This is a genomic window from Vallitalea okinawensis, assembly GCF_002964605.1.
GTDB classification, from domain to species: domain Bacteria; phylum Bacillota; class Clostridia; order Lachnospirales; family PQDH01; genus Vallitalea_A; species Vallitalea_A okinawensis.
Genome location: NZ_PQDH01000025.1, coordinates 1 through 47,914 on the forward strand (window position 1 = coordinate 1; position 47,914 = coordinate 47,914).

35 protein-coding genes and 4 tRNA genes are annotated in these 47,914 nt (G+C 33.7%); 9 read left to right on the top strand and 30 right to left on the bottom strand.

The genetic code is table 11. The annotated features are described in order from the left end of the window. Positions 1-315: 315 nt before the first annotated feature. From C1Y58_RS24725 to C1Y58_RS24770, 10 genes are all read right to left on the bottom strand, one after another. Positions 316-645, bottom strand: a complete 330-nt coding sequence (locus C1Y58_RS24725; RefSeq protein WP_105619845.1) for a nucleotide pyrophosphohydrolase — start codon at positions 643-645, stop codon at positions 316-318. Between the two features lie 9 nt (positions 646-654). After that, complete coding sequence (gene msrA, locus C1Y58_RS24730; RefSeq protein ID WP_105619846.1) at positions 655-1,131, bottom strand: peptide-methionine (S)-S-oxide reductase MsrA; 477 nt, start codon at positions 1,129-1,131, stop codon at positions 655-657. Positions 1,132-1,274: 143 nt separating this feature from the next. Then, positions 1,275-3,812 carry an ABC transporter permease gene (locus tag C1Y58_RS24735; RefSeq protein WP_105619847.1) on the bottom strand — a complete coding sequence of 846 codons (2,538 nt, stop codon included), beginning with the start codon at positions 3,810-3,812 and terminating at the stop codon, positions 1,275-1,277. Between the two features lie 14 nt (positions 3,813-3,826). After that, on the bottom strand, positions 3,827-4,492 hold the full coding sequence (locus tag C1Y58_RS24740; protein ID WP_105619848.1) for an ABC transporter ATP-binding protein: 666 nt from the start codon (positions 4,490-4,492) through the stop codon (positions 3,827-3,829). Between the two features lie 111 nt (positions 4,493-4,603). Next, complete coding sequence (locus C1Y58_RS24745) at positions 4,604-5,512, bottom strand: sensor histidine kinase (protein WP_105619849.1); 909 nt, start codon at positions 5,510-5,512, stop codon at positions 4,604-4,606. 1 nt (position 5,513) lies between these two features. Continuing rightward, positions 5,514-6,194: a response regulator transcription factor gene (locus tag C1Y58_RS24750; RefSeq protein ID WP_105619850.1), complete on the bottom strand. Its 681-nt coding sequence runs from the start codon at positions 6,192-6,194 to the stop codon at positions 5,514-5,516. 197 nt (positions 6,195-6,391) lie between these two features. Then, complete coding sequence (locus C1Y58_RS24755) at positions 6,392-8,446, bottom strand: beta-galactosidase (protein WP_105619851.1); 2,055 nt, start codon at positions 8,444-8,446, stop codon at positions 6,392-6,394. A 177-nt stretch (positions 8,447-8,623) separates the two neighbouring features. After that, positions 8,624-8,983 carry a phage holin family protein gene (locus tag C1Y58_RS24760; RefSeq protein WP_105619852.1) on the bottom strand — a complete coding sequence of 120 codons (360 nt, stop codon included), beginning with the start codon at positions 8,981-8,983 and terminating at the stop codon, positions 8,624-8,626. A 72-nt stretch (positions 8,984-9,055) separates the two neighbouring features. Next, positions 9,056-11,158 (bottom strand): amidohydrolase family protein, encoded by a 2,103-nt coding sequence (locus C1Y58_RS24765; protein WP_105619853.1) that lies wholly within the window; start codon positions 11,156-11,158, stop codon positions 9,056-9,058. Positions 11,159-11,248: 90 nt separating this feature from the next. Beyond that, entirely contained in the window at positions 11,249-12,118 is an 870-nt protein-coding gene (locus C1Y58_RS24770; protein WP_105619854.1) for an AraC family transcriptional regulator, read from the bottom strand. 291 nt (positions 12,119-12,409) lie between these two features. On the opposite strand from C1Y58_RS24770, the gene C1Y58_RS24775 reads away from it, so the two are divergent. Further along, on the top strand, positions 12,410-12,895 hold the full coding sequence (locus C1Y58_RS24775; protein ID WP_105619855.1) for a L,D-transpeptidase family protein: 486 nt from the start codon (positions 12,410-12,412) through the stop codon (positions 12,893-12,895). A gap of 63 nt (positions 12,896-12,958) precedes the next feature. After that, a complete protein-coding gene (locus tag C1Y58_RS24780; RefSeq protein ID WP_170311689.1) occupies positions 12,959-13,810 on the top strand; it encodes an AraC family transcriptional regulator in 852 nt (283 codons plus the stop codon). A gap of 50 nt (positions 13,811-13,860) precedes the next feature. Here C1Y58_RS24780 and C1Y58_RS24785 read toward each other — a convergent pair whose 3' ends face one another. Then, positions 13,861-16,191 carry a glycoside hydrolase family 2 TIM barrel-domain containing protein gene (locus C1Y58_RS24785; RefSeq protein ID WP_105619857.1) on the bottom strand — a complete coding sequence of 777 codons (2,331 nt, stop codon included), beginning with the start codon at positions 16,189-16,191 and terminating at the stop codon, positions 13,861-13,863. A gap of 300 nt (positions 16,192-16,491) precedes the next feature. Between C1Y58_RS24785 and C1Y58_RS24790 the strand changes: the two genes are divergently transcribed. Next, positions 16,492-17,355, top strand: coding sequence for an AraC family transcriptional regulator (locus tag C1Y58_RS24790; protein ID WP_105619858.1), 864 nt, complete (start codon positions 16,492-16,494; stop codon positions 17,353-17,355). A gap of 58 nt (positions 17,356-17,413) precedes the next feature. Here C1Y58_RS24790 and uxaC read toward each other — a convergent pair whose 3' ends face one another. Genes uxaC through C1Y58_RS24805 form a run of 3 tightly spaced genes read right to left on the bottom strand, consistent with a single transcriptional unit; the run spans position 17,414 to position 21,756 of the window. Beyond that, positions 17,414-18,817 carry a glucuronate isomerase gene (gene uxaC, locus C1Y58_RS24795; protein WP_105619859.1) on the bottom strand — a complete coding sequence of 468 codons (1,404 nt, stop codon included), beginning with the start codon at positions 18,815-18,817 and terminating at the stop codon, positions 17,414-17,416. Between the two features lie 15 nt (positions 18,818-18,832). Continuing rightward, the gene (locus tag C1Y58_RS24800) at positions 18,833-20,320 is read right to left on the bottom strand and encodes a UxaA family hydrolase (protein WP_105619860.1); all 1,488 of its coding nucleotides are present in this window, start codon (positions 20,318-20,320) and stop codon (positions 18,833-18,835) included. Next, the gene (locus C1Y58_RS24805; protein WP_105619861.1) at positions 20,317-21,756 is read right to left on the bottom strand and encodes a tagaturonate reductase; all 1,440 of its coding nucleotides are present in this window, start codon (positions 21,754-21,756) and stop codon (positions 20,317-20,319) included. Before C1Y58_RS24805 ends, C1Y58_RS24800 begins: the two co-directional genes overlap by 4 nt. A 223-nt stretch (positions 21,757-21,979) precedes the next feature. On the opposite strand from C1Y58_RS24805, the gene C1Y58_RS24810 reads away from it, so the two are divergent. Beyond that, entirely contained in the window at positions 21,980-22,411 is a 432-nt protein-coding gene (locus C1Y58_RS24810) for a DUF6144 family protein (protein WP_105619862.1), read from the top strand. A gap of 116 nt (positions 22,412-22,527) precedes the next feature. On the opposite strand, the gene C1Y58_RS24815 is transcribed toward C1Y58_RS24810, so the two are convergent. Then, positions 22,528-23,367, bottom strand: a complete 840-nt coding sequence (locus C1Y58_RS24815) for a helix-turn-helix domain-containing protein (protein ID WP_105619863.1) — start codon at positions 23,365-23,367, stop codon at positions 22,528-22,530. A 208-nt stretch (positions 23,368-23,575) separates the two neighbouring features. Here C1Y58_RS24815 and C1Y58_RS24820 point away from each other — a divergent pair, with 208 nt between their 5' ends. Then, on the top strand, positions 23,576-25,693 hold the full coding sequence (locus C1Y58_RS24820) for an alpha-N-acetylglucosaminidase (RefSeq protein WP_105619864.1): 2,118 nt from the start codon (positions 23,576-23,578) through the stop codon (positions 25,691-25,693). A gap of 19 nt (positions 25,694-25,712) precedes the next feature. Next, on the top strand, positions 25,713-28,190 hold the full coding sequence (locus C1Y58_RS24825) for a glycoside hydrolase domain-containing protein (RefSeq protein WP_105619865.1): 2,478 nt from the start codon (positions 25,713-25,715) through the stop codon (positions 28,188-28,190). A 76-nt stretch (positions 28,191-28,266) separates the two neighbouring features. On the opposite strand, the gene C1Y58_RS24830 is transcribed toward C1Y58_RS24825, so the two are convergent. The 4 genes from C1Y58_RS24830 to C1Y58_RS24845 form a co-directional block, all read right to left on the bottom strand. Further along, positions 28,267-29,883, bottom strand: a complete 1,617-nt coding sequence (locus C1Y58_RS24830; protein WP_105619866.1) for a type 2 periplasmic-binding domain-containing protein — start codon at positions 29,881-29,883, stop codon at positions 28,267-28,269. 88 nt (positions 29,884-29,971) lie between these two features. Next, positions 29,972-30,847 carry a carbohydrate ABC transporter permease gene (locus C1Y58_RS24835; RefSeq protein WP_242985470.1) on the bottom strand — a complete coding sequence of 292 codons (876 nt, stop codon included), beginning with the start codon at positions 30,845-30,847 and terminating at the stop codon, positions 29,972-29,974. 18 nt (positions 30,848-30,865) lie between these two features. Next, the gene (locus tag C1Y58_RS24840) at positions 30,866-31,819 is read right to left on the bottom strand and encodes an ABC transporter permease (RefSeq protein ID WP_242985471.1); all 954 of its coding nucleotides are present in this window, start codon (positions 31,817-31,819) and stop codon (positions 30,866-30,868) included. Between the two features lie 250 nt (positions 31,820-32,069). Beyond that, entirely contained in the window at positions 32,070-34,328 is a 2,259-nt protein-coding gene (locus tag C1Y58_RS24845; protein WP_105619868.1) for a helix-turn-helix transcriptional regulator, read from the bottom strand. 347 nt (positions 34,329-34,675) lie between these two features. On the opposite strand from C1Y58_RS24845, the gene C1Y58_RS24850 reads away from it, so the two are divergent. Then, positions 34,676-35,560, top strand: a complete 885-nt coding sequence (locus C1Y58_RS24850; protein ID WP_170311691.1) for a helix-turn-helix transcriptional regulator — start codon at positions 34,676-34,678, stop codon at positions 35,558-35,560. Between the two features lie 69 nt (positions 35,561-35,629). Here C1Y58_RS24850 and C1Y58_RS24855 read toward each other — a convergent pair whose 3' ends face one another. Beyond that, positions 35,630-37,468, bottom strand: a complete 1,839-nt coding sequence (locus C1Y58_RS24855) for a beta-L-arabinofuranosidase domain-containing protein (RefSeq protein WP_157950278.1) — start codon at positions 37,466-37,468, stop codon at positions 35,630-35,632. A gap of 117 nt (positions 37,469-37,585) precedes the next feature. Between C1Y58_RS24855 and C1Y58_RS24860 the strand changes: the two genes are divergently transcribed. Then, entirely contained in the window at positions 37,586-38,359 is a 774-nt protein-coding gene (locus tag C1Y58_RS24860) for a helix-turn-helix transcriptional regulator (RefSeq protein ID WP_105619871.1), read from the top strand. On the opposite strand, the gene C1Y58_RS24865 is transcribed toward C1Y58_RS24860, so the two are convergent. The 4 genes from C1Y58_RS24865 to C1Y58_RS24880 all read right to left on the bottom strand — a co-directional run bounded on the left by C1Y58_RS24865 (position 38,356) and on the right by C1Y58_RS24880 (position 42,074). After that, on the bottom strand, positions 38,356-39,693 hold the full coding sequence (locus C1Y58_RS24865) for a sensor histidine kinase (RefSeq protein WP_105619872.1): 1,338 nt from the start codon (positions 39,691-39,693) through the stop codon (positions 38,356-38,358). The genes C1Y58_RS24860 and C1Y58_RS24865 overlap by 4 nt on opposite strands. Beyond that, a complete protein-coding gene (locus tag C1Y58_RS24870; RefSeq protein ID WP_105619873.1) occupies positions 39,693-40,361 on the bottom strand; it encodes a response regulator transcription factor in 669 nt (222 codons plus the stop codon). Before C1Y58_RS24870 ends, C1Y58_RS24865 begins: the two co-directional genes overlap by 1 nt. 215 nt (positions 40,362-40,576) lie before the next feature. Beyond that, positions 40,577-41,143 (bottom strand): hypothetical protein, encoded by a 567-nt coding sequence (locus C1Y58_RS24875; protein ID WP_105619874.1) that lies wholly within the window; start codon positions 41,141-41,143, stop codon positions 40,577-40,579. A 94-nt stretch (positions 41,144-41,237) separates the two neighbouring features. Beyond that, positions 41,238-42,074 carry an AraC family transcriptional regulator gene (locus C1Y58_RS24880; RefSeq protein ID WP_170311692.1) on the bottom strand — a complete coding sequence of 279 codons (837 nt, stop codon included), beginning with the start codon at positions 42,072-42,074 and terminating at the stop codon, positions 41,238-41,240. A gap of 137 nt (positions 42,075-42,211) precedes the next feature. Between C1Y58_RS24880 and C1Y58_RS24885 the strand changes: the two genes are divergently transcribed. Then, a complete protein-coding gene (locus C1Y58_RS24885; protein ID WP_105619876.1) occupies positions 42,212-43,597 on the top strand; it encodes a family 4 glycosyl hydrolase in 1,386 nt (461 codons plus the stop codon). An 88-nt stretch (positions 43,598-43,685) separates the two neighbouring features. Here the strand turns inward: C1Y58_RS24885 and C1Y58_RS24890 are convergent. The 6 genes from C1Y58_RS24890 to C1Y58_RS24915 form a co-directional block, all read right to left on the bottom strand. After that, positions 43,686-43,757: transfer RNA gene (locus tag C1Y58_RS24890), tRNA-Gly, on the bottom strand. A 4-nt stretch (positions 43,758-43,761) separates the two neighbouring features. Beyond that, positions 43,762-43,846, bottom strand: a tRNA-Tyr gene (locus tag C1Y58_RS24895). A gap of 123 nt (positions 43,847-43,969) precedes the next feature. Next, positions 43,970-44,042 (bottom strand) — tRNA-Val (locus C1Y58_RS24900). Between the two features lie 42 nt (positions 44,043-44,084). After that, positions 44,085-44,161, bottom strand: a tRNA-Arg gene (locus C1Y58_RS24905). Positions 44,162-44,415: 254 nt separating this feature from the next. Beyond that, on the bottom strand, positions 44,416-46,482 hold the full coding sequence (locus C1Y58_RS24910; RefSeq protein WP_105619877.1) for a YARHG domain-containing protein: 2,067 nt from the start codon (positions 46,480-46,482) through the stop codon (positions 44,416-44,418). 42 nt (positions 46,483-46,524) lie between these two features. Then, positions 46,525-47,508 carry a hypothetical protein gene (locus C1Y58_RS24915; RefSeq protein WP_105619878.1) on the bottom strand — a complete coding sequence of 328 codons (984 nt, stop codon included), beginning with the start codon at positions 47,506-47,508 and terminating at the stop codon, positions 46,525-46,527. Positions 47,509-47,914: the final 406 nt, after the last annotated feature.

Below are 47,914 nucleotides of genomic sequence, written 5' to 3' on the forward strand. Positions count from 1 at the left end.
CATCCTGAGCCAGGATCAAACTCTCATATTTAAATATAAGGTTTAAACCTGCCAGAAGTTCTGGCTTGTTTATATCCATTTGAATCAAAGGTCTTAAAGAAGTTCTTTAAGCTATTGATAGTTTTACATAATAGTACGTTATTGACTTTCCAAAGTTCATGTCGTTATCAGCGACGAAATATATCTTACCATTTTAAAAGATTAAAGTCAAGCACTTTTTCATATTTGTTTCCTAAGTAATTTCACCCATATATTTATAGTCCATAATTTCACCAAGATTAGGTTTACCAAAAACATATAAGGTATTAATTGTGTTTATAACTCTGTATATTTCTTATTTGAACCGTAGGCTTTTTCTACGGGATACTTCTTTGCATTTTGTTTCATCTTTAACCGAATAGCTTCTTTTAAGTCAATATTCAACTCTTCGCATAAGAGAATTAGATAAGTAGCAACATCTGCTATCTCATCCTTGATAGCCTCCGAATTGGCTTCAATAGATTCTTCTGAATTCTTCCATTGAAAGTTCTCTAAGAGTTCACTTGCTTCTATTGAAAGAGATATGGCTAGATCTTTTGGATTGTGATATTGTTTCCAATTTCGTTCATCACGAAATGCTTTCACTTCTTTAATAATATCTTCCATGTTGGCTCCTTACTTACTCAAGTCAATATGGCAGTAGCCACCAGGATTTTTATCCAGATACTTTTGATGATATTCTTCTGCATCATAAAACATCTCTACAGGTTGAATTTCTGTAACGATTGGTTTGTCATATTTTTTTTGCTCGTTCTCTTTGGATGCTTGAATAACATCTAGATCATTTATATCTATATAGTAGATACCCGTACGATATTGATGCCCCACATCAGGTCCCTGTTGATTTAACAGTGTTGGGTCAACGACAAACCAGAACTTCTCTAATAAATAATCTAACGTTACTTTACCTTCATCATATTTAATATATACAGCTTCTGCATGTCCTGTGTTACCTTTTTTAACCTCATCATAAGTTGGATCTTTAAGCTCGCCATTGGCATAACCCGCTTTTGTTTCAATAACGCCATCAATTTGGTTAAAATAAGCTTCTACACCCCAGAAACATCCACCAGCAAAAACGATTTCTTTCATTATTACTCACTCCTTTAACATCATCATTAGTTTCTATAACCTAATCTTATGATAACTTATATTAGAAGTCAATATACTATTAAAAGAAGAAAAACCTCCATGGACTCGTCGTAACTTACCATGAAGGTTTATGAACACGTGTATTATTCAATTTCTCTTAGCTGTTCAATAATACTTTGACCACCAGCACCATTATAGGACACAACCGGTATGAGTACTGATATTATCAATAAACAAGGTGCTGCAATCAACATAGGTAATAATGAAAAGTGATAATCAAAAAACCAAATTTGCCCAGCTAATACTTGAACAACTAAATAGGAGAATGCGTTCCCAACCGTTAATGTAATGCCTAGTGTTAAGAGCGCAACATATAACCCTTCAAAGATGAGCATTTTATAGAGTTGTTTTTTAGTCATCCCTATACTTTTGAGCATGGCAAATTCTCTTTTTCTTGTGATGATACTTGTGAGCATGGAATTAGTAAAGTTTAAGATACCAATAAATCCTACAATGAAACAGAGTACACCACCAACTATTAGATATGTTCTTTGCAATTGTTTAAAACTATCAATATACGTTTGTTTGGATTCATACTTCATCAAAGGTTCCACATTACTTGTATAGTCTTTTAGGAAATTCTCTATTACATCAATTTGATCATCCTTAACATTAAAAACATAATTAATGTACATAGGCTCTTTTATCTGATCTTTAAATTCAACTTCAGGTAGAAAACAGTCTAGTCCACCAATAGTAGAATATTGCACAGAGATATTATGGGGTATATTGACTAGCGCCATCACTTCATATGCTTTTTCAGATTCATCGTCAAATTTTATAATAATCTTATCACCAACATTATAGTAACTTTTTAAATCATTCTCTTGTCTTTGATTGGGTATACTGATTAGAATGTAATTTCCTGTAGCAAATTTTTCACTATCCAGTTCACCTTCTATAATATTTATTTTGTCTAGAAGAAATTCATTGAGTCCGTATACTTGTAAACTAATTCTCCCTGAATCTTTACACTCCATTAATGCAGTTTTTACTATGTTGCTCTCTTGTTCAAGTACTTCATATGGATAGATATCATCGAAGTTATTCATGCCCTTTTCACTTAATTCATGACTTATATATTGATAGTAAACACTTCCATTTTCCTCTATCCCATCAAAGTTATTAATCTGATCAATTAATTGTTGCGAAGGCATATCTTCCCTACTGCGAAAATCTGACGTAAAAAAATTAACATGACCGATAGTAAAATCACTTACTATGGTATCACTTAAATATTGGTCCATATCAAAACCCATTGTTATAGTATAAACTGCTGTAAGCAGCATAAGACTTAATGCTATCGAGGTAATAACCACAAGATTCTTCTTTCTATTCCTGAATAAATTTGACCAAGCCATTCTGTGTAGTCTTGCTCCGTTTAAAGATTTTTTTGATTTCTTTTTGTTTAATGATACTACACCTGTATAGCGTACTGCTTCAACTGGTGAGACTTTAGAGGCGATTTTGCTTGGTTTTCTTGAACTGATATATACGGTTATGAGAGAAAACAAAGTAGCACCTATGAAGATGGTAGGATTTGCTGAACTACCACTATAACTAATATTCGTTATTTTCATGATAACAGGCAAAAGTCCTATACCTAGTAAATAGCCTATTACAAGCCCCAATGGTATACCTATAATAGAAAGTAAATAAGCTTGCTTTCTAACCAATTTCTTAATTTGCTTTGAAGTCGTTCCGATAGTCTTTAACAGTCCGTAAAAACGAATATCTTTTGTTACTGAAATCTGAAAAATATTATAGATGATTAAGTACCCTGTAAAAACGATAAATAGGATTGCTCCTAGTATTACGATCACCATAAGTAGATCTAATTGAAAGTTAGAAGATAGGTATGCCCAGTTAACCCCATAGTCGATATCATGCAGCTGATAGTCACTACCTGTAATAACTCTTTGAATATCTTCCTCGATATTTGAACTACTTGAAAACATAATGTCTGCAAAGATTAGACCTGAATATAACCATTGCTCTTTCTGATACTTTTGATCCAGATGCGCCATATTCTTGTTTATAAATTCCTTTGAGACATATGCCATACTTGCCTTTGCAACGATATCACCTTCCCAGTACCCAGAAAGGACAAAATCACTGGTGAATTCCTCACCATTAATGGTATATTCTAAAGTTATTGGAACACCAATTTCATGAGGTACTCCCAGCATATCCAAAACGATAGTATCTGTCACTACTTCATTGATACCCTTTGGCATATTTCCTTTAGTTGGATAGCAAAACCCCCATTTTGCTGTATTTTCTGTAGCAAAACGAATTTCAGTAGCTCTCTTAGCTAACTGATCATTATCTGCTTGCCCTACCATAATGGAATAACCAATCTCCTTGATAAGTGGATTACCTTTTATATGATCAAACTCTTCATTTGTTAAATACTTTAATCCTGCATGAGCAGATGTTCCCACTTGCCTCATGGTTTCTTCTTCTATAGAATTCGCCATTCCACTTCCTAACGTAAAAAGAGAGGTGAAAAGTACAGTTGTAAGGGCTATTGCAATGATTGCAAAGGTATTTCTAAGTCGATTATTTTTTAAGCTCTTACGAGACAAATTATTGATGACTTTTATATTATTATTTCGCATCTTTACAACCTCCCCTATGCTACTATATTTCCATCTTCAATTCGAATAACCCTATCACAGAGTTGGGCCATTTCTGCATTGTGGGTAATCATAACAATTGTTTGATTAAATTTCTTACTGGAGACTTTTAAAAGCCCAACCACCTCCTGGCTGGTTTTACTGTCTAAGTTACCAGTTGGTTCATCGGCAAGAATAATAGCCGGTTTAGTAGCTAAAGCCCTTGCGATTGCAACTCGCTGTTGTTGACCACCTGATAAATTATTGGGAAGATTGCTGATTTTATCTTGCAACCCAAGAGTATGAATGATTTTATTAACGTAATCTTGATCAACTACATTACCATCTAATTCTACCGGTATAATAATGTTTTCGTAGACATTTAAAATAGGTACTAGATTATAGTTTTGAAAAACAAATCCGATATTTCTTCTTCGAAATACAGTGAGTTCATCATCATTCATTTTAAATATTTCTTTATCCCTAACAATAACTTCTCCACTTGTGGCTCTATCAAGCCCTCCTAACATATGAAGTAATGTAGATTTGCCTGAGCCTGATGTTCCTACGATTGCAACAAATTCACCTTTATTAATCTCTATATTAACCCCATCGAGAGCTTTTACAATATTAGGACCTTCGCCATAGTATTTTTTTAAATGTTGACTTTTTAATATCTTCATTCTATTTCCTCCATCAATAAAATTGGATTATACTTTAGATAACGTTGTTAATCATCTATGTATAATCCAATTATAAAAGTCTAGTCTTACAACGATCTTACAAATTTATAATCAGTTATGACAGTTTTGTAAGAAAATCGAGAAAGTACTTCCCTTCCCTAACTCCGATTTAACAGTTATATAGCCACCTTCTTTGGATAAAATGAACTGTGATAGATAAAGTCCTATCCCCATTCCATTCTGCTCTGCTACATTTTCACCTCTATAAAACCGCTTGAAAATATTGTTATAATCCATCTTAGCTATTCCAACACCTTGGTCAGTGATCTGTATTTTAGTATATATTTCAAGTGATGTCATCTTAATCTTTATTTCTGAATACTCTGGCGAATACTTAATAGCATTTTCTAATACATTGGTTAACGCTTCACAAGTCCATTTTCTATTGTGATAAAGCTTTATATCCTTAAACTCTTGAACAATAATAGCTATCTTTTTAGTATTAGCTTGAGAGTAGACGGATGATACTGCTCGTGCAATAGTTTCTTTTATGTATATATCATCAGAAGTAAAATCAATAGCCCCTGTCTCTAGCCTTGACATTTTTAGCAGTGATTTCATCAACCAATCCATCTTTTCTGACTGTTCTTTTGTTCTCATTAAAAATTCTTGATGTTCTTCTTTACTTAGATTTCCTTCTAATAATATGTCGGTATACATGGCTATATTGGCTAGTGGTGTTTTTACTTGATGTGCGATATCTCCAATTAACTCCTTGATGACCTCTTTTTCAATATTCGTTTGATTGACATCATCATCAATCATCTCTATGATACTTTTTGCCTGATGAGCTAATTTAGATTGTCTCGTATCTTTAGTACTTGGGATTTCAATGTCATCTTTTTTTGATACTATTTGTTCTAAAATACCACTAATCATATCAAACATTTTCGCAATATACCTTCTTGTTAAATAGACCATTACCAAACATATGATTAAGGCTATCATAATGCTATACATATTATTCCTCACTCCACATATAACCCATTCCGTGTACTGTCTTTATACATTGTGGCTCAGATGGATCATCTTCAATCTTTTTACGAAGTCTTCTTATATTAACTGGTAATGTATTTTCATCAACAAAATTTCCCTTATCATCCCATAAACTACTGAGGATCTGTTCTTTAAGCAATACTTGTCCCTTGTTCTCAATAAAGTATTTCAATAACTTAAATTCAGTAGAACTGATCGTTATTTCTTCATTATTTTTATAGACTTTTAAGTTATCAAGATTAACGACAATATTTCTAGATCTTATCTGATTAGAATTTAAATGATTGTTATTGCGCCTAAAAATAGAATTAACTCTAGCCATTAAAATTGAGATTGAAAAAGGCTTAGTTATATAGTCATCTGCTCCAGCATCCAATCCTTGTATTTCATCAATCTCAAGATCCCGTGCCGTTAACATAATAATGGGTACTACAGATTCTTTCCTAATTTCTCTACAAAAATCAATCCCACTTCCATCAGGCAGATTTAAATCCAAGACTATCATATCTATATCCAGTTGCTTTAATAAAACACTTGCTGCTTTTAGATTAAAAGCTGTATGTACTTCATAGCCTGACTTCTCGAAACTATAGGACACGCCTCTGTTAAGCCCTTCGTCATCTTCAACTATTAATATTTTCTTCATCTTAGTGATCCTTTCACTCTCTTTAAACACATTTTAAATGTTATTAAAATTATGTATATTTCACTGTATTTTCAAGATATCACAATAATGTTATAAATACAAGCAGTAATGGAGTATGAAAAGTAGATAGACTACGCCTTTACTATAAGAAAAAAACTGCTGTTAGATTGATTTAACAGCAGTTTCTTTTTAATTATCTACTTTTTTAGTATTTTTAATCCATAAGCTTCTAATGCAATTGGACCTGTAATACTTTTTTCATTCAACATATCAATATAAGTTATATCACCTAAATCAATTTTCTTTTCTTCGAATGTAAAATTCATTATAAAGATATAATCTTTGGTGCCGTCTGTTCTCTTTTGAACCGTTACGCCCTCGGGTAATTGAGTATCCAAAATTGGTTTTATTCCTAGTTGATTAATCAAGCTCTTATAGAAATCTTCCTGGAATTCATTATTGTTTCTAAAAGCAATATAATAAGCATTTCCTTTACCATATCTATTGACTGTAAAAGCTGGTTGCCCCTTATAAAAATCTGATTCATACGCTCCAAGAACTTCTGCTGATTCAACATGAATCAGATCACATAATTGATCAATCTTATATCTCCCCTTCACCCCTATTTTATTTTCTTTATCTATTACTGCATAGTTACTTTCAAAATCATAGAGTGAATCAATTTCTTCTGCCCATATGCCTAATACTTGACGCAATGGACCAGGGAACCCGCCTAAGAAACAAAGATCATTTTCATTAACTATTCCTGACCAATAAGTCGTAACAAAAGTACCACCCTGTTCAACAAATTTTTCTATCTTCTCTGCTACACCTTCTCTTACCATATATAACATTGGTGCAATAACCAGTTTGTACCTAGATAAATCACAATCCATGTTAATAACATCAACAGGTATACCTTTATTCCAGAAAGGTCTGTAATGGCGTTTACATGTTTTTTCATAATCCCTTCCTTCCTTGCGTACCCCTTCCATGTCATTAATAGCCCAGTTGTTTTCCCAATCATAAATGATAGCAACTTCAGGTTCCACGGTTGTACCTATAACTTGTTCCAATTTGCTCAATGCATTTCCAACCTCAGTAACATCCCTAAATACCCTCGTATTTTCATGCCCACAATGATCCACTACGGCACCATGTAATTTTTCGGAAGCCCCTCTACTTTTACGCCATTGGAAATATTGGACTGTATCAGAACCATGGGCTACAGCTTGTATAGATGATAGCAAGTGCATACCTGGTCTTTTTAACTTACTAACCTGTTGCCAGTTTGTCATACTTGGCGTACTTTCCATTAGCATGAAGGGTTTGCCACCTTTTAAGCTTCTATTGATATCGTGAACAAAAGAGATATTAGAAGCTAACTCCCAATCCTTTTCAGGACCATGCCACTGTGGATAGCTATCCCAAGAAATCATATCTAATTCTTTAGCAAACTTCCAATAATCCAAGCCTTGATATGTTCCCATGAAATTGGTTGTTATAGGTATGTCAGGTGTAATTTCTTTTAAAGGTTTTATTTCATTTTTATAAAATTCAATAGTTTGATGGGTAACGAAACGTTTCCAATCCAAATTATGACCATGAACTTTATGCTCACCATGAGGTGCAGGTGATTCAACTTGAGACCAATCGGTGTACGTATGACTCCAAAATGTTGTCCACCATTGAAGGTTTAAGTGATCTAAGGTTTCATATTTATTTTGTACCCAATCTCTAAAAGCTTTCTGACAGTGATCACAATGACATTCTCCACAATACTCATTAGAAATATGCCATGCTAAAAGACCTGGGTGATCTTTATACCTTTCAGCTAATTTTCTATTAATCTGCTCAGTTTTCTCTCTATATACTGGCGAGGTATAGCAATGGTTATGTCTTATACCATGCAAATTTCTTACTCTATTAGCACCTACTCTTAATACTTCGTTATATTTTTGCGACATCCATGTTGGTCTTGCTCCTGATGGTGTAGCCAAAATAACATAAATACCATTATCGTATAAACGATCCATCACTTCATCTAACCACTTAAAATCATAATGTCCTTCTTCTGGTTCAAGGGCTGTCCATGCAAAAATCCCAATACTCATGACATTACATTTAGCTAATTTCATTAACCTAATGTCTTCATCCAATATTTTAGGGTCATGCCTCCACTGATCAGGATTATAATCCCCTCCATGATAAAAATGGGGAAATTTATTACTTATTGGTCCAAATTTTTTCATATCTTAATCCTCCACCTTTCTTACGACTACGTATAATCTTATTTTAAAAAGTTGGGGATCATATGTAAATCTAAATATATTCTGGACTATAACAATATTAAGATTAGAGAAAAGTAACTACCTTTCCAGCACTAAAAAAACTGCCTCTAGACATTGAAGTCTAAAGGCAGTTCTTTATTACATGACATCACCAGGCAATACCATGTCGATAATCCCGATGACTATTGCTCCAATTATAGCTCCCCAGATGGTGATTTCAAAGCCTGTAACAACGAATTGAGTTGCATAAAGTATAAACCCTGAAACAATGAACCCAACTACGCCTCTTCCAAATGGTGAAGCATCAATTCCTGTAAATCTTTGAATTAAGTAATCTAATGCTACAATAACGATGGCTGCTAGAATTAGAGCCCAAATACCTGATATACTGAACCCAGGTGTAAGAAAGGCTGCAATACAAACAACTATAGCTGTTAGAACTAAACGAGCCACTATATTCTTAACACTGACTTCTTTTCTTCCTTCAGTATTTGCCATAATAATTCCTCCTTTGCATCATATGCATTTATCCACCTATATAGTTGCCTACAATTCATTATTCTATACATTTTATTCTTTATAAATTATTATCCCGTCTTTAATAACCATCTTCACTTTTTCTAAATTCTCTATCTGATCAAGAGGATTTTCCTTCAAAATTAATATATCCGCAATCTTTCCTTCATCAATAGTACCCAACGTATCTTCTCTTCCACATACTATAGCAGAATTCTTTGTAGAAGCAACAATTATATCCATAGGTGTCATTCCTGAGTCTTGCATGGATAATAATTCATACATGGGCATACCAAGATCCATCTCTTTACCAAAGGGGTCCCCACCATAATCATTGCCAAGTGCTATTAGACCTCCAAGATTAAAATAGTTGTTTAAGTTAATTTTGGTCATCAGACTATTATACTGCAATACCTCTTGTGTAGGTATGAGATACATTTTATTGTCAATCATTTTATTAAAAATACTATCATCAACATTCGTCATCCAATTATGAGCTATATCATCTACCCCTGCATTGATAGCTGTTTCGATATTACTGCTGTTTGATACAGAGACATGAGCGGTTACTTTAATCCCCTTTGAGTGAGCTGTTTCTACTATTGCTTTCAACTCTTCTTGTGATAAGATAGGATACCATTCTCCAAAAGGTTCTCCTGTCTCAATCGCTACCTTTATCACATCTGCACCTCTATTGATGATATCCAGTGTTTTTTCTTTTGCATCTTCTACAGAAGTAATATGTAAAGCCCATGGTCCTTGGGGATAACCTCCTGGCACTGTAAACATTGGTCCAGCCATTATAACTCTCGCATAATCAGGACGAGAATTGATGTTATCTCTCATATCAAAGAGTGGTCTACTGATATCAGCTCCTATATCTCTTACAGTTGTGACACCACTATTTGCCCATTCCTTTAAGTTATAGGCATTAAATCCATAGTGGACATGAGTATTTATGAACCCTGGCAGTATATAGTTGCCTTTTAAATCGTAACTTTTATAATCATCAGGTATATATCTCTCTTTTTTTAATCCAACATATTCAATGAAGCCATTATTAACAAGAATTAATGTATCCTCTATAGGAGTACCTCCATTACCATCAATAAGCGTACCGTTTAGAAGTGCAATTTTTTCTTCAATCATTTCTATATGTTTATCATCTTCAGTTTTTGGCATAATGCTATTAATGCTATTTTCCCCTTTCTGACTTTTGAAGGTATATGTATAAAAGGGGATAATTGGATCAAAATTGATCTCATCCTCAGTACCACTCTCTATGTTTAACCAATAGAAGTTATGTTCAGGTTTATAAGCATAGTCATACACAATTTTATCAATAAGGATATCCTCTCCATCTTCAGACCAGTACTGAGGATAAATAGTTTCCCCCTTTAAATCTACACGATCCATCTTACTACTTTCAATATCTGTTAAATAAACGGACGTACTATAATGAGGTTCTTCTAATGCTATCGCTAAATCAAAACTATTTGGTGACCAAACGATTGATCTTACAGGTTTATCATCTGTAACAACCTTCGTAACGTCTCCTGATTTGATATCTAATATATATAATTGGTAAAGGGAATGCCATCCCTCATGATCTCGATTTGAAACAAAAGCTATTTTTTCTCCATCCGGTGACCACATGGGCATATAGTCATCTGCAGGATGAGATGATAGATTAATTATTTTACCTGTTTTTAATTCCAAACAATATATCTCTCTATCTACATCCCTAAAAGAGGATAAAAGAAGATATCTACCATCAGGCGACCAACCACAAACCTTATCAAGAGAGGTTGTACCCTTTACAGGGTGAAGCTCTTTACCATTATCATTCATTATGTATGATTGCCATTGACTATTAATACTCTTAGTATAAGCTATTCTTTTTCCATCTGGTGACCATGCCATACTTATATAATTTAGCTTTCCATTTGTCAAATTAATAATTTCATGAGTTTCTGAATCAAACCTATAGATATCACCTAATGAATTTTCATCTTCAATGAATATCATATCTATTGGACCTTCTTCAGTTTTATCATTTCCTCTTATAAAAGTAGATATACTTATCGACAAAACAACAACTATAAGAACTATCCCAACTGCAAAATATAGCTGTTTAATCTTTTTTATTTTAGTCATTTAATTTCCTCCCTAATAATAAATAGGTATATTATATATAATTATAGAAGATCCATTATCTCTTTGCTTTACATTTATTGCTTTTTTACTTTAGTCATCTTGTAAAGGAATCCAAATTTCAAAACTATTATCCTCTTTTAGATATTGAGTAAAATCAACTGCTTCTATCAAATCCATTTGATTGGATAACTTATACTTACTTTGTGGAAGCCAAACTCCATATACATAATCAAGTGCTTCATAGAACCTTCCTAGATCTGAGTTGAATTTAAATAGAAATGAAGCATATAAAGATGAGGGGACAGTGTAATATTCCATTCCCTCTGGAATAGACTTTATGTCTCTGACTTCAAATGATGCTATGTAATTAAAAAATTTTCCTAAACAACTATCAAATGAAACACCAAAACCTATTTCTCCGACTAATCCAGCTATCTCCTTACGTCGTTCTAAAAAGTTATACCAAAGATTTGGTACTGCTCTGGTATCTTTATTTTCATCAAATGAACAGGTTATTTTCATTCCTACAACTGAAAAACTACTTTTTCTAAATATTCTTGGTCCAAAAATACAACCTACTTTATTATTAATAAGCTTTCTATGGCTAACATCAACATGTTCAAAATGATCAATAGATACTTCTTTATTTCTATATTCTATTGGAGATAAATCATATAAACCTTTAAAGGCTCGAGTAAATGCTGTGTGGGAATTGTACCCTACATCCATAGCAATGTTAATGATACTCTCACAAGTATAATGAAGCTTTTGCGCTGCTATGGTCAAGCGTCTCTTACGAACATATTCCATTACCCCTATCCCTACCATAGCCTTAAACAAACGATGGAAATGAAATTTTGAACACAAGGATATTTCAGCAAGATTTTCTACTGTTATCTCTTGATCTAAATTCTCTTCTATGTAATCTAATGATTTTTGAATACACTCAATATAATTCATTTAATTCCCCCAAAAGATTATTAAATTAACTTCACATAAAAATGTTATCAACTCTGTGTTATTCTATATGTGCTTGTATTTAGATGAACGATTTGATTCAAGTAACTCTAGGATGATTATATTCATATAATTTAAAGAGGCTATTTCACTTTACAGAAAATCAGATTAATATTTGTTGAATCTCAAGTGCTTAGATAATAAGAGAACTTCATTCACTAAATTATATCAAAACTAGAGATTTATTGCCAATTCAATTTCTTATTTATATACTTTCTTTCAAGGGGGAATCATATGAACTATCATGTAAAAGATGGTGACACCTTATACAGTATCCACCTACAATCTGGTGTACCTATTCGTAGTATTGTTATTGCTAATAATATTGCAGATCCAAATAAGATCTATGTAGGACAAAAATTATTACTACCTGATGAGCATAATAATCCTTTTTCTGTAGAAGTCGATAGAAAAAACAGAATATTAAAATTACTCTTGAATGGTAATGTTATCGATACTTACAAGGTGGCAGTAGGAAAACCTAGTACTCCAACACCTCCAGGTCAATGGAAAATAATAAAAAAAGCGCTCTGGGGTGAACAGTTTGGCGGAACCTTCTTAAGGCTAAGTATTCCTTGGGGAATCTACGGTATACATGGGACTAATAAACCTTGGAGTATAGGTAAGAACGTAAGCAATGGTTGTATACGGATGTATTCTAATGAAGCAAGTGAGTTGCGTGAAATTCTACCTATTAATACACCTGTTCTCATCTATTGACACTTTACTAATACTATTCATTCCATTATACTAAAAGAAAAATGATAGATGGAGGCATCATTGATGCAAAAAACACTATTTAAATATAAGGAGAATGGCGTTTTCTTTGAATTTTCTCAAAGCCAGCGATTTAAAGAGGGGCGCATGAATAATCATCATTTTCATCCATTTTATGAAATTTATTATTTGCATAAGGGATCTTGTGATTATCTAATTGAAGGCAATCTTTATAGCTTGAATCCTGGGGATCTCGTTGTTATCAATAAATATGCTATTCATAAAACTCTCTACCCACGTTCTTCGGAAACAATAAGGTACTTGATTAATTTTGATGCTGGTATAATAGCGACACCATCGGAAGATGAAAAAGACTTGTTGATAGGACTTTTTCAAAATTCTACACCTGTTATACGTTTGAATGATCATCAAAAAAAATTATTTGAGAGCTACCTCTTTCAAATGATCGAGTACGCTCATCAGAAGGAATCTAGCTATGCTTTTAAAATAAATACTTTCTTTCGTTTAATGATTATTCTCTTGAAAGAAGCCTCTGATTCTGGAAATCTAAAACTACCTAAAGAGCCTACTGAAATTGAAGAAAAGGTATTAGATGTGGCTAATTTTATCTTGAAACACTATGATGAACCTATTACGCTTCCCTATTTAAGTGAATACTTTTACATAAGCCAGCATTACCTATCTCATAAATTTAAAGAGATCACTGGCTTTACCATATCCGATTATATACAAATGACGAGAACCAAAAAAGCTCAAGAGCTCATCTTAACAACAGATTTAAAAATAATTGACATCAGTGAGAAATGTGGTTTTGGTAGTGTATCTCAATTCAGAAGGGTTTTTTCTAAACATTCTGGTATGAGTCCAAGGGATTATCGTAAAATTGGTAACGTATAAAAGACCTGAATGGATATAATCATTCAGGTCTTCACTTTAACCTTCGTTGCTTATTGAGTTTTTATATCTAGCAAAGCAGATTTCACTGCAATCCTACTATATTTCTGTGGATACAAGAGCTCAGCTTTAATGCTTATTGTTCCAGGTTCTGTAGTTGATTGAACGATGACACCTGTCTGTCCTAATTCAGGTCGTTTAATAAAATCACCTATGATTTTTCCTGGACCATCTATTGTAAAAATGATATCATGAGCATCCAAGGTCAGGGGCGTGATTTGCCCATGGTCATCGTGAACATCACATCTAACAAAAAGTATGTCTGAACCATCAGCCTGCATATCGATTGTCATGTCATCTGGTTCTAGATGCAGTTGTCTTGGTACACCTGGTGTAAATCGTTTATCTACAGCAACGACTTCCCCATCAATAATCCCCTCTACTCTTATTTCTGATCGATCTCTACCATAATAGAACTGGTTCATAAATGTAGTCGGTGGATGCTTAATAGGTATATCATCCGGTTCTCTTTCTTCAATGAATACATCATTATGATAGAGACGAAGCTTCTCACAATTGCTAAACACAGTAATATCATCAGGACTTACATCGGACCAGTAATTAGCAATAAAGACTATAGGACCTGATTCAACATGAGGAATTATGTGATCTGGATCGCGTTGACTCTTAAAAAAGTAGAAGCTATACTTAGGGATTCGATGCAAATCTAAAAATCCTCCCCAACATGGATTGATGTGGTACCCTCTATTATGCTCCATACCTGGCCACATACCAAAACCGCAGAGAGTTTCATCGTTATACTTACTGGTATAATTACTCAGCCACTTTTGCTTATCCCAGATCATTCGCCGTACCTGCTTCAGCATAATATCTTCTCCCCAGCTTCTAGGGACACGCCATGCACAATTTTGATCTGTAAAATTATCAGGTGAATCACCGTATTCCCTTACCCAACGTGGTTTATCAAAACGCTTTTTCATGGCCATATAGGCTTCTGGATCGTAATCCTCAGATTTTGGACCTAACATGCCAGGATCAAACTCCCTGTATACTACGTCGCTAAAACCTTGATCAGATCCTGTATAACAAGGCCCTAGTGGTAATTCCTCATGGACAATCTCATGTACTCTTTGTTGGAAACTCTCTGGCATAACACTTTCGTTTAGAATTGGCTCCCAAAGAATGATAGAAGGATGATTACGCAACCAGCGAACAATATCTCTCAAATTTTTGTATACCCTCTCTACAAAGATACCTTCTTCATAATACTGCCATCCTGGTGAACTAATGATCAGCATGATACCTAAACGGTCACATTCATCAATAAAAGCTTTAGCGAAGGGGTAATGTGAACGTATATGCAACATACCTGCTTCTCGGTATTTCCTAGCATCTCTCTTTAGTAGACTATCGGGCATAGCATTACCTACGTGTATGTATGTTTGATGGTAGTTTGCACCAGATACCTTTAATTGCTTACCATTGATAAGGAATCCTTTGTCTCTAGTAAAAGCAAAATCTCTTATACCTAGTGGCGTTACTACCTGATCAATTACATTATCTTCTTGAATGATCTCTGTTCGTACTTGGTACATATACGGAGAATGAGGATGCCAAAGATGTGGATTGTTTACCTGACAGCTTTGGATTATATGCCTTTCATCTTGGGAGTCCAATTCATAACCCGTAATCACTTTAGCTACAGCACTTCCAGATTGGTCAATGACAGTCTGTTTGAGTTGATAAGATACAGACTGATCATATTCATTACGGATATGGCTTTGTATATGAACTGTAGCATTTGCTTCACTAATGTCTTCTGTTCGTACCCAAATACCTCCACCTGCTACCTGATCCTCCAAAAGGGGATGAGTGATGTAAATTCCGGGGGTTTGATAGAGTGTTACACCACGGTATAGACCACCTTCATAGGCAAAATCTAATCTTTCTTGAGGTTTCCCTGGAGGTACATCATTTCTATCAGAATTATCTAGTCTAACAGCTAATACATTGGAATCGGTATAGGAAATGTAGGATGTAATATCATATACTGCTGGTGTATAACCGCAATAATGACTTGGTAACTGATGGTCATTAATCCATACTTCAAGGACCTGCATAGCTCCTTCGAATTCTAGAATGACTTTTTCATTCTCCATGGAAGGTTCTAGGGTGAAATGTTTACGATAACGGCAAACCCCTTGGTAGTTACGACCTCCACTACTTATGATAGGAGCAATTTGTACACAATGAGGAAGATGTACTTCTTCCCAAAGGCTATCATCGTATTGAGGAAGGTGTGATGAAGTTTCATCACCTAATTTGAAACGCCATCCTTGATTAAAATGGGTTGTCTTTCTCATTTTTCTTACCACCTTTTGAATATTATGATGGGTTCATTATATAGAATAATCATGATTTTAAAAATGCATATAATCACTTTTTTGTGTACAAAATCACTTGGGAATGTGTTCGTTCATGAATATGTTCGTGGGGTCAAGCATAGAAGGAAGATGGAGTAATAATAGCACTTATGGCTAATAAGATAAGTACGAATGCTTCGGAATACTCGTTTGTGATGGTAAATTGACTATGATATAATGAAAATAATAAATAAGTAAGTATGATCTAAAAAAGAGGATATAAGGAAGGCTTTAGTAAAGATGGAAAAGAAGATATGTATTGATAATAATGAACTTAATCCTTTTATTAGAAAAGTGGGTATACAGGACTCAACGGGTTGGTCAGGATTGCGTAAATTGTATGATTATGAGATGCTTTATTTTATTCGTGGAAAAGGTAGGGTTGAAGTGGCTGAACAACAGTTTCAGCTGTCAACTGGGTCACTCATCTTATTGCCACCCAATACCCCTAATAAATTGTATGTACTGGATAAGGATAGCTATATCATTTGGGTTCATTTTGATTTTATATATTTTTCAGAAGGAAAAGAAATTGATTATGATGATCGCCAATTGATGCAAAAACATCTTATTCGTCCCAAGATTTTTTTAAGTAATGGTACTTCACTCTCCAATCACTTTAAAGTTCATGACCAAGATGCAATGACGTCTAATTTTGAGGAGATCCTGAGAAGCTATCACCAGAAAGATCTCTATTGGCAGATCAAGTGTAAGAGCATCATGCTAGATATTTTTTATCGTTTATTGAAGCAAGTAAATACGAAGGAAACATATTCTAACACTATTTCTAAAGAACGTATTATTCAGGATATGCTGCAGTACATTCATTATCATTATAACTATAAACTTCAATTAGAAGAAATTGCTGATTACGCAGGAGTCAGTGTTAATTATGCCAATACACTTTTTAAAGAAAGGACTAATGAAACTATTATCCAATACCTCAATCATTATCGTCTGAAAAAAGCTATCAAGATTATTGAATCCAGTAATCAACCCATTGGACAAGTAGCAGAGCAAGTGGGGTTTTCTAATCCCCATTATTTCAGTCGAATAATGAAAAAATACACCGGAAAATCTCCTAAAGAATATCGAAACGAATAAATAACCCTATCACTCATTAAAATGATGGGGTTATTTTTACTTGGACAATAAATCTGCATTATAAATTAAAATATCTTTCAGCATTATTATAGCTTATATCTTGTATCATCTTTCCTAACCATGGTAGATCATTTGGATATTCCCCTTCTTCTACCCATGTACCAATCATATTACATAGAATCCTTCTAAAATATTCATGGCGTGTATAGGATAAGAAGCTTCTTGAATCTGTTAGCATACCAACAAATCGGCTTAGTAGTCCTAAGTTAGCTAGTGCAGTCATTTGACGAATCATACCATCTTTTTGGTCATTGAACCACCAACCTGACCCAAACTGTATCTTACCTGCAACGCCTCCACCTTGGAAACAACCAAGAGCTGTTCCAAGAACTTCATTATCCTTAGGGTTAAGACAGTAAAGAATTGTCTTAGGTAATTTATTAGTTCTCTCAAGACTATTTAAGAACTGAAGTAAGGGTCTTGCAATATTACTATCATCAATAGCGTCAAACCCTGTATCTGGACCAAGCAAATCCATCATACGGCTATTATTATTACGAACCGTCCCCATATGTAATTGCATAACCCAATCATATTTGGCATACAGACATCCTAAATAATTCAATACAAAAGTTTTGTATTTTTTAATTTCTGAATTAGAAAGTTCTTCGCCATTCAATGCCTTCATTAATGCAAGATTAACTTCTTCTGTTGACCCTTCTTCATAAACAATAGGATCAAGAGCATGATCAGATAAACGACATCCAACTTCATGGAAATATTGGACCCTTTGTTCTAAAGCTTCTAATAAATCATCTAAACTCATTATTTCTTTATCTGTTATATCACCAAGCTTTTTAATCCAAGATGCAAATTCCACCTTGTCAATATTAATCCCCTTATCAGGTCTAAAAGCTGGTAGAACTTTCACATCATTAAAACTCTTGTCTCCTTGAATGACTTTATGTGAGGCTAAATCATCAATAGGATCGTCAGTGGTGCAAATAACTTTAACATTGGAATTCTTGATTAGTCCTCTTGCTGTAAATCGCTCTTCTTTTAACATGTCATTACATGTGTGATAGATTTCTTTAGCTGTTGCAGGTGTCAGATGACTATCAACACTAAAATAACGCTTAAGCTCTAGATGCGTCCAATGATACAGTGGGTTACCGATGCAATAAGGTATGGTTTCAGCCCATTTCATGAATTTTTCTTCATCACCAGCATCTCCTGTTATAAATCTTTCATCGACACCATTACTTCGCATCGCTCGCCATTTATAGTGATCTCCACCAAGCCACACTTCTGTCATGTTCTTATAACTTTTGTTATTTGCAATTTCCTTGGGATTAAGATGACAGTGATAATCATAAATAGGCATTTCTTTAGCAAAATCGTGAAAGAGTCTTTCAGCTGTTTTATTCTTTAATAGAAAATTCTCATCCATAAATTGTCTCATCAATTCTTCCTCCATCTATAGGGTTACGCCTGTTCTGAATATTGATATTTCTTTAAAATTATTCTTTTCGTGATTGACTAATCGGCCTGAAGCTACATCAATAATGTATTGAACTAACTCTTTTACGGCTTCTTCCATGGTTTGATCATGTATGAGTTCTCCAGCATTAAAATCAATCCAATGAGGCTTTTTATTATAAATTTCCGTATTGGTTGATATTTTGATTGTAGGAATAAATCCTCCAAAAGGTGTTCCTCTTCCTGTTGTAAAGAGAACCATCTGGCACCCCGTAGCTCCTAACGCTGTGGTAGCAACTAAATCATTACCCGGCGCGGATAAAAGATTTAACCCCTTCTTAACAATACGCCCACTGTATTTAAGAACATCTACCACTGTTGCAGATCCACCCTTTTGAACACAACCTAATGATTTATCTTCAAGTGATGAAATGCCACCTTTTTTATTACCTGGTGATGGGTTCTCATAGACCGGTTGATCGTATTTTAAATAGTAGGATTTAAAATCATTAATCAGGCTAACAGTTGCATTAAATATTTCCCCTGATGCAGCACGGTTCATAAGCACAGTTTCTGCTCCAAACATTTCTGGAACCTCTGTCAAAACTGTAGTTCCACCCTGTGCAATGAGAAAGTCTGAAAAAGCACCTACGAGTGGATTAGCTGTTATCCCGGATAAACCATCAGATCCACCACATTTAAGACCTACTTTTAAAACCGATAATGGTACTTCTACTCTTTCATCTTCTTTCATGGCATCATAAAGTTCTTTTAAAAGCTTACTTCCATCTTCAATCTCATCATCTACTTCTTGACTTATAAGAAACTTGACTCTTTCACCATCATAGTCTCCTAATCCTTCTTTAAAACGGTCAATTGTGTTATTCTCACATCCTAATCCAAGGACTAAGACACCTCCAGCATTAGGATGCATGACAAGATCTCTTAAGATATTGGCTGTATCCTCATGGTCTTGGCCTAATTGAGAACATCCAAAAGGATGTTTCCAGACAGAAATATCGTCAATTTCTAGATTCTCTACGCTTTCCTTCAAACGGTTAACCATCAAATCTGCCGTTGCATTAACACATCCTACAGTAGGAATAATCCATAATTCATTACGAATCCCTACATCCCCATTGGAGCGTTTATACCCTTTAAATGTAAGCTCTTCACTGGCTTTAGCCAATTCTTTTAGTGCAGGCTCATAGCTGTACTCAAGGGTACCACTCAAATTAGTTTTGAGGTTGGATGTATGTACATGCGCTCCAGGTAAAACTCTTTGTGTAGCTCTTCCAATTGCATAACCATACTTGATTATGTTCTCACCTTCTGGAATGATTTCAATGGCCACTTTATGACCTTTAGCAACATCCATTTTCAACGTGATATCTAAGTCTTCATCTTTTAGCTGTGTGCCCTCTTTTAAATCCTTAAGAGCTACAATAACGTTATCTTTTTCATGGATACGAATGAATTCTTTCATCCTAAAACCTCTTTAAGTCCAGCATCCATTCCTTTTTGATCGATTAATTCTAGATAGCCTACTACTTGATCAGTCATACCTTCTACTTGGTTTAAATCATGCCCCCATAAATCTTCTAGTTCAAGTACTCTAGATACAATATCTTTGTAATCAACTTGCTCTTGATTCCATAATTCTTGATAAAGATCAAGTAATGTAGGGTCATCTTTAAGATTTATGGTTTCACCATTATACTCACCTTTATATAATCGTATTAATGCAGCTAAAGCGAAGGTTAATTTATGAGGCAGTTCTCCATTCAGCTCTTTGTATTTTAGAACTGATGGTAGTACGCGGGTACGGTATTTTGAATTGGAGTTAAGTGCAATACTAATGAGATAATGCTTAATATAAGGGTTTCTAAAACGATCCATAACATCAGCAGCAAAACTCTCTAACTCTTCTTTCGATAATGATAATGTTGGGATAATCTCGTTGAATACAGCTTCTTTAACAAATTGCCCCATCACATCATCTTCAACAGATTCACGCACTGTTCTTAGGCCGTATAAATATGATACTGGTACCATGGAGGTATGGGCTCCGTTTAAAATACGTACTTTTCTTGTACGATAAGGTGTCATATCCTCAACAAATAGTACATTGAGACCTAATTCTCTTGCTGGGAATTCTTTTTCTACCCAAGCTGGAGCTTCAATAACCCAAAGGTGGAATTGCTCACCTTCAACTACTAATTGGTCATCATAACCAAGCTCTTTAGTGATAGCTTCCATTCGATCCCTAGGGTATCCTGGCACAATACGATCTACAAGTGTATTACAGAACACATTAGCTTTGTTGATCCAATTTTTAAAGCCTTCATCAAGTCCCCATTGATCTGCTAACTTATTAACGATGTCTTTTAATTTATCACCATTACGATCTATCAATTCACAAGGTATAATGATCATGCCTTTGTCTTTATCGCCTTCAAAAGTTTCATATCTTTCATAAAGCCATCTTGTTAATTTAGCTGGATAGGACTTTTGAGGTTTTGCATCAAACTTATCATTCTCTTCAAAATAAATTCCTGCTTCTGTGGTATTGGATATGATAAATCGCATGTCAGGATTCTTGGCTGTCTCTAAATAATCATTAAAGCTACTATAAGGATTAATCCCTCTGCTAATGGATTGAATAACTTCGTATTCACTAATCGCTTCACCATTCTTGATACCTTGTAGATAAAGGGTATATAGTCCATCTTGTTCATTGAGCTTATCTACCAAACCGTTCTCAATAGGTTGCACTACAACCACTGAACTATCAAAGTTTACTTCTTTGTTCATCTTGTGGATCATCCAGTCAGCGAATGCTCGTAAAAAGTTACCTTCCCCAAATTGGAGAACTCGTTCTGTATATTGATTTCTTTCAAAGGTCTTTGCTGATAATTGCATCATTATGCCTCCTCTTATAATCACTAATATAGTTTTATTCTATTATCTCCTGAAAACAATTTCAGCGCATATTTTGTTTTATAAATGAATATATTATGCATCTTTTGCTTTTTGCATAAGGTATAAGGATTTAAGTGATATCTTTTTCCAAATTCATATATTATGACATACTATTGTCATATTTATTTTTGTATAATGAGTTAAAACTCAAGGAGTGAGATAAATGGAACATTTACAGCATTGGATTAATAATTTAATGAATTCACTTGAATCTGAAACTGAAAAAGAACTAAGTAATAAGATCATTGAAAATTGTGGCAGAGTATGTGCCAAAGAATGTGGTGCTACCAATGAAGTCAAAAAAATCATTACGAGTCTAAATGATCATAATGATATTGATATCATTCTTGAAAGAATGAATCTGGCTGGAATAGGTGGAGGCAAGTTACATAGAATAGATAATCATATATATGGTATATACGAAACATGTTATTGTCCTTCTAGAAATCTTATTAATAATACAAGCTTCTGCAATTGTACAAAAGGGTGGCTAAAAGAAGTTTTTGAAGACATATTAGGAAAAACTATAGATGTGAAGCTTGAACAAACTATTGCTCAAGGAGATTCTATGTGTAAATTCCAAATCAGCTATTAAATTTTTTCTCTATTTGCAATAAAAGCACCTTAGATTTAAAGCAAAATCTAAGGTGCTTAACTTAAGTTTTGATAGTAGGGCTACTCAATTAAATAATTATGTTGATACAGTCCCTATTAATACTTATACAGACGTCTAAATAAAGACGGCGACAAACCAGTATCTTTTTTAAATTTCTTTGAAAAATAATAAATATCTTTAAAACCAAGCTGGTAAGTAATATCTGATATATTTAATTCTGTTGACAGAAGTAAATCTTTTGCTTTTCTTAATCGAATATCGTTGATATATTTTTTAGGAGATACTCCAAGGCTTTTTTTAAAAATAGTCACAAAATAATTGGGATGTAGATGTATTAAGTCAGCTAATTCATTATTGGTCACATGACGATTCAAATTATTCTCTATATAGTCAAGAACAATAGATAGCTTATTAGCTGAATGGGAAGGTGTTTTGAAAGTTATTGATGTACACTTATCAAGATAATACTGCATGATTTCGTATAATAATGCTTTTGATTTAACTATATTGCTTATATTTTTATAATTATTACACGCTATCATTTTAATAAATAATTGCTGAATAGTATTCTTTTCTTCATCTAACTCTAAACAGTAAGGTATTTCTATCACATCTATTAACCGAAGATTTTCATGTCCACTAATCAATGAAGAAAAATGGCAGTAATAATGATCCAGATTTTCTTGACTTATTATGTTGAAAGTTTGTTTAGTATGGGCTGGTATAAATAGTAAACTGTTCTTCTTTGGATATAATTCCTCTCCATCAATGTTGAGATAAATTTCACCTTCGTTGATGAGATAGATTTTATCAAGAATAGGTGTAAAATCTTCTGCTCCCCAACCTTTTCCGACAGTACTCCGATTAGCATACTCAACATTAATTGATAAATTACTTATATAATTATCCAATATATATTGTTCCATTCGATCCATAACATAACCTCATTACTAATGACATGCTTTATCGCAATTTGAATATAATTCATTTTATCATAATTTATACCTCAGTTATAGGACCATTACGTAATAATATCTTAGAAAAGTACAAATAAACCTTCAATACAACCATTTTTATTACAAGCTAATTATGATTAAATGAAGACAGCATGATCAGGAAAAAAGTTAGGAGGCTAAAACTCTGATGAAAAAAAATCTACTGGAGCATGAAAAATCAGGATATGAATTAATTAAACGCATATTACCAGATGATTATCAGAATTTCAAAATAGAAATAATAGGTAATACAGAACATGATGTATTTGAAATTGTGACTGTTAATGAAAAAATTCTACTACGAGGTAATAATGCTGTTAGTATTGGTTCAGCACTACATTGGTATTTGAAGTTTTACTGCAATTGTCATATATCATGGTGTGGTAATAGGTTAGAACTACCAAAACCACTTCCCCTACCTAGTACTAAAATTAGAAAGCAAACACCTAATAAATATCGATATTATCTAAATTACTGTACGTTTAACTATTCAATGGCATGGTGGGATTGGGATCGATGGGAAAAAGAAATTGATTGGATGGCGCTAAACGGTATTAATATGCCATTATCTATAATTGGTCATGAATATTTGTGGATTAAAGTAGGGCAGAAATTGGGCATTTCAAAAGAAAAGATGAAGGAATTCTTAACAGGTCCAGCTTTTTTTGCTTGGAACTTCATGGGTAATGTTGATGGCATTGGAGGACCATTGCCAGATTCTTGGATAGAAGAACATTATGAACTTCAAAAGAAAATATTAAAAAGACAACGTGAACTTGGAATGATGCCTGTATTACCAGGTTTTTACGGTCACATACCTCAGGCTCTAGGTGATAAACATCCATCAGCAATGATTACTCAATTAGAAAGCTGGTATGGAGTAGCAGGTGTCTATTTTCTTGATCCACAAGATAAGTTATTTGATGAAATAGCAGATATTTTTTATTCGGAACAGAAGAAACTCTATGGATCAGATCACCTCTACTCCATGGATTTATTCCATGAAGGAAGTTCACCGAATGCTTCTGAAGAATATATGCAAGAGGCAGCATTAAATGTCTATAAAAAAATGATTGATCATGATAAAGAAGGGGTTTGGGTCATGCAAAGTTGGTCCATGCAAGAATGTATGGTTAAAGTTTTACCCTCACAACATTTAATGCTATTGGACCTTTATGGAGAACATGATCCAAAGTGGGAAAAAACAGAAGCTTTTTATGGTAAGCCATGGTTATGGTGTTTGCTGCATAACTTTGGAGGTATTAATGGACTAACTGGTAATCTGAAAAATGTTTACAATGAACTTCATAAAGCCTATACAAGCGACCACAACGGGGATATGGTTGGTGTTGGGTTTGCTCCTGAAGCCATCGAAGAAAATCCAGTGTTTTATGATTTAGTTTCTCAGATGATATGGGATTATGATGAAGAGATTAATATGGATGAATGGATAAAAAACTATTTATTACGTCGTTATGGTAAAGAGAATGATAAAGCTATGAAAGCCTGGGAGTACTTATTAGATTCTGTATATTCAGGTGTTAATAGTTTTGGATGTACAGATTCCATTATTTGTGCTAGACCTGCTTTTGAGATTGAAAAGGTAGTTAATAGTAAAGTGAAACCCTATTTTGATTTACGTACACTCTTTAATGCTTGGGAACAACTTATCAACGCAGCAGATCATCTCAATGGAGTTGAACCATTTGAATATGATTTGACCGATGTTGGTAGAGAAGTATTAGCTATGTACGCCAGACCTATATACCTCCAAATGATAACTGCATACAAAAATCGTAATAAGAATATCTTCATAGAACACTGGAAAGTTCTTAAGGAGTTAATCTTGGATTTAGATCAACTTGTTGGTACTCAGAAACTATTTACAACTAAGAAATGGCTAGAAGATGCCAAGTCATGGGCACACAATGATGATGAGGCCAAACTTTATGAATACAACGCCAGAATGCAAATAACGCAATGGTGGCCAGACGTTTCTTTTCATGATTATGCTCATAAACACTGGTCAGGACTATTAAAAGAATTTTATTTAAAAAGATGGAAAATCTTTGTTAACTACTTGCATGAATCCCTGACTAGCAATCAAGAAATGGATTATCCTCAATATGAACAAGACGTTTTGCAATTTGAAAATACTTGGATAGAAAGTTGTGAGCCTATCAAAGAATCAACACACTCCGATACCATTTCTCTATCTAGAAAGCTGTACTCAAAATATAAATCTATACTTAAAAATTATAATTAAATGAGGTGGAGGTTTCACTATGTCAAATAAGCCATATTATATATTTGTTGAAGATCGCTTTAATCCTATTAAAGCTAAAACTACTGAAGTAGAAAAACGAAAGAACCATACATCTTTAATCGGTGAAGCTAGACCTGGTGAGTATTATACTTTTCAAATAAGTATTTACTCTCCGGACAACGATCTTGAGAACATTGATGCTCGACTATTAGATCTTTCTTCCCAACAGTATCATATACCTTCACAGTTAATGTCCTGCTTTAATTTAGAAGGCTTTGATACTAATGGTGATTACTTCAAGAAGGAGATCTCCATAGAAAAAGGTAGACAACAAGTCCTTTGGTTTGGTATCCAAATTCCTCTTGAGGCTTCTAATGGTGCATATAAAGGTACCTTACAATTACTCTCTAATGCCCAACTTATCGATACAATCCACCTTAACATCAACATAGACGGTGAACCTGTAGAAGACTTTGGAGATAGTGAACTGTGGAAACACTCTAGGCTCAGATGGCTTAATTCTACTACAGCCATCGATAGCAGTATTACAAAACCATTTACTCCAATAGGTGTTAATGATGATCAATTGAATATACTTGGTAGAAGAATCATATTGAATACAGAAGGCTTCCCTCAATCAATAAAGAGTTTTTTCTCTGAGACCATGAATGAAATGACTGATGATAGTACTGATATCCTAAATGGTCCCATTAAGTTTAACGTGAAATTGGAAGATGAAACTTTGACTTTTAATGAGCACGGCTATAATTTTATAACAGAACAAGATTCAAAAGTCGAGTGGGTATCAACTAAGATCCATGAGCTTTTAGAATTAAGATGTAATAGTTCTCTAGAATATGATGGTTTTATGAGATATGAAATTAAGGTAACGGCTAAAGAAGATGCCTCTATACAGGATATTGTCATGGAAATTCCATTCACTAAGTACAGCTCTCGATATGCTATGGGATTAGGTTTAAAGGGAGGTCATGCACCTGATGAATTAGAATGGAAATGGAATAAAAATCATCAAGATGCCTTATGGTTAGGAAATGTTAATGCAGGTTTGCAATGTAAGTTTAAAGATGAAAATTATGATCGCCCCTTTGTTAATGTTTATTATAATCAGAGACCATTAGCCAAACCAGTCAGTTGGGCGAATGATGGTAGAGGTGGTATCCATCTAAAGAAAGATGAAACTGGATCAATACTTCGAGCTTACAGTGGTTGTCGTGATATGAAAATAGGAGAAACATTAACCTTTGTTATGGAGTTTTTGATAACTCCATTTAAACTCATTGATTATAAAAAGCATTGGGCAACCCGCTATGATCACCCACATGAAAATGCAACTACTGATAAGGATTGGATTAATCAAGCTGTTAAAAATGGTGCCAATTATACTAATATACATCATGGACATGAAATGCACCCTTTTATCAATTATCCCTTTATAGAGGTGGAATCACTCAAGGCTTTTATTCATGATGCCCATTCGAAGGACCTTAATGTAAAACTCTATTATACTCTAAGAGAACTGACCAACCATATCAGAGAGTTATGGGCTTTTTATAGCCTCAACGGTGAAATTTTCCCTAAACCAAATGATAATGCCATTGAATCTTGGCAGAATAGAAAAAATCCTTGGATAGAAGATAACTTCGGTAATGAAGTCATACCAGCATGGCAGCATGTTTTTAATCATGGCAAATATAAAGGAGAGATTTGCGCCTCCATTCTAGTAAATCCTTCTTCAAGACTCAATAATTATTATATTGAGGGATTAAAATGGTTAGTTGATAACTTAGATATCAATGGTCTATATATTGATGATGTTGCTTATGATCGCCATACTATGCGAAGAGTCAGAAAAATATTAGATACAAAACCTGATAGTCTAATAGACATGCATTCATGGAACCATATGAATAGCAGAGCTGGGTTCATCAACTGTGCATTGCTCTATATGGAGCTATTCCCATACATTGATAGTTTATGGTTTGGAGAAAGATTTGATTATGATGAATCACCTGATTATTGGTTGACTGAAATATGCGGTATCCCCTATGGATTAATGGGGCAGATGCTTCAAGATGATGGAAACCCCTATAGAGGCATGGTATACGGCATGACAAATAGATGTGGATGGGGTAAAAGAAACCCAATACCTATTTATAATTTATGGGATGGATTTGGTATTGATGGTTCAAAAATGTACGGTTATTGGGTATCCGATTGTCCAGTCAAAACCAATCACAAAGATATATTAGCAACAGCTTATGTTAAAGAAGATCAAGTACTGGTTGCGTTAGCAAGTTGGGCTGATAAGAAGACAATATGTCAACTCGAACCTGATTGGCATTCCCTTGGACTAGTTCAAGATAAAGTTACAATTACAGCTCCTGCTATTGATGGAATGCAAGAAAAAAAAGTGTTTAAGAATGGTGATCCTCTTTCTATAGCTCCTGGTAAAGGAATGTTACTCCTGATAAAATAACAAGAATAAGGTAGTTGACTAAATCAACTACCTTATTCTTGTTTATACATATAATTTATTATGGGTAATTGGGATACTAATTTTGATTTGCCATCCACTCTCTTTGAATGGCATCTTGAACTTCCTGTCCACCGTTTTCTAAGAAGATTGGTATAAATTCATCATAATATTCAATAGGTTGTTCACCTGTGATAATGGCAATAACCGCTTCTTCACCCATTCTTCTCAAGTCAGACTTATACTGGCTGTATTCTTCAGTTGGTGATACTAAAACTTTATTATACGGATTCTTAGGAGATACTAAATCACCAAAGGCATACTTATCAGCATAAAGATCTAATTCATATTTAGGATCTGTTAATTCAAAAACGATCCCCTCTTCCGTAGGCGCAAAACCATCAAGTAAGGTTTGCGCTTTACCATTTTCATCGTATTCAAATGTTAAACCTTCAATACCATGATGTATCAATTCAAACATTTCGGGGTCCTCATCGTTACCAACAAAGCTTTGCTCCCACATTTGTAGTATTTTCTCTACTTTTCTTGGATCTTCAGTACATTTTGTAGTGAATAATAATGCATTATTAAGGTACCCTGAAGTACTTGTTCCTGAAAGACCCTCTGGTCCTACTGGAGGAGTACCAAAGACATATTCACCATCTGGATTATTAACACCAAAAGTTACGACATTCTCTGCATCTTCATCATCATTCTCTGGATCATCCCACCAATGATAAAAGAAAGATCTTGACGTTAAACCTATTCTTGAATTTTGGAATGCTTCTGAAACAGCCCAATAACCTGATGTATCTTCACTAGTAACAAATTCTGGATCAATAATTTCTTTCTCATACCAATCTGCCATGGTCGCTAATGCTTCTCTCATACCAGGTTGAGTAATTGAAAATACAGGTAACTCTTCTTCATTAAGCATGATTCCAGTACCAGCATATTTGGGTTTACTCATATTTCCGATACCAAAAGCACCGTAAATCATACATTGAGCATAATCTGACATACCATAAGTATCCTTCTCACCATTTTGGTCTGGATCATTATGTCTGAATTTATAAAGAGCATCTTCAAATTCTTCTAATGTCTCTGGAACCTTATCGTAACCTATATTATCAAGCCAATCTTTTCTCCATACAACGACTTGACCATATGTACCATTGAGACTCATCATAGGCATACCGTAGTTAACACCCTTATACTTTGCAGCTTGCCATACAGCACCATCAGGTGAGTATTCATTATACGTTGCCGTTAATGTTGGACATGTATCAAAAATGGTTTCAAGAGGTAATTCACCTAATATACCTTGCTTTTGATAATTTGGAATGTCCTTTATATTCACCTTAAAAACATCTGGCATATCACCTGCTGCTAAACGGATGCTAAATGCTTCATCAAAGTTCTCTTGAGGCATTTGCCAAATATCAAAATCAACATTTAGTTTTTCTTCTAGCCTTAGTATTGTAGGAGCATCTTGCTTGGGTTGTGCATTAGCATTATACCCCATCCATTCAATAACAATTGGCTCTTCTTCCTTTTCAGCTACAGCTGAATCACCATCTTTTTTTTCTGATTGCTGATTGTCTTTTGTATTAACTTGTTCATCATTATCACTACACCCAGCTAATGATGTAAACAATAACACTACCAACATCATAGATATAACTCGTTTTAACATAATAAACCTCCTTAATTATTGACTCGTTTATCCTCTTGTCTAATTATATATTAAGATAGTAGTGATTTACTATCCCAATAACTATTTCTTATCCCTTAAGGGAACCAACCATTACCCCTTTAACAAAATATTTTTGTATAAAGGGATACACGCAAATTATTGGAAGCGTGGCTACAACTAAGGCAGCCATTTTCATAGTCTCTGAATTAACTGCCGCTGCCTCAGCCAATGTTTCTCCTACTTCATCTACTTGCCCTTCACTTAAGATTAATCGTAAAACATATTGCAATACTTGTTTATCTCTATCTTGAATATAGATCATGCTATGGAACCAACTATTCCAATGATGTACACCATACCATAAGGATACTGTAGCTATAATGGGTTTTGACAAAGGTAGTATGATCTTAAATAGTATCGTGTAGTCATGAGCTCCATCGATCCTAGCAGATTCTTCTAAGCTTTCTGGTAAGCTCATAAAATAATTCCTCATTATAATCATGTTATAGGCACTGATTAAACCAGGCAAAATTAATGCAGTCAAGCTGTTAAGCATACCTAAATTTTTAACCAGCATATAAGAAGGAATAAGACCTCCTGAAAAGTACATCGTAAAAACAATCAAACCCGTCCACATGTTTCTGTAGGGTAAGTATCTTTTAGATAATGGATAAGCTCCTAATACTGAGAATAAGACATTCAATATTGTGCCTACAACTGTAACAAAAATCGTATTCATGTAACCTGACCATATTAACTCATCTGAAAATACCTTTTTGTATCCCTCCAAAGTTATTTCTGTTGGAAACAGTTTTAAGCCATAACTATTGATAACATGAGTAGGACTGAAAGAAATCGTAATTACCTGCATAAAAGGTATAATAATTGTTATGGACAAAATAATTAAAAATAAATAGCAAAATAAGTCTACTAGTAAATCATCTTTTGATCTTTTATATAGCAAATCATCATCTCCCTTCTTCTACCATAATGCGTATTCTGTAGTTCGTTTAGCAATATAGTTCGTTATAAGTACCATTGAGAAGGAGATAACATTTTTGAATAACCCTACTGCTGTTGCATAACTATATTGCATATTTTTCAAACCCTGTTCATATGTATAAGTCTCAATTACATCTCCAACCCTTAATACTCTTGGATTAAGGAAGTTATAGATTTGTTGAAAATTATCATCAATTATTTTACCGCTAGAAAAGATCAACATAATGACGATAACTGGAACAATGGCCGGAATGGTGATGTTCCATATTTTTCTCAAACGACTGGCACCATCAATTTCTGCCACTTCATATAACTGAGGATCGATTCCACTAATGGCTGCTAAATAGATAATAGACCCCCATCCAATCCCTTTCCATACACTTGTTCCAACTAAGATGGTTCTAAACCAAGCTGGCTCAGTAACGAAGTAAATTGGCTCAAAGCCTAAAGAGGTTATGATGAAATTAACAAAGCCTCTTGATGGTGATAAAAATTCAATAAATACTCCTGCTACTATAACCCAGGATAGAAAGTGAGGTAAATAGGATATGGTTTGAGTTATCTTTTTAAATTTCTTATTACGAATTTCGTTTAGAATGATAGCAAGAATAATGGGTGCTGGAAACCCCCAAAACATACCATATAAACTAATGAGAATAGTATTTTTTAAAACTGGCATAAAGTATAATCCATTGAAAAGAGTATCGAAATGTTTTAATCCTACCCATTCGCTTGCTGCTAATCCTTTCACAGGGTAATAATCTTTAAAAGCCATTATAATGCCGTACATTGGACCATATTTGAATATGAAAAAATATAAAATGACTGGTATTAACATGGATAGAAGCATCCGGTGCTTATACATTAATTTAAGCGTAGGATGTTCTTTCTTTATTAAGCTCTTTTTATTTCTGGCTTGTTTTATATTAGCCATTTGATTCATCACCTTAACCTTTCTAGAAAATCACTGTACAGTTTCAAGATAAGCACAGTTTTAAAGTACCACAAAAGTATCAATCGGGGTAGATAGTAGTTTTTGATAACTATCAATTATTTGATTAGCCCAGTGTTTTCAAGGCATTAAGGTATTATAATTTTTGTATTTATCAATGATTTGCTGTCTACTTATTGCAATCAAAAAAGCAGTGTTTCAGTCATCATGAATGAAACGCTGCTTTGAATACTTAATCTTTTTTACTCATCTTTATTTGATATTGTTTTGGTGTCATCCCATATGCTTGTTTAAAGAGCCTGATAAAATAGTGGGTGGAGCTATAACCTAATTTCTTGGAGATATCCCCCATAGTATATTCACCACCTGTAACTAAATCAATGGCCCTTTCTAACTTAACTTCTTTGACGTAAGTTGAAAAGGTTTTTCCCGTCATCTGTTTAAATGTTCTACTCAAAGTATCGTATCGCATATGAAGCTGGTCTGCCACCAAATCTAAGGAAATATCATTATAAATATTGTTATCAACAATATTCTTAATATCCCTAAGTAATACTTCTGCCTCATCAGCTTTTTGTTCTTTAATCTTCTGAAATAGAAACTCAATGACTTCATTTAGCCATGTACTATAAGTCATAATTGACTCCATGTGCTTGTAATACTCTCTTAAATCATAACCAAATAGCTGATCTGTGTTCAATCCTATTTCATTAAAGCTTCGTCGAATGGATGAAGCTACATCTTGTAAAGTATTCATACAATATTCAATGCTATAATTACCTACTATCAGAGATTCTATAAGCCCATTAATCGTTAGGAGGATAGAAGCATGATTAGATGAACGGATATAATCCTCCATTTTCTTAATAACTTGATGACTACTCCCGCTGGTTTTATATTGGTCAAATTCCTCATTTGTATAAACAATCATATGTTGACTTGGTTTAATAAAAGAATACTTCAAAGCTTCGTTAGCCGAATGATAAGATTCTTTTATCTTACCATCAAGAAGAGGATAGAATTTTCCGATTGCTATAACAAAATTTTCTTGTTTGATACAGGAACTCATAACTCGTTGTATGTATGAATAAATATCTTTTATTTCATAACTTTCATCATAATTAACTATTGCTGATATTCTATTATCTTCAACTATCGAATAAATATTGAACTTGTTCTGTGTTTGAAATCTTTCTAATAATGTATACTCCAAAGCTAATAATTTATTATACTCTTCATTCCAGGTTATTTTGATAATAAAGGTAAGTACATGAGTTTTATTTAATTCAATTCCTGCTTCTTTGTATGAATGTTTTGATTTTACATCAATTCCTCCCCGTAGCATTCGATGTATGGTGCTGTGGAAAATGGCTGGTTGATTAACCTCAATTTTATGATGTAGATCTTCCATTTCATCGACTAAATAAGTAAGCTTATTCGTAAGCAAACTATATTCATCCTTCTCCTCTTGCTCTTCTTTTTTATAAGGTATGTTTCTAATGACACTAAAAACCTTTTCCATAGGGCTGTAAAGTTTGTTGTTAGCAACGATAACAAAACCCATACCAAAAATAACAAAAAAAGCTGGTACAAGTAAAGATAAATACATGTAAGCCGAAAGGGCGTAAAATCCTTCTACTGGTATCAGTGATACATAGTACCAACTCGTATATTGGGACTTTACTTTTGCTACAATGTATTTGTTATTATCTTTTTCATAAATGAATTGGGATTCATCTAACTCATGACTATCTGCATCATTAAGTACATTAATAATAAGTTGGTTGTATTCTAAATCCTCGCTAGTACTTGTTATCAATTGTCCTTCTTGATCAACGACACCTAATATTTTTGTTTTATCTTCTGATTTCAAACTTGTCAGCAATTTCTTCAACGCCAGCGAATCCACATGTATGGCAATCATTGTTTCATAATATTCATATGCTAATGGTAGTTTATAGATATAAGTAATTACTTCAGTATTCAAAAAAGTATTATGGTTGGTTGGTATAAATAATGCCCTTCTATTTGTATCTTTATACCTTTGGAACCAATACGGAATGTCTTCCTTTCGCGTAGCTGGATCTACTAAATTCTTAATTGTTCCATTAATAAATAATAATTGATTAAGCTCATAATAAATATCTAAACCAATGATATAATCGTTCAACTGGATGATTCCATTAACTTTTTTATTGACATTCAACACATCTAACCCATGACTCTCCATCTCTTTTACCATAGGTTTCCTTAATGCTTCATTATGCTCATTATCAGAAAAATATAAATTAGGTAAACTGAGGATTGGCTCTAGAACTCGATTGTCAACGACAGATCCAATTTGTTTCGTGATTTGTAAATTATTCTTTTCAATATGCCTTTTATATTCCTTAACTGAAAAATAATAAACTAATCCATAAACAATTGAAATAAAACAAAATATGATAATTGTATTAGTTACAATAAGTTTATGTTTATACTTTCCCTTCACTTATATCACTCCCCCCCCTAAAAAAGTTCCAACTTTATCGTACATGATTAGACAAAAATTTTCAAATTTAGTGGTAGCTTCGTACTTATATTATCATTATATAAGATGACGTTAAAGTAATGGAATGATATTAACGTATAATGACATGATACAAACCCCTAATAAATTTTAGTGGGGGTATATGCAACCCATAATTAAAAGTATAAAGATTGGATTTAGAGGATAGAGTTTGTTTCTAATAAATACTTGACACTTTATTTCATTTTCGCTATATTAACCATAATGAACCTGTAACGGTCTGTCTAATATCTATATATAAAACGACTACTAAAAAACTGGAGGTCATGATGAAAGCACCTATAATCTTTAAGGAAAACATATTTTATGAACATCTACAAGAAGATGCTTTTTTGTCTCTTTCCTATAATAATATATTAGGCGGACATCGTATGGACCGCCAGCATTTTCATCCTTTTTATGAAATTTATTATCTCCAAGATGGTTCAGCAGACTATTTAATCGAAGGTAATCTCTTCTCTATAAAAAGTGGTGATATGGTTCTCATCAATAAATATACCTTACACAAAACCCTATATCCTCATAATGCTAAAAATACACGTTATCTCATTAACTTTAGTGATGGTTATTTTAGAAATGCAGAGCACTCAGACCTGGAATGGCTTTTATACATGTTCCATAGTCCATCCCCAATTATTCGTCTTGATGATGGTGTTAAAAGAATATTTGATAGTTATTTTATCGACATGCAAAGTTACGCTAAACAGCATCAACCTGGTCACCATATCAGTATTCAATCTACTGTTAACTATCTCTTAGTTAAACTTCGTGAGTACACATTAGGGCAAGAATATACTCCACATAGAGAATTAACACCTACAGAAGAAAAAATTATCGAGGTCTCTAAGTACATTCATACACACTATGAGTTACCTCTAAAGCTAGGTGCATTAGCTGAAAGATTTTATATGAGTCCACACTATCTTTCTCATAAATTCAAAGAAGTGACAGGCTTCACATTAATGGCTTATATCCAAGCTACGCGAATTAAGAAAGCTCAAGAATTACTCAGTGAATCGCAGTTGAAGATTATACAGATTAGTGAAATGTGCGGTTTTGGTAGTATCTCACAATTCAATCGTGTATTTAATAAACTGAGTGGGATTACGCCAAGTCAATATCGTCAAATGAAATACAAGAATAGTATCACTTGAGGACATTATGTTAAAAGACTTGTAAATCTACTGCTATAAGTAGTGATTTACAAGCCTTTATCATCTTCATTAATCTACTAAAAGAAATGGCATCTCCGTGAGTCTCAAGTTTGTAGCTCCATATGGATTAAGGTCTACCTCTTCTATAGGACCTTTAACAATAAGGGACCCAGGTACAGCTACTGGAGCTCCATCTTTAAACGCCCATTCAATTTCTTGTAGCTTAGCTGTGATGGTAATTGGCGGTTGAAGATTTGAAAAGGGAGTATCCGTGACTTCATTAAAATTCACCTTGAAATCATCACTTACTAAACAATAGCTCCATTTTGATCTAGGGGTTAGTTCATAATCACAGTAAGGAAATTGTCGTTCAACATCATCTTTTACATACTCAATTTTCTTCCACTCCTCAGCAACTGGGATAGCATAAGTAAGAGCACCACGTTTTACTGCCACCATTCCTGAAGGGCGTTTTAATATTTCTACTTTATGAGTTAAGTCTAATATCATAGTTGTCTCACCAGAGAAGATTTGGTTAATTTTATAGAACTCTCCTATGGACACCTTTTCTCCATTGACTTTAGCTTCCTTTGCGTATGCTGGAATCTTAAGAGATAATTCAAAAGTAACCTCTTTAGCAGTTGTAATTTTGTATGTAACTTGGTCCTTAAATGGGTAGTCTGTTATACTTTCAACGATCACCTTGGTACCATCAATTACTGTTTCTACTTTAGCTGGTAACAGAGCAGTTGCTGCAATCCCTTTTTCACTTTTCATAAACGCACCAAGAGCTAATTTAGGGAATCCTTGATTAAAGTTAGCTGTACAACATCCAAAGTTGGGCTCAAGACCAAAAAGATGAGAATCCACAGGATTAGTAGTGAAAACTTGCTTACCTTCTTCAAAACGTGTACATTGCACTTGATTTGTCATCTGATCATATTGGTGTGTCCACATATCTGGGCTAACTGTTGCAGGTAATGCATTAAAGGCTATTTGCTCTAAACGATCGGACCATTTCACATCGCCAGTTAAAGCAATAAGATTCTCTAACGAGAACATGAACTCTGTCACACTACAACATTCTGCTCCTCTAAGTGGACTTGTTCCTCCTAGATGCTCATCTCCAACGAATTGTCCAGTAGGCATGCCATGGTATTCATCAAGGATATCCATCATTTCATAAGAAAGATCTGTCATATCTGTACCTGTAATACGACTATATAAAGCTGGTCCTTTAAGTGACATAGCTACATTGACAACATGTATATAAGGACTCCCCTTAATAAATGTCCGAATTTTCCATTTATTCATCCAAGACTTAAATTCATAACCTTGACCTGCTAATTTATGAGCTAACTCTAATTGCCAATCTTCTTCTTTTCGTTCTCTTAACCAATAGATAGCGATAAGCGTCTCGTACCATCTTGTCTTTCCCCACCAGTCTTTTATTTTATAGTGTGTGATATGAGAATTAAGGTTCTTTAAGGCTTTTTCTACAACTGTAGGTATACGCTCGTCACCAGAACATTGATAGTAGTTCACTAAAACTTTTGTAATAAGGAAAACTGCCCAAACATCATAATCTTGTCGCTCTTCTTTAGTACATGGGCAAATCCAACCATCTTCCTCTTGTCTATCTATAATTGCATCTATGTATCTCTTAGCAGCCTCTTTCAAATCTTGTCGATCAAGAAGGTAAGCCAATGGTATAAATCCATCGAGCCAATAAGGTACACGCTCCCACCCATCTCGATCACCACCAATCCACTTGCTATCTCTAATATCAGGCCAAACTTTATGTAAGTTACCTGATAAGCCATCGGCTTGGATTTCTAGCTGCCTCTTAAGCCAGCCAGTAGGTTTAATTTCATTGGTAGTAAAGGGTTTAAAAATTAAATCTTTCAAAAATATCACCTCATGACGAATTAGTTTCTTTACAGTTCTTATTTTATCGGATATAATACATAGATAAAATAGCAAAACAAGTTCTAAAGATGGCAAAAACGTGCCAGCGAGGTGTCTATGATTAAATTATCATCATTACCTATCATCTTAACATGTGATTATCGTTTATTTAAACCTGGAGAAAAACATATAACTAGACGTATTAAAGACTATGTTCTTATTTTTATGCTTGGAGGAAAACTTCATTTTACTGAGAAAGGAAAAGGTATCGAATTACAAGAAGGGCAATGGTATCTACAAGATTCTGGATTACTTCAATCTGCAAATTATCCTTCTGATAAAGCACATTATTTCTATATCCATTTTTCTTGTATGATAAATGAAGAGGATGTCATAGAAGTAGATAAACAAGGCAAATTCCTCCCAAACGACTATATGGATATTTTTAACCAACTTAGAGCCCTAAATCTTCGATCAGGTATTTATAGACTAGATTATGAGGCTAAGTTTCTGGAGCTCTTTAAACAACTTATTCTCTCTTGCCAAAAAACAGCTGACCGAAAACAAATTATTGCAAACAGAGTTTTTCGTATTGTTGAAGAGAACTATACCAATGATCATCTCTCTAATCATTTAGAAGATCAGATTCATCTATCATACCATTATTTATATAAATTAACCCGTCAATATAAAGGACTTAGCCCAATTCAATATATGCATCAGTTGAGAATCAACAAGGCTAAAGAACTGCTAAGTAATACGAACGAAACTGTGGAAAATATAGCTTTTCATGTAGGATTTAATGATATTTCTGTATTTTATAAAGCTTTCAAAAAACATATTAATATGTCACCAAATCATTGGAGGGTGGAAAGTAGAAGAGGAATCTAAGAGGTCCGTGGAATACTTATATAGAAAACCACCCCTCCATTCTCATTTTCAAACCAAACTTTTCCATTATATAGATCTACGATACGCTTTACTATGTTAAGTCCTAACCCACTTTCACCCTTATTACCTTTTTCAAAGACCTTAAATAAACTATCTTTTTTATCATCATCTATCGTGGGACCATCATTGTGAATCTTACAGATAATTGTATCCTTTTCTTCTCTTAATAAAATAGAGACATGCTTCTTACTGTACCTAAGCCCATTTTGTAAGATATTTTCAAATACCACTTTCCACTGTTCTTGATCTCCTTTAATAATAATTTCCTCTAACTCCATGTCCCAATGAATATCTGTACGCTTATAATGTAATCTTTCATATACATCAAGAATAATATCTTTTAGATTTACTTCTTCTTTCTTTAAATCTTTGTGATGAGTAGCTAAATAGTCTAAATTTGTTATATAAATCAAATCTAATACTCTCTTTTGTAATCGATTAGCCTCTTGGTCTATAGCCTCTAATGTCGTATCCAGACTCCCTTTAGGATAAAATCCATCTCTCGTTGCTTGGATATAACTTCTTATTACCATTATCGGTGTTTTTAACTCATGAGAAATACTCTGTAACATATTCTGCTGCTTACAATCATAAGCCACTAACTGTTGTCGCATACTTTCACATGACTCTGCAAGGCTTGTAAACTCATTTGAACCATTTATTATAATGGGATTATTCCATTGACGTTTTGCAATACGCTCCATTTCTCTTTTTAATGTCATAAGAGGTTTAATTAATCTCTTACTAATCAAGTGAGCTGGTATAAATAACAGTAATAGAACAATAAAGATAGCTAAGAAAACATACCAAAAATCGCTTAAAACTTTCTCTTTCATGTTTTGGATAGCATAAGAATAGATATATACATTTTGTCCACCTATTTCTTGTTCAGAAATAACAGCATAGGTATTCTGAGCTTCATATCTCCTTATGGGGATTGCTAAGTTATCTCCATTTAGAACCGCTGGACTCAACTCTGCAGGTTGTAATATCTCAGCCTCATCTGTTGTGACAATATGCTTAATTTCTTGGCTGAGTTTAGCTTCAGTGGTAAGTGCCGCCAATTCAACGTTCTGTACAAGTTCCCCCATTTCTAATGCAGTACTTTTTATTGCTAACATCTGTTGTTCTTCTTCAATATTAATGTATAACTGTTCCTCCAGATACACTTGTAATGACCCATAAATGATACAAGCAATGATAATTCCTATTATTCCGACTGCTCCAATAAACCATAACCAAATTTGAATAGATAATGATTTTGATTGAATCATTATACCCTCCTATAGCCATAACCATAAATTGTTTCTATTTTAAGATCAGGCATCTTTTTTCTTAATCTTTTTATCAGGTTATCTACTACTCTTTCTGTGTAAAAGTAGTCATTACCCCAGACCTTTTCTAATATTTGCTCTCTAGATAGGGCCTGACCTTGGGTAGATATGAATAGTAACAGCAGATCAAATTCTTTAGATGTCAGTGCAATCTCCTTTCCATCCTGAATCACTGATCGTTTATGTGTATCAACTAAATAGGTATCGACATGCATGATATGTTCATTTGAATTATTTGAGTGATGATATACCCTCTGCATGATCTTTTGAATTCGTATGATTAATTCTCTTGGTAAAAAGGGTTTAGGTAAGTAATCATCACTTCCTAACTCTAATCCCATAATTCTATCCATATCACTATTTCTTGCCGACATGAAGATAACTGGAACATCGGGAGTCTTTTCTTTAATTTCCATCAATAATTGAATACCATCTATATCAGGAAGCATTATATCCAGTACCCACAAATCAGGTGCATGATCAATAACTTTTTGAGCTTCTAAACCATTTGTAAAAGATGTCACTTCCCATCCTTCTTGTTTCATGTAATAAGCCAAAATTTCATTTAGGCTTTCTTCATCTTCTACTATATTAATTCGATAATTCATGGATACCACCTCATTATTTTAATCTATTATAATGCAAAGAGAACCTCTTTCCAAGGTCCTCTTTTATTTATCTTACTTCATTCTAGCTTCAAAACTTTCAATTAAAACCAACTTAGTTTATTATAACATAGAATTGTAACCCTATTATAATGGAAATGTGTCAAATTGTGAAATTGAAAAAGAGAACCTTTCGGTTCTCTCAGTTAGTATTTCACTTATTTAGCCGCTTTAAGTGCTGTTGCAGGTATTGCTATACTTTGCGTTGAATCAAAGCTAGCAATCCTTTCTGCCTCTTCAGTATCAAGGAATTGCATTTCAGTAGCTAAGTCACCAAAACGCTCAATGAGTTTATCTTGTACTTCTTGTGGCAAATCTGAGAACTCTATTGTTTCTATAGGATTCTCTGTGTTAGCTCTTACCTGTGCTGGGAGTGCAAGTGTTGCTGCTTCCATGTCCTTTGCTAAGTGCTCATACTCATTGATTAGTTTATCTTGATGCTCTTCAGGTAATTCTGATAACCTTATTGCAGCCACTGCAACACCATCGTTTTCACCAGTAAGTTTACTTGTACTAACTGCTATCATTTCTAACCCTTGATTGACATTAACATCTGATAAATTGCTATTACTAGCCATAGCGGCACTTGTAGTTACTTTCTCCGTTTTCATTATTGCTTCTCCTAGTTGTGTCACATCCTTTGTTAGACTACTTGCATTGACACTTAAACTTCCCACAATTAGTGCTCCTGCTAATGCTGTTACTAATAACTTTTTACTTTTCATATTAATTCCTCCTAATGACTAATATTTAATTACAAAGTAATTATAGGAGAAAAATGTAGCCTAATTATATTCAAATTGTGTTAAATTGTGAATCTTAATTCTCTAGATTATGCACATCTAATTTATATCTTGTAGGTGGTACCTGATGGTACTTTTTAAATGCTTTAGAAAAAGTATAAGGATCTGTATATCCTAACATATAAGCAATCTCTTTAATGGAATAGCGTTGTTCATATAGGTATTCTAATGCTTTAGTCATCTTAACTTGAATTATATAATTTCCAGGTGTTATACCTAAAGCTCCTTTAAAAAGTGTAATAAAGTATTTCTCGGACATGTTACATTGTACTGCTAATATTCCAATGCTAATCGATTGATCCACATGTTCAGTAATATAATCAATGGCTGGTTGTAGTTTAGTTATGCGCATTGATTTTTTTATATTTTTTGGTTCTTTCTCGCTACTTTGATAGTCAATGATTTTAGCTAATAAAGATTCAAAATAGGCTTTATGTAAGAAGGCAGACATGGATTCTTTATTTTTATAATCACTGAAGTTATCTATAAATTTAGTTTTCTCTTCTGCATACATAGGCTGATGCTGTAAGTGTCCATCAAAATTAAATTCATCTAAAATTCTACCATTATTACCAATTCTGAAATCAAAGTGACTATATAAAAATGTACACTCCTTTTCTGTTGTGTAAGCTTCATATTGTACATCAGGATAAAACAAGAACATCTCACCAGCCTGAACAAAATATTCTTCTCTATTCATTTTTACAATTGCTGATCCTTCAAGCATGATCCACAAATCATACTGAACTCTACTGCCGCTTTCGTACCAGTCATTTCTATGACAAATTATATGTGTTTTCACCTTAATATCAATGTTATCTGATAATCTATTAAAAATATCTGTGTTTTGCATCAAATCACCTCTTGATAATTGTATCATTAAACTCTATAAAAAATCAAACTATTTGACATCACAATAAGAATGTTAAGCATTTATATATTATTCTAGTGTTTTATAATAATACTATATTCAAATTAGGAGGTTATTTCATGACTAAAACAATTACTAACCCAAAGATAGTACTTATTGGTGCAGGAAGCTTATTCTTTGGTCGCCAAGCAATCTGGCAAATGGTACATTCAGAATATTTAAATAATGGTACTTTAGCATTAGTGGATACAGATGAAGAACGCCTTAATAAGATGACTAAGCTAGCTCAGATGGTTGTTGAATGTGAAGGAGTTAACGTAACAATTGAAAGTAGTGTAAAAGCAAGGGATGTGCTACCAGGTGCCGACTTTGTCGTCTTAAGTTTCGCTGAAAAATCTGTATATTATAGAGGTATAGACTGCGAAATCTCTGAGAAGCATGGTATCCGTATGTGTTCCGGTGACACCATTGGTCCAGGTGGTATATTTAGAGCTATGCGTGAGTTACCTGTCATCATGGCGTATACAAAGGATATTGAAGAACTATGTCCTGAAGCTTGGGTTATTAACTATATCAATCCTACAGCTGTACATGGCATGGCTCTCAAACGATTTGCTCCGAACTTAAAGAGTTTTGCCCTTTGTGATGGTTTACATATGCCTCATATCAAACGTCGTTACGCTGTGCGAGCAGGAATCATTAATTCTGAAGAGGATTATAGTGATACAATTGCAAAAGATTTTGATTTTAGAATTGCTGGCGTTAATCACTTTACATGGTGCATCAAGGCTGAGTATCAAGGAAAAGACGTTATGAAAAATATTGCTGAATATTTACGTATTAATGCAGCTAAAGAAACAGATGGTGGTGATGTAGGAGCAAAGGGTAAGTTTAATGATAGTATTGGCTATGAACTTTATAAAGCTTTTGGATATGTTCCTGTATGTGTTGGTCATACCAAGGAATATGTACGATTCTGGCAAGGTCGACAAGTACTTGAACAAACAATCCCTCCTCTTACTCTCTGGGAAACTGAAGCCAGATATAAACGCCATGAAGCCATGTGGGATCAAGTTGATGATTTTATTTCAGGTAAAACCCCTATTGAAGAGTACATGACTACATTTGGACCTGACCATGCAACAGATATTATCGAGAATATGGTGGGTAACCTAGGGAAGAAGTTCTATATTAATACCTATAACAATGGTGCGGTAACCAATATGAATGATGACGCCTTCTTAGAATTACTTTGTGAACCCACTTTAGATGGTATTTATCCTGTACAGGTTGGGGAAATGCCTCGCGGTATAAAGGGTATGGAGGAACTCGTTTTAGATACTCATGAATTAACAGCTGAAGCTGTTGTAAAAGGAAGTCGTGACTTATTAAAACGTGCTATGCTGACTGATCCTTTAGCTTGCTCCATTTCTGATATAGAGAAAATCATAGAAGAATTATTAGAGGCAGAAAAAGATCAAATACCGGATATTTGGTATGAATAGATATTAAAATAATATTACCACCCAGATGAAATGTATATGCAATATTTTGAAAAGAAAGAAACCGACTAATTTTAGTCGGTTTTTTATAAGCGCGAGACGGGATTCGAACCCGCGACCCTCGCCTTGGCAAGGCGATGCTCTACCACTGAGCCACTCACGCATAATGGTGGAGGAAGAAGGATTCGAACCTTCGAAGGCGTTGCCAACAGATTTACAGTCTGCCCCCTTTGGCCACTCGGGAATTCCTCCATATTCAATTTTAGTAATGTTATCCACAGGTGTTTCACATTGACTAAGCGTTCTTACAAACATCTTCCCTAATATCAAGGATATGCGGGATTTGAAGTTAATATTATTTTTGTGGATAATAAATGGGCGCAACAGGGCTCGAACCTGTGACCCCCTGCTTGTAAGGCAGGTGCTCTCCCAGCTGAGCTATGCGCCCTAATAGACTTTTATTAAAGTAATTGAATATTAGGCAAAAAAATGGCGTGCGCAGAAGGATTCGAACCCTCGGCCTTCTGATCCGTAGTCAGACGCTCTATCCAGCTGAGCTATGCGCACAAAAGAAATTATATCACTCATTAGTCTAAAAATGTCGTTCCATAATGGCGACTATGATATAATATCATAAGGCATTTGCATTGTCAACATAAAATAATATAATTTTACTTGTAAATATATTCAATCAATTTACTATAATATATCTATAATATTAAGCCCTTATAGAAATATTATAATAGGAAAACTTCTACCATTAGAAGCTTTCCCTTTAATAATAAATCCAATACCTATTGTGGACTAATCATCAGTATCGTCTATAACATACTTAATATCAAATCTATATTGTGTTGATCAATATCTGTCATCATTGTTTCAACATCATCATATTTAGGCTCATACCATGGGATATCAATAAAGTAATCCTGATACTTTTTACTATTAAATCGATACCCATATTGAGCAAAGATTGCATTTTTCAGTATATTAAGTTCATCCTCAGTAAGTTGTGTTAATTGTTCTTCTACAAAAGCATCTTTTAAATTATAGTTCCTATCTCCAAAAGTAATCACAGTCTCTGTATAATATTCTCTTAACCTTTGCCATTCAGATTGATGAACATATGCACTGCTTAATACATAGCCAAAATAATCATCAAAATACTCAGGATTAACTGATGAACTGTAAAAAAGTTCATAATAGAATTCTGTATTGTTAACTAACGCTTCATTGACCTCAATAAGTTCCTCTATTTCATCTTTCATTCCCAAAGTAGCATAACTATTAAGTAACCTAAGAAAATTAAGCGGTGATGGATTTTGCTGGAATATTTTTTGTGACTCTTCTAACTTATTCTCGTATTTTTTCCATGTTAAATCATAAGAATAAGTATATTGCCCAAGGGTTAAAACATTGACTTGATTTAACTCCATATAAGGTTCACTCGTGTATGTTCTAATAGTCGGCGTATGTAATTCAAGAACCCCATCTCCATCAACATCTTCATATTCATAAGTAAAATAGTCTTCAATAGCTAGCTGATATTCTTCATTATGTAGGATAAAGATATAGTTATCATTAATGTAAATCTCATCTTCTCCATCCTTGTCATAATCGCCTATATCAACAATCATCTTAAATGGATTATCATATGAGGGAATATTGATTGATATACCTGAAGATTCATCTCTATTCCATTGAAATAATAGTTCTTGACTAGCCTTAGATCCTTTATATATTTTCATCCATTCGAAATCTGTTCCATCCATCTTGCTCTCTATTAAATATGAGTCATTATTTGTATTAATCCTATTAATGGGGTCTAAAGTAAATGATAGTTTCCCATCTTTGTCTTCTCGACAATATACATAAATAGGAGTGTTCTTTTTATCTTTTAGAAGAATAACATTGTTACCTACTTCTATTTCTTTCCTAACAGTTCCTTTATAACCAACTTGCTCTAACAGGTCGATTCTATTACTAGTATTACTATCAAAAATATATATTTTGCCACTCTCTTCTTCGATGCAATAAGTTAGGTGATCATTCAAAATTCCGTAGTGATTGGGGATTGTAGTATCATCTGTTTTCCACTCTAGAATCAGATGATTCATAGCATCTGCTATCTTATTCTTATCACTGTAGCTGATTTGAATAGTAGCATTATCGCTTTGAAGATTCTCCCTTTCTCCTCTATAGTTATCAAAAACTGTGAATGCAGCTAAGTTTTCTTTCAACTCCATCTCAATACCGCTGTATTCTTTAAATAGTTCATGATAAGCATAGTAGTATTGGAAGTCTTCGTAATTCTCCAGTGACGTATTATACATTTCAGTTAATAATTTCGTAAAAATATCTTCTTCATAGTTGTTAGGTAAGGTACAGGCCATTACGTAATCAACTTGTTCCTCACCAATGATACCTAAATATAAATCTTTATACTTATAAATTCTTAAGTAATTGCCATAAACAAAAGGTGCTTGTCCAAGATGATCTTCTACGTTTTCAAGAGAGTCACCAAGAGCAATGTCAAACACTATCTTATCATCATATTCCTTTATAATAAAAACTTCGTAATTCCCCTCAGTATCTAACCGAATGTAATCATAATCAACTAAACTATCATCGATCAATTCTTTAGAGTCCGTAATAAGTGCATTTAATATTTTACTGGCATTGCCAAGACTACTCTCTTTTTTTACATGTGTAATGGTTGTATTCAACTTTATTAAATCTCCACCACCAGAGGCAAGGGACTCTTCCGGACTATCTATTTTTTTTATTTCAGTGGTTCGATTATCTGTATATTTCGAACAGCCGGTAATTAAGCAACTGATTAATATAATTAATAGCATAAAAATACCTTTTCTAAACTGTTTATTCATTATTTACTCCCTTTCGTAAAGCTAACTTATTATTCATTACTATTATACTCCCTCACTATAGCATCCCACTGAATTCATTTCTTCATTTTCAAATTTATATAACCTATACCCGTATCCTTCGTAATATGTAAATTTGACCAATAACTCCATAATACCATCAGCATCTACATCAACAATAGATTTAATTTCGTAAGTCATAGCAATTGACTCTACATAGTCCTCGTCCGTTGCTACTATATCCTTGGCTATAAACATCGTTTTTACTTCGTTATCAATTATTTTTCTAACAAATAGAATTGAATATGTATTATTTAACTGATACCCAGCTGAAGAACTTACATTTTCAGCCATTACAATAACTTCATCTACTCCATCGCCTTCTAAATCAATTTTAATGTTTTGTATAATATTAATAGGAATACTTTCATCCATTCCATTATTCATTAAAATCTCTTTTACTATCTCTTTATAAGTTTTGCTTTCGTTACTTTGCATGATAGGAATTCGAGGCATTGCGTTATAGTTACTGTTTAAAGCTATATAATCATCATTCGTTAACTCTTCTTTGCACTTGATGTAAATTTTAACAGGCTCCCAAGCCTCATCTTTTTGAAGTATAGGCTTTTTACCAACCCCTTCTCCTATATACCCATTCAATCCATATATTTTATACTTATTACCACCTTGAATTTCTTGATAGATTTCCGATGCCTCATACCATGATCCTTCACTATATCCACCTAAGAGAATGCCATTATAAACTATTGGGTTATAGAATACGTCACCACTGTCAATGCTCTCTTCCTTCTTAGATGTTACTTTGTCCTCCTTAGCAGTATTACTTTCTGCTGGTTCTTTTTCAATTTGCTCCGCATCTTTTTCTTCTACTTTCTTTATCATTTCAGTCTGCTCTATCTCACTTTGTTCTACCTCAATTTTATTTATGGGCTCAAGAGCTTCACTACTACACCCACTCATGGCACAAACAAGTAAAAAAAGTAATGCTACTAAGCTAATTTTATTCATAGCCATCTCCTTTCTCTAAAACACTTCTATTTGATTTCATAGTTTAATCTACACGCGTTTATATCCATTATATTGAATTTATTAATATATAAGTATTTACAGTATATTATATGATAGATAATGCTGTATTTTCAAGTAATATCTTAATTATTTCTATATTACTATAATCTTTTGTCAGATCTTGATAGCTAAACTATCAACAAGAATAAAAAGAATTTGAAATACAAAAAAAGCCAAATACTTAGAGTATTTGACTTTTAGATATCTATATTATATCTTCAAAATTGCACGTTGAATTGACTTTTCATATTCCAATAATAACTCTTTGAGTGATTTTCACTACATTCCAAATCACTAGGTCAAGACCTCGACCTATTAGTACTGGTCAGCTGAACGTATTGCTACG

What these genes read in the sequence shown, in the direction of transcription:
- C1Y58_RS24725 (WP_105619845.1), bottom strand. Translation starts at nt 645, where the DNA reads ATGGAAGATATTATTAAAGAAGTGAAAGCATTTCGTGATGAACGAAAT.
- msrA (WP_105619846.1), bottom strand. Translation starts at nt 1,131, where the DNA reads ATGAAAGAAATCGTTTTTGCTGGTGGATGTTTCTGGGGTGTAGAAGCT.
- C1Y58_RS24735 (WP_105619847.1), bottom strand. Translation starts at nt 3,812, where the DNA reads ATGCGAAATAATAATATAAAAGTCATCAATAATTTGTCTCGTAAGAGC.
- C1Y58_RS24740 (WP_105619848.1), bottom strand. Translation starts at nt 4,492, where the DNA reads ATGAAGATATTAAAAAGTCAACATTTAAAAAAATACTATGGCGAAGGT.
- C1Y58_RS24745 (WP_105619849.1), bottom strand. Translation starts at nt 5,512, where the DNA reads ATGTATAGCATTATGATAGCCTTAATCATATGTTTGGTAATGGTCTAT.
- C1Y58_RS24750 (WP_105619850.1), bottom strand. Translation starts at nt 6,194, where the DNA reads ATGAAGAAAATATTAATAGTTGAAGATGACGAAGGGCTTAACAGAGGC.
- C1Y58_RS24755 (WP_105619851.1), bottom strand. Translation starts at nt 8,446, where the DNA reads ATGAAAAAATTTGGACCAATAAGTAATAAATTTCCCCATTTTTATCAT.
- C1Y58_RS24760 (WP_105619852.1), bottom strand. Translation starts at nt 8,983, where the DNA reads ATGGCAAATACTGAAGGAAGAAAAGAAGTCAGTGTTAAGAATATAGTG.
- C1Y58_RS24765 (WP_105619853.1), bottom strand. Translation starts at nt 11,158, where the DNA reads ATGACTAAAATAAAAAAGATTAAACAGCTATATTTTGCAGTTGGGATA.
- C1Y58_RS24770 (WP_105619854.1), bottom strand. Translation starts at nt 12,118, where the DNA reads ATGAATTATATTGAGTGTATTCAAAAATCATTAGATTACATAGAAGAG.
- C1Y58_RS24775 (WP_105619855.1), top strand. Translation starts at nt 12,410, where the DNA reads ATGAACTATCATGTAAAAGATGGTGACACCTTATACAGTATCCACCTA.
- C1Y58_RS24780 (WP_170311689.1), top strand. Translation starts at nt 12,959, where the DNA reads ATGCAAAAAACACTATTTAAATATAAGGAGAATGGCGTTTTCTTTGAA.
- C1Y58_RS24785 (WP_105619857.1), bottom strand. Translation starts at nt 16,191, where the DNA reads ATGAGAAAGACAACCCATTTTAATCAAGGATGGCGTTTCAAATTAGGT.
- C1Y58_RS24790 (WP_105619858.1), top strand. Translation starts at nt 16,492, where the DNA reads ATGGAAAAGAAGATATGTATTGATAATAATGAACTTAATCCTTTTATT.
- uxaC (WP_105619859.1), bottom strand. Translation starts at nt 18,817, where the DNA reads ATGAGACAATTTATGGATGAGAATTTTCTATTAAAGAATAAAACAGCT.
- C1Y58_RS24800 (WP_105619860.1), bottom strand. Translation starts at nt 20,320, where the DNA reads ATGAAAGAATTCATTCGTATCCATGAAAAAGATAACGTTATTGTAGCT.
- C1Y58_RS24805 (WP_105619861.1), bottom strand. Translation starts at nt 21,756, where the DNA reads ATGCAATTATCAGCAAAGACCTTTGAAAGAAATCAATATACAGAACGA.
- C1Y58_RS24810 (WP_105619862.1), top strand. Translation starts at nt 21,980, where the DNA reads ATGGAACATTTACAGCATTGGATTAATAATTTAATGAATTCACTTGAA.
- C1Y58_RS24815 (WP_105619863.1), bottom strand. Translation starts at nt 23,367, where the DNA reads ATGGATCGAATGGAACAATATATATTGGATAATTATATAAGTAATTTA.
- C1Y58_RS24820 (WP_105619864.1), top strand. Translation starts at nt 23,576, where the DNA reads ATGAAAAAAAATCTACTGGAGCATGAAAAATCAGGATATGAATTAATT.
- C1Y58_RS24825 (WP_105619865.1), top strand. Translation starts at nt 25,713, where the DNA reads ATGTCAAATAAGCCATATTATATATTTGTTGAAGATCGCTTTAATCCT.
- C1Y58_RS24830 (WP_105619866.1), bottom strand. Translation starts at nt 29,883, where the DNA reads ATGTTAAAACGAGTTATATCTATGATGTTGGTAGTGTTATTGTTTACA.
- C1Y58_RS24840 (WP_242985471.1), bottom strand. Translation starts at nt 31,819, where the DNA reads ATGGCTAATATAAAACAAGCCAGAAATAAAAAGAGCTTAATAAAGAAA.
- C1Y58_RS24850 (WP_170311691.1), top strand. Translation starts at nt 34,676, where the DNA reads ATGAAAGCACCTATAATCTTTAAGGAAAACATATTTTATGAACATCTA.
- C1Y58_RS24860 (WP_105619871.1), top strand. Translation starts at nt 37,586, where the DNA reads ATGATTAAATTATCATCATTACCTATCATCTTAACATGTGATTATCGT.
- C1Y58_RS24865 (WP_105619872.1), bottom strand. Translation starts at nt 39,693, where the DNA reads ATGATTCAATCAAAATCATTATCTATTCAAATTTGGTTATGGTTTATT.
- C1Y58_RS24870 (WP_105619873.1), bottom strand. Translation starts at nt 40,361, where the DNA reads ATGAATTATCGAATTAATATAGTAGAAGATGAAGAAAGCCTAAATGAA.
- C1Y58_RS24875 (WP_105619874.1), bottom strand. Translation starts at nt 41,143, where the DNA reads ATGAAAAGTAAAAAGTTATTAGTAACAGCATTAGCAGGAGCACTAATT.
- C1Y58_RS24880 (WP_170311692.1), bottom strand. Translation starts at nt 42,074, where the DNA reads ATGCAAAACACAGATATTTTTAATAGATTATCAGATAACATTGATATT.
- C1Y58_RS24885 (WP_105619876.1), top strand. Translation starts at nt 42,212, where the DNA reads ATGACTAAAACAATTACTAACCCAAAGATAGTACTTATTGGTGCAGGA.
- C1Y58_RS24910 (WP_105619877.1), bottom strand. Translation starts at nt 46,482, where the DNA reads ATGAATAAACAGTTTAGAAAAGGTATTTTTATGCTATTAATTATATTA.
- C1Y58_RS24915 (WP_105619878.1), bottom strand. Translation starts at nt 47,508, where the DNA reads ATGAATAAAATTAGCTTAGTAGCATTACTTTTTTTACTTGTTTGTGCC.